Raw genomic sequence first — 57671 nt, 5'->3', positions numbered from 1 at the left:
TGTCGAAACGAGCCAGGTGGTGACCGCGAGGCCCGCCCGCACAGTGGCGGCGGTTGCCTCGATATTTCCGCTCTCGAACACGGTGCGCCAGGGGATGCCCGCGTCCGCGAGCGCGCCCAGCACCACCGGACGGAACGCGCAGCGTTCGTCCACCATCGATAGCGGCAGAGGTCGTTTCCGCCATGCGTCGCTGCCTCGGCCCGCTACCCACACCAGCGACTCAATGCGGATCACTTCGCCTTCGGCTGCGCCGGCGACGTATTCGACCAGTGACACGTCCAGGCGTCCACTGTTCACCGCTTCGCTGAGCTCTGGCGATGCCGCGCACACGAGCGAAATCTCCACATGCGGGTGTGCTTCGGCAAAAGCTTTCATCGCGGGCGCAAGCGGCGTCACCAGATCGTAGGGCACACCGACGCGCAAGCTGCCGTGCAAAGGCTGGCTGGTCACATCGGCCCAGATTTCGTCGTTCAGTCGCAGCAGTTGGCGCGCCTTGACGAGAAACTGCTCGCCTTGGCGAGACAGTTCGAGCTTGCGCGTCTTGCGCACGAACAGTAGACAGTCCAGCACGTCTTCGAGTCGCTTCACCTGCTGGCTGACGGCGCCTTGCGTCATGTGCAGAAGATTGGCGGCAACCGTCATGCTGCCATTGTCGGCAACGGTGACAAAGGTGCGAATCAGGCTGAGGTCGAGGTTTCGGGTCATCGACGCATTATGCCGCGTAATGCATGGCATCAGAATTATTGGCTTCTATGATGCGTCGGCGGTCCATATAGTGGCAGCCTCGACAACACGATGTGCGCCGATGACCTCGATTCTGCCGCTTCTTTTATTCGTCGCCGTCGCGACCGTAACGCCCGGCGGCGCGACCACGCTCGCGACTGCGTCAGGCGCGCGCTTCGGCCTCGTGCGTTCGATTCCGCTGTTGGTGGGGATCGCCTTGGGTCTCGCGCTGCTTGCCGCCGTTGCTGCGCTTGGCCTGGGCAGCCTGCTGCACGCCATGCCGGCATTGCAAACGGTCGTCAAGGCAGCGGGTTCCGCTTATCTATTGTGGCTCGCGTGGCGCATCGCGCGCGGCGGCCCGCCGAACGCCGCTGATGGTCCCGCGCAACCGATCACGCTCGGCCAAGGTTTCTTACTGCTATGGCTCAATCCGAAAAGTTGGGCGATGACAGTCGGCGCAGCAGCTTCTTTTGCGTTGCTGGCGAGCAGCCCGAATCGGCTCGCGTTATTGCTCGGTGCGGTGTTCGGTTCGGCGGCGTGTGTTTCGCTCGTCCTATGGTGCGCGCTGGGCGTGTTACTCGCGCGCCTGCTTCGGACGCCACGGCACTGGCGTATTCTCAATCTTGCGATGTGCGTCTTGCTCGCCGCTTCCATCATTCCGGCCTGGAGATAACAATGCCTGTCCATCCGTTTGCCGACTCGTTCAATCTCGAAGCCGCGTTCGCGGACGTGTCGGACTATTGGTCGCCGAAAGTCGTCGCGCAGGTCAACGATCAATACGTGAAGATTGCGAAAGTACGCGGCCAGCTCGTGTGGCATGATCATGCACACGAGGACGAACTGTTCTATGTCGTGCGCGGGCATCTGAAGATCGAATACGAAGGTGGGCGCGTGGTCGATTTGCCGGCGGGGTCGATGCACGTGGTGCAGAAAGGCACTCTGCATAATCCAGTCGCCGAAGACGAATGCTGGATCGTACTGGTCGAGCCCGTGCAGACGAAACACACAGGCGACGTCGAGTCACCGTTGACGAAAACGATCGACCAGCAGTTGGGTTAAAGGTGAAAGCGTTTGGCGTCGCCGCTATAAGCAATGGTCTTATTGACGCATGCCAATCAACAGGCGACTGAAGGCACTTATCATCGGAGAAGTCGAAAAATAAAGGCTCAGCGAATTACTCTGCACTCGGTAGGAGTTCATAGGCAGCGTTCTCGAACCGGCTGCTTCATGGTTCCCCCATTATTTGCCGAACCCGTTCCAGTATGACCGCCGACTCCACCGGTTTCTCCAGATAGGCAATGGCGCCATTGGCCCGCACAATAGCTTCGTCCTGTGGGTTTGGGTACCCAGTGATGAAGATGGTTGGAGGAGCGTAGCCCTGTGAGACGATGTGCGCGTGCATTTCAATGCCGGACATGCTTGGCATGGTCACGTCCGAGATGAGGAGCCCTGTTCGACTGACCGCACCAGAGGCGAGAAACGCGTGAGCGCTTTCGAAAGACAATATGTTCCATCCCATCGAAAGTATGAGATTTTCGGTTGCGTTGCGAACCTGATCGTCGTCTTCTACGATGGAAACGATAGCGGCAGAAGTCACTGGGTCCCCTGGATGACCACACAGGCGGGCCAGTATCACCCCTGTGAGCGGTTAGACATTCTTTGCAACTAAAATAGTCTTATTAAAGTTCCATGATAACCATACGTTGGTATAGGGTGGTTATTCAATGCTAGTTAGAAACGCGAGGAAGGGCAGTTAGATGTGTTGCATGAGGGGTGGGACAAACAGAGGGGCAGCACCGGAAGAGTGTGCTGTAGGCGTGCTAGTCGAGAATGGGTATCTTCGACGAGAGCTTCACCTCGCGTAGCGCAAGGCTTGACTGTATCGACGCTATGCCAGCCTGTTTGCGCAGGACGCGCTCGATGAACTCGGCGTATGCGTCGATGTCGGTGGTCACTACCTGAAGAATGTAGTCGGCCTGACCCGTGATCTTGTGGCAAGACAATACTTCACTGCGCTGAAGAATGACTGCTTCGAAGTTGTCCGCGGTTTTGTCTGAATGCACGTTGAAAACGATATGCACGAACGCGAGCAGGTTCATCCCAACGGAACGGCGATTGATGATTGCCTGATATCCGGTTATTACACCCACCTCCTCCAGACGTTTCCGCCTTCTCCAGCATGGCGTGACGCTTAGCGAAAGACTTTCGCCCAGCGCAGCGTTCGATGTCGTCGCGTCGGCCTGCAAGAGGCGAAGCATCGAGCGGTCGACCGAATCCATCTCCACGGCTGAACGATTTGTGCTCATCTAAGCATTCCAAAAGATTATTTTCACTATTAGTGTAGCGTTTCGCTTAAGTGAAAGCAAAACTATTGCTCTCGCATGTCCGTAGACTGAATGCTGTTTCGAACAGCCAGTTACCAAGGCGCGGTATTCATCGCATTCAACCTGTGCGTCACAGTTGTCGATGAGAATTCGAGACGATCACTCGGCATTCGAACTACGCGCCACACCAAGATTGTGCACGCTATTGCAATCACCTTTCGGTGAGATTCTTGCTGAGCGCATAGGCAACCCATGCTGGTGAGGCGAACGCCGCCCGCCGTCGCAGTACTTCTGTTCCTATTCAGGACCGGCATAGATTAACAAACCTCCGTCTGTACAGAGACGCTTATTCATCTGTGTTAGCGTTAAAAAATCGTGGTATTCGGAAATTCGTCGGGCCAACAGGCAAAGAACGGTCGAGCTATGGTTAATCGGCTGACTCTATTGCATTGAGGCATCCAGAAAATTTCGACTTCGACAGTAGTCCGCGGGCGATGCATGTACTAGCCATGGATTTTTTGATGCCTGGAATGAGAGGAGAATTGCGATGGAGGAAATCGATTGGTCCCGTGAGCAGGCCTCCGAATTATGTGAAGAAAGCCTGGGCGTCAGCCCGGCGGACGACTGCGTTCAAATCCAGCCGACATATCCCGAGACCGTAACGCGCAGAAGCGACATCGGAACCGCCGCGGCAGGGGAAATCATCCAGTTGTCGCAATTGCTCTCCAGCATCACCGACCCGACGGAACTAGTCGAAGCATTCATGGGCATAGTGCTTGAGCGGGGACGCAGCGACAGAGCAGTTTTGATTGTCGATGGCGGTGGCGGTTTGAGTCTGGCGACGGAGGCAGCTTCTATCGCCAACACGGCTGCAGTCACGGTCAAAAAAATCCATCTCGCCGATTCAGCATTGCCGCTGTCCATTGTCCGCCACGTACAGAAAACTGATCGATACGTCGTTGTGCAGGATTCGGATGTTTGCGTCTTTAGAGGCGATGTGTATCTTCGTCATGCAAAGCGCCGCTCGCTGCTTTGCCTCCCAGTGTTGAAGCAGGGGGAGCGCCTCGGTGTTATGTACCTCGAAAATTCAATGGTATTGAGCGCGTTCGATGAAGCAGTAATCGAATCACTAAAAATTTTAACTGCTCAACTGGGCATTTCGATTGCAAACGCACGTCTATATAGCTCACTGAAGAGTGGACAACTTGAGAGCAGGCGAACGGAAGAACGACTCAAACGCAGCGAAGCTCTTCTAGCCGAAGGGCAGCGGATCGGCAACACCGGTACATGGATGTGGGACCCGAAGTCGGGCGAAATGCTTTGGACAGAGCAACTCTACAAAATTTTGGGGATTGCAACTACGAAAGGCCCTCCCTCGATCGAGGAGTTGATGCGACGAGTTGTGCCCGACGACCGGGAGCGACTGCGCGATGCGGCCACTGCCACCTTGGTGGGCGACGACGTCCACGAGATCGAATTTTCGATCGTCGAGATCGAGGGCGATCTGCGAAGATTGCTGTTGACTTGCCGTCCTTGGGTAGGCCATGGCGAGCGCCGGGGTTGGTACATCGGGACAATCTCTGACATTACAGATCGCCGCGCCGCAAAGGACACTGTCCGTCGCAGTGAAGTGTCACTTTCGGAGGCGCAACGTCTGGGCAACATTGGCAGCATCGGGTGGAAGGTGGGATCCGAGGTTATTGACTGTTCCGCGCTGACTCTTCGAATCCTGGGTATGTCATTTCCAGTTGTTATCTCGCACTTGTTGAAAATCGTCCATCCTGACGACGTCGAACAGTTGAAGTACATGCTCAACGACGCAAGCAACGACGTGAGCGATTTTAAGACCGAGTTCCGAGTGTTCGAGAGAGGCGGATCAACGAAGTACCTAAAAATGGCTGCACGCCGGATCGAATCTGTCGAGGGTGTCGAGTACGTTGGGGCACTAGTCGATGTGACCGACATGCGCGTGGCTCAGAGCGCGCTCATGAAAGCGCAGGCAGAACTGACCCATGTCACCCGCGTGTCTACCTTGGGCGAACTAACGTCGACCATTGCACACGACCTGAAACAACCTTTAATGGCGATTCAGATGAGCGGTGGAGCGGGACTCGCATGGCTCGATCGCCCAGAGCCGAGGCTCGATCAGGTACGCGCCAGCTTTCTTGCCGTGGTGAAATCCGCGGGCGTAGCGAACAACGTAATCGATCGTCTTAGGGCGCTCGTACGGAAGGAGCCCTCGCGCCGTGTACCTATCGACATGGCCCACACCGTTGCCGAGCTAACGTTACTGGTTGGACGCGAACTCGATCGGAATTCGATTCGACTCAATGTCAGTGCGGAAGAAGGACTGCCAAGAGTGACCGCGGATAAGGTTCAAATTCAACAGGTCGTGATGAATCTCATCGTCAACGCGATGCATGCGATTACGCGTTCGAAGAACAGCAAGAAAGAAATTACTATAGTCACGAAGTTGGTGGCTGATCGCTGTGTCAGGGTGTCAGTAATCGATTCAGGAACGGGGATTCCAGACGATGTCGCCGATCGCCTTTTTGAGCCGTTCTTTACGACCAGGTCAGAGGGGATAGGCCTTGGTCTTTCCATTAGTCGTTCGATCATCGACCAACACTTTGGCGTGATTCGCGCCGGGAACAATGATACCCAAGGCGCCACGGTTTATTTCGAGTTGAATTCAGCCGCGTAGGCTGCGGCGGCTTTGTCACTTCATCCTCAACGACCAGGCGATGTTTCGCGCGAGCGGCGGTTGATCGTTGGAGTTTGCCACGCCTGACCCTCTCCCGCTTGTAGCGACAGTTAGCGCGTTGGAATCTGTTATCGACAGCCGTTCAACCGGTCGCCTCCCGATCCGTGCGTACCACGCATCAGCATGACGCATGCGGACTATCCTCTCGCACGGAAAGACGGTTCTTACATCGAAACTCGCTGGACCGATCCGGTCTGTGGTTTCAATCTCGCCGAGATATGCTTTCGTTTTGCATTCAGCGCGTGCCCAGGCCGCGAAATCATCATGCAGAGACGTGCATAAAACAGTACCTTGCATAAAATAGTAGCTGCTGCTACATTGTGGTCATGCCCAAGCCGGGCGGAGGTATCCGCCAACAGTGCATAGCACGATACCGTGCTATGCACACCATGAACATGGCAATTGATGAAAACGCAGTTAAAGAAAGGAACGCTCGACATGTGCGTGCTGGCGGTCCTGGCGCGTGGGGATAGCTACGCATACGAGCTTGTGTCGACGCTGTCAGAAACGATGGAAATTAGCGAAGGCACAATTTACCCGCTGATGCGCCGCTTGCAGGCCGAAGCGTGGGTGTCGACGTACTTGGTCGAATCGAGTTCAGGGCCACCCCGTAAGTACTATTCGCTGACGGGCGCGGGGCGCCGCAGCCTGCTTGAGATGGAAGACGAGTGGCGCAGTTTTGTGGACGAGGTCAACTGCGTGCTGGGACAACAGGGCAATCAGAACTCAGGGGACAACCCATGAAGCAGGACGAATTCATCGAGGTGCTGCGCCGGGAACTGAGCAGCCTGCCCAGGCACGCGGTCGATGAAATGGTGGCGGATTATCGGGAGTACATCGGCGACGCGCTTGCCGCCGGACGTCGCGAAGAGGATGTGATCGCCGCGCTGGGCGACCCGGTCAAGCTGGCCCGCGAACTCAAGGCGCAGGCGAACTACCGCCAGTGGCAAGATCGCCGTTCGGTTGGCAATCTACTGCGCGTGATGGTGTCGATTGCGGGGCTGGGGTTGCTGAACGTGCTGCTGCTGGTGCCTTTCATGTTGTACCTCGTGATATTGACGGTGGGCTACGTCGCCTTCACAGGGCTGACCATTGCCGGAATTGTCGGCGTGGTCGCATTGAGTGGACATCACCTGTTCAGTACGTCATCGCACGGTATTCCGTCGATCCACCTCGGCAGCGGGGACCACGACAAAGCCAGCGCCACCACGGTCAACAGCGCCAGGGACGATGGGGCATCGCCGGGCAACCTGAAAGACCTGAGGATCGCCGGTGACCGGTTCGTCTTCGATCTACAGGACGGCAGCAGGGTGTCGATGGTGACGCACGCCGGTCCGATCAAGATGCGTAAGGACGACGACGAACTGAAGATCGAAACCCCGAGCGATGGCGCGCGACAACTTCTGACCAGAGAGAAGGACGGCACCGTGAGTATCCGCCGTGATGAGGTGGCGACTCTCGACTTGAGGAATGAAGACGATGACCGCGTGTCGTTTGTCGGCGCGGGGCAGGATGGCAAGTCGGCTGTGTGGAAGATGTCCGGCGGCGACGGTGACCACGTTCAGATCGAGCAGGATGCGCATGGCAATACAAGCAGTCTGAGCGCGAACAGCGGTCCGGACTCTGTGCAGATTCGCGACGGAATCGTCGACATCGACGATGGTCATGACCGGATTCGCGTTCACACATCGGGCAATAAATACAACTATCTGGTCGCGATGCTTCCGGTCGGCGTGTTGGGTCTGCTGTTCTGGGTGTGGCTGACACGTATAAGCTGGCGCGCCGTGACGCGCTACGTGAAGCGGCAAATCGACGTGGTCTCGGCAAGTCTCGATCGCGACCACCAGACGTCCTGACATAAAGTTGAGAACGACGACTAACCGGATCAAAAAATCGTTAAAATTTTGGATAACTTACTACTGGATCAACACTACTAATTTCGCTTGATCAGAGGAAATCGTCATGAACATCGATTACCCGAGCACAGTTTCAACGCAGACCCGCATCCATGGCGTACCGGCATTGCGGTTCCCATCTGGCGACAAAGTAAATCCGTTGCGTTTTTTCTCGTGGGTCACGGCGGGCTGGCGTGCCGCCAGCTTGCAGCCGGTGGTATGGCTCAGCATCGTGTTTCTCTGCGCCGACATGACGACGCTGCTCGGCCTCCTGCCTTTGCTGCGGCCGCTCGCGATGCTTCTGGCGCCGCTCGTGGTCGGCGCGCTGATGGTCGTGCAGGAAGGGGCAAGCCGGAACGAGCCCGCGTCGCTTCGCGACGTCTGCACGGCAATCGGCCGCCGCAGCAACGCCCTTTGCGTGATCGGACTCTACGCTGCGGCGATCGTCGCAATCGGCTACGTGATGATGCTCGCGACGTTCAATGTCTCGCTGACGGCGTCGACTATGGCCAACGGCGTCCATAACCTGTCGATCAGCTACGGTGGCGCCCCGGGCCTGCGCGGCACGCTCGAAGCCTTGTCAGGCGCATCGATCTATGCTGTCGCCATCGCCGCCGCGTGCTTTGCCCCTGCGCTCGTGATATTGCACGACATGGCGCCGCTCGATGCAATGATCGCCAGTCTCAGCGGGACACTGCGCAACTGGCCGCTCACGCTGGGCTGTTTCTTCGTGATGACCGTTGCCACATTGTTCATGCCGATGGTGCACTTCACAGTACGGGCTCTCGTCCTGACACCGTTGTTGACTGCGCTGCCGCTATTGGCAATCCACGGTGCGTATCGTGATGTGTTTGTGGGTAAATAACACAAGGTGAAGTGGAGTTGCAATTCTGCTTGAGCAGGACCGCTGCGTTCAAGCAGCGGTACCCCGCGTACGCCGGCAGCCATTTATGCCTGGCGTTCGTTGCGGTCATGGGTTCACTTCTCCTTGGGTCAGTGATGCCATGATGAAACCTGGCCGCGATCGATACGCCCGATTCTTGCTATCTGGATGCACGGTTTCCCGAGTTGGCCTTCGGTGTTCTATGACGGTGTCGATGCAAACTGCGGGAGATTCGGGCGCTCGTAGTTCGTATCATCGACAGCGCATCGCGCGGGCTTCGAGAGCCTTTAGCCCATCCCCAGCAAATATTCACGATCGGCTTCCGACATCGTCTGAAGCCAGTTTTCCTCCTCGCCGGGCTCGGGTAAGACTTGCCCGTATTCGACCATCTGCGATGGAGGCAACTCTGAAATGTAGGCCCAGATGTATCTACGTTCCAACTCTGTAGCGTCGGCGATCACCTGGACAATCGAGTTGAGAAGTCGTCCTTTTTGCTCGAGTGTACGACCGGCGCGAATCTGACCATTCACGAAAACCTGCTCAGCCTTCAGCGGATTGCCTCCTATGAAATGGTTGCCTGTAGGGATTTCGTAAAAGATGACCTGCGCAAAAAATCCGTGCGCACCTGTTGCTTGACTATGCGCCCGCGTGATGCCACCGGCAATCCTGTGCTTAAGCTCGTCGGTGAATCGTCCCATGGCGGCAGATACGGTGTAGGTCGGCATTAATATCTCCAGTCGGTATGGTCGTACAAAAGTGCGCCTTCAACGCATCCAGGACCTGGCTTAATAGCCTGCGCCTGATTGTATGCTGGCAACAATGTATTCCTCTGCACGTACCAATATCGAGCAATCGCCGATCTATACTGGATTCATCTGATCCGCAAGCTGGTCCATGCGGACCGTCCCCTAAAGGAACCGTGATGAAACTCGTTCAGATCATCGTCGCTGCGTCGTTGTTAGTACCCGCTGTGTCTTCGTTCGCCCAATCGACACCGCCGGCCCTGAATGGAGATGTGAGGACGCAACTGGTTCAGGAAAAAACGACGTATCAGTCTTTTGATTCCAACGAACAAAAACAGGCATCCGTGAATACTGTCAGACGAAATGGCGGGCAGTCTCGTCAGATCGCTGGAGTGAACATGGGGCGTTATTCGATGTCGGTAGTTGGCCCCGCGTTCTAATGCTGTCGAGGATCTTCGCACCTCGTTCGGAAGGAGCGGGGCGCTCGCGGATCACAGGCGGTTGGTTCGCGGTTGCAGCACGCCAACATAGCTCACCTGACTGCGCACAACCTGACGCCGCCGGGATCGAGACTAGAGGTATTCAACATTGCCGTCGACGCTGATAGCTTGGCCGGTGATGTTCTGGCCCGCTGGTGAGCAAAGGAAGAGCGCCATCGCGGCGATATCGTCGACGGTTACCATGCGCCGCAGCGAAATTTTCCTCAGATATTCTTCTTTCATCGCTTCGAAAGTGACCCCGGTCGATTGGGCGCGCGCTGCGATTACCCGATCCATACGCTCCCCCTCAACCACGCCAGGCAAGATTGCATTGACACGGATATTGCTCGGACCAAGCTCGATGGCTAGCGACTTCATCATCCCGACAATCGCCCATTTTGTCGACGCGTAGGGCGTGCGAAACGCGTAGCCAAGACGACCCGCGACCGACGACATCGCGATAATGCAGGGGCTGTCAGAGCTTTTTTTCAACAGCGGCACCGCCTTCCGAAGAAAGTAATACTGGCTGTTGAGATTTGTCGAAACGGTGCGATCCCAATCGTCTGGTTCAATTTGCTCGACTTCGCCGGTCGGTCCGGCAATGCCGGCGTTGTTGATGAGAACGTCGAGACCGCCTAATTTCGCTTCGGCGTCGTCGATGACTCTATCGACCGCGGTCCGATTGCCGACATCCGCCATACCTACATGGAGTCGTGGGCTTCGTTCCTTTGCTTTATCGAGGGCGGACTGGTCTACGTCGCATATATAGACGCTTGCGCCCACCTCGAGGAACGCATCGGCAATGGCTGCGCCAATGCCTGCAGCAGCGCCGGAGATGAAAACGCGCAGACCCGTACGAGGTTTCAGAAGTTCGAAAGTATTCATGATCGCATCGATAGTGTTGGGCCAGGGAAGAGTAGCGATTATCAGTAAATCATCGGTAGTGCACTTCGGGGCGTTGCAGGTTCTGTGCAATGCTACTGGATCGTCGACACGTCGACGCTGAAGGGCGTTATAGCGTCATGCCGCCCGAGACTTCGATCACGGCGCCGTTGATGTAGCTTGCCTCATCGCTGGCGAGGAACGCGTAGAGGTTGGCGACTTCCTCTGGCTTACCGAGCCGGCGCAGTGGGACCTGATCGCGCATTTTCTCAAGCACTTCATCAGGCACCGTCGAAAGGATCGGGGTATCGATAAAGCCTGGCGCAACCGCATTGACGCGAATTCCTTTGGGCCCCAGTTCCCGACTCCATGTTTTTGTGAATCCAATCACGCCGAATTTTGCGGCCGCATAGTTCGTCTGCCCGTAGTTTCCGTAGATTCCCACGACCGAACTCGCGTTGAGAATCACGCCGGACCCCTGTTCGACCATAGAATCCACCACGGCCTGTGCTACGTGAAAGACGCCTCGCAAATTGACGTCGATAACGTCATCGAACTGGGTGAGCGTCATCTTCTGCAAACGTGCATCGCGCGTGATGCCTGCGTTGTTCACAAGAACGTCGACGCGCTGAAATTGGCCGAGGACTTTGCGAACCATTTCCACGACGGACTCGCGATCGATCACGTTTGCGATAAAGCCAACGCTAATCGCCCCGGCTTTGCGGCACGCTTCAACTACGGATGAAACTGCTTCGGCGTTCAGGTCGCACACGGCGACGACAGCGCCTTCCCTGGCGAACTTCAATGCGGTCGCTGCGCCGATGCCTTGACCGGCGCCCGTGATGATGGCAACTTTGCCGCTTAATCTCATTGTTGAATCCTGATAGACAAATGAATCTGGGCTGAACCCCGACCTTGCGATTCTGCGCGCTCACGCTTTTTGAGCGGCGGCACTACTGGATGCGTTGGGACGCGCTTCGGCGCTGATGGCTCTTGCAAGAAGCGGCACCAGAATCAGCCCGATTACGGACGCCGCAACAATAATATTGAAACCCGCATCGCTTCGTCCCGTCGCCGTCTCGGCCAGGCCAAAGAGATAGGGGCCGACGAATCCACCCAGAAGCCCGACGGTGTTGATGAACGCGAGACCGGCAGCAGCCTGAATGCCTTGCAACCGTTTCATCGCGACGGCCCAGTAAGAGGGCAGCACGCCGCCAGCGAAGAAGCCGGTAATTCCCAGCAGGACGATTTGCGCCGTCTGGTCTTTGGTCGAGATAAATGCGCAGGCGCTTGCAACGACGCCGGCGGTCAAGACTCCGAGGAAGGTGCAATCATTGCTCATGCGACGATGAATGCGTGGCAGCGAAAGTACGCCAATCAGAAAGCCAATCCCCACGCTACTGGATAGAAGTCCGACCATAAACGGCGACTTAACATGCATCTGCGCGACGATCGAAGGCGTGAAGAAGTAGAGGCCGACAAACGCAACCTGATTCATGAAGTAGATGAGAGCGATGAGGACTGTGGTCGGACGCCTGATTGCCGCCATCCAGTTCGACGAAAAGAGTTCGACCTGCCCGTGCACGTCTATCACAGCATTGTCTTCGAGCGCCTGCGCTTCTTCCGCTGACAACCAGTGGACGTCGGATGGCCGGTCCGGAAGTTTGAAGTAAAGAACTGCGCCGACGAGAATCGTAGGCAGCCCTTCAATCAGAAACATCCATTGCCAGCCGTGCAGACCTGCCGTTCCGCCGAGTTGCATCAGTGCCGCACCCATCGGACTTCCGATAATCAACGCAACTGACGGAGCCGTATAAATCCAGCCGACCGCGACCGCCCGGTCCTTGGGTGCGAACCAGAGGGTCACCATATACATCAGGGCCGGAAAGAGTCCTGCCTCGGCGATGCCCAGAAGCACCCGGAGGATGTAGAAGGACCATTCGCCGCGCACGAACATCATCGCCGTAGAGAGAATGCCCCACGTTACCGCAATGCGCGCAATCCAGCGACGCGGTCCGACCCGGTGTGCCGCCAGATTGCTGGGCACTTCCAGAAGCGCGTATCCGATGAAGAAAATGCCGGCGCCAAGACCATAGGCCGCCGCACTGATACCCAGGTCCGTCGCAAGAGCGGTCTTTGCCAGTGCAACGTTCGTCCGGTCGATGAAGGACATGAAGTAGATCAGGCACATCAAGGGAAGAAGCCTCACCATCGCTTTGCGGGTCGCAATGCGATGAGTGTCCTCCAGGCCATGTCCAGCAGTTGCGTCAGTCATGATGTCTCCAGAAGTAACCCTGCGTGTTGTTCTTGTGACGTGCGTCGTACGTGGTGTCGCGGCACGGTTGCAGGGCGGGGGCAGATGGGCGGGCGTCCGCGTTGTGCGGCGTCGTCGCCCTATAGCGAAACGTTGTCCCGGCCTTTGAGACCGAGAGCCTTGCGAGCGTCCGCCGGCGTGGCAATCTCGAAGGAGAGTTCTTCGAGGATCCGGCGAATCTTTCGGACCTGTTCGGCGTTCGATCTGGCCTTCACGCCCTTCGACAGATAGACACTGTCTTCCAGCCCGACCCGAACATTGCCGCCCATAATCGCACCCATCGTCACAAGCGACATTTGATGGCGGCCTGCTCCAAGAACGGAGAACTGGTAGTTGTCGCGGCCAAAGAGTCGGTCTGCCGTCGAGCGCATGATCGAAAGGTTTTCCGGATCGGGACCGATCCCGCCAAGAATCCCCAGCACGGACTGGATGAAGAACGGTGGTTTGACAAGGCCGATGTCGACGAAATAGGCAAGGTTGTAAAGATGGCCAACGTCGTAGCACTCGAATTCAAATCGCGTACCGTAATCGCGGAACTCGGTCAGGATGTTCTTGATGTCGCGGAAAGTGTTGCGGAAAATCATGTCTTCCATGTCTTCGATATATTCCTTCTCCCAGTCGAACCTCCAGGAGTTCATCCGCGCAGCGACGGGATGCAGGGAAAAGTTCATCGAGCCGAGGTTGAGCGAACACATCTCGGGCCGGGCGACGCGGGCGTAGGCCAGACGTTCGTCCAGCGTCATGCGCGTGCTGCCACCCGTCGAGATGTTGATTACGGCGTCGGTCTCGGCTGCAATCGCGGGCACGAATTTCCGGAAAACATCGGGCGACGGCGTAGGCCGTCCATCCTCCGGGTTGCGCGCATGCAGATGCAGGATCGCTGCGCCGGCCTCGGCGGCTTCGAGCGCTTGCGACTTGATATCGTCGGGTGTCAGGGGCAGGTATTCCGACATCGAGGGAACGTGCGCCGATCCTGTCACGGCGCAAGTGATGATGACTTTATGGTTGCGATTGTCCATTGATAAGCTCTCTGTCGGAGTGCGCACACGGCTCATGGCGCGATTGCAGGTATGTGGATTCGGTTAGGTGATGGGGCGTGCAAGGAGCTCGCAACGGTTCGGCATTCGAAGTCCGTGACCGGGTCACTCGCAGGCGCGAAGAGTCGAGTGAGCGTGCCGACACAATCTCCGCGGGGAAAACTGAGCGAACGCCAACTGATCGTGAAGAGGGTAGTGATGCTGTGTCTCCGTCATCTTGACGAGTTGCCTGACCGCTGCGCCCTCGACTCTTGTTGCACCCATATTAATAAGATACGATGGGTTTGGTAAGGTCTTTGCCGGACAGTTGAGTGTCCGCGCAGGACATCCTTCGGAGACACGATGGCCGCGAAATTTCCATTGCTTAACGAGCGCATACACGCGCCATACAAAATTGCCGCACTGGTTGAAGTGCTCGCCGAGCAGGGGATTGCGCCACAAGATAGTTTGAAGGGGAGCGGAGTAGCTCCCGATCAGATTTACGACGCGTCAGTGCTCACGTCGGTCCGTCAGTACGCCGCAGTCTGCAGAAATGCCGTGAAATTGTCGGCTGATCCCAGGACGCCATTCAAAACGGGCTCGCGTCTTCATCTGGCGGCCTACGGCATGTATGGCTATGCGCTGATGTCCTGTCTTTCATTGCGTGACTATTTCCGACTCGGTGTCAAATATCATGGCCTTGCAACACCCACTCTGACGATTGAGTGGACGGAGTATCCGGATACGGCAGTATGGACTTTCCCGGACGCCTTCGATTCGAGTCTGGAGCATGACGTGCAGCAGTTTTTGCTCGAGCAGCAATACACGCAGCACGTCACCCATTTGCAGGACGTCGCTGGGAGGAGTTGCCCACCGGTTCGAGCTCGCTTTTCTTATCCGGCACCGGACTACGCAGACATCTACCCGGAATATCTCGGCTGCCCGTGCGATTTCGGCGCTGAACAGTGCGAGCTCATCTATGACAGCGCAATTCTTGAAATGCAGCCGCATCTGGCGCACAGACATTCGGCCGCGCTTTTACAGGAGACGTGCGACCGTCTGATTGGGCAAGCCAAGACATCGTTCGGCGCATCGGGAGAGGTGTATCAGGCGCTGATGCGAAAGCCGGGCGATTTTCCGGATATGGAAAGCGTCGCCGCGACGTTGAAGATGACAAGCAGAACACTGCGGCGTCGACTGGAAACCGAGGGGACTTCGTTTGTCGCCATCGTCGACGATGTGCGTTGCTCTCTGGCGACCGAGTACTTGAGGACGACGAAGATGAGTACGGAAGATGTAGCGATGCTAGTCGGATTCAGCGATATGGCCAACTTTCGCCGAGCCCTTAAGCGATGGACCGGAAAAGGGCCGGGCGAGATTCGCGAGCAGTAGGAACGACGGTTTCCTGACCTGCAGGCGATACGGGTCAACCGGGCGCGATCTCTTTGTGAGCCTCGTCAACGAACGCAAAGGCTGCCTTCTGGCCAACTCGGCACTCGAGGTCGCGCCTCACGACACCGAATTCCAGCAAACGATTGCCGACATGCTCGCAAGGGTCGAGGCCTTCCTCCGTCATTGCATGACAGCCGGTCAGATGGCAGCGGAGATTTCAGAAACCGAAATTCACCCTTGCGTACAAAGCGCTTAATTATCTGCGACCGTTTTCCTAAACTTGCTGGGCGGCAATCTTTCGTTTGCTCGACGTGTGCCATTGTGAGTGGCCGCGCGAGTTTGATCGCCACGAGACAAGCGCATAACGACCTCCACGCAGAAATACGAATGGAGCGTTTATGCGGCAATTTCAGTCCAATCAAGGAGGAGCGGGTCATGATCAAGGCAACCAGCACATTAATCGCGGCCGTCGCCGCAATCACGCTGTCGGCTGGCGCTTATGCACAGAGCAATAACACGCTGGCGACCCCGAGCACCGTGTCGCCGGCCGCTGTGACGAGCGGCTACGGCACACCTGGCGCCACCAGTTCGGAGAGCGGTATAAGCGCGGGAGCGCAGAACGCGGGTCTGCCGAATAGCACGAGCAACAGCGCGACGCCACTCACCAATATTCCCGGCAGTCACAACACGCTGGCAACCCCGAGTGTAATGTCGCCTGTCGGCCAATAACCGTTTCAGGATGACAGGCGGGCGCATTTGAGCGCTTAGTGTGTGTCGTAGCGAGTAAGCTTCACGAGGTCCAGGGATCTGGACTTCGAATCCCGCATTGACTTCTGTCGCAAGTTAAGACCGCTGCCCTCACGGACAGCGGTCTTTTATTTAGTTTCGCCTCAGCTCTGTTCAATGCCCATCACGTTGCGAATTAGCTCGATCCCGTATCGAGCGCCAATTTCAAGGGCGGTGTCGTTGAAGTCGTAATGCGGGTTGTGCAGTGCTGAATGAGGTGCAAGCAGAAAGGCTAGTGGTTGAGAAGCTGAGCAACGGCTGTTGCACCGAGAAATGTTCCGGCATTCGCGGCAAATGAGACAACGACGATTCTCCATCCAAGGCGGCGAAAGGCGGGGATATCCTTGGCGATAGAGAGGCCCGAGAATGTCAGCATGGGAGTGAGAAACGCGAGGAAATTGACCTTTCCAGTCAGTAGCGCGATTTGCTGCGCGAAAGGGCATAGTGGAGACGTCAATGCCATGGCGATCAGCGACACCAGGCAGACTGCAGGGATTTTCCTCCCCGTGACCTGATTCAACAGCACACCGACCACGACGGCGACCAGCATGATCGCGAGCCCAGGGATCGAGTCGAGCGGATTACTGCCGCGAGCGACCCAATCGGCGATTAGCGCCAGACCGCCGGACAATACCCATGCGCAGACGATTTCGCTCGTGCCTAACTCAGCGTGCTGCTCGGCGACACGCTCCACTTTCCTTTCTTCGCGCGGCACCGACGTGCCGGCTTTTCTCCCGAGGATCGGTTCGAGCACGCGATAGCCCCACACCGCCATCGGCAGCGAAATGAATAGCGTGAAGTAAGTGCCGATCGTGGTCGTAATGAGATTGCTGGCGGCGGCAAATGTCATCACCTGCTTCGCGATGGCGGGCGTCTGTTGCGCCGCGACTGCGCCGGCGGCGGCAGCCATCATGCTGCCTGAACCGACACCCGATCCCATCGCCAGCGCGAGCGGGTTGAAGATGTGCAGGCTGGCCACGAAGCCCGCGAGAATCGCGATGAATACAGCGCCGAACACCGTGCCGGTCAGGTACTCCGCCAGCACGCCGCGTCCTTCGGGGGAATCCATGCCATACCGTTCGCCGATGATGGCGAGGCTCGGTTCACGGCCGACAGAAAACGTTGCGCCGATAGCCTCGCGTTTGATGCCCAACAGCAACGCCAGAGGCAAGCCGATCAGGATCGTGCCGACAAAATGGCCAAACTCCTGGAATGCCAGCGCCCAGCCTGCCGCAGCGAGCGCGGGCAGCGACGAGCCGACCATCAGACCGAGTTTGGCTATGAACAAAAGCAGCGCGGGCTGAAGGATTCTTGCTGCGTCGAATTGCATGCCGGTGTCGACGCTCAGGAAGCCGGGCACGCGGTTCTGTGCGAGGCCCAGCGCGGCGCCGACCAGCAGTGCCCAGATCATCGGCAGCAATACGACTTTGCCTGGGCCGACGTTGAAGGCAAACGAACCGATCAACTCGGCAATGACGACGATCATGGCCGCCAGCAAATATAGCCTTGCAAAGTGTCTTCCGTCGCTGCGGCTCACCGTTTGATAGCTGTCCATCGAGTCTCCTGTTTTTGCGCACAAGGATCACATCAGTAAAAAGTGCGGTCGATAGTGCGGGCTCAAAAATGGACAATCAATATCATCGATTCAGCGAATCTGTTCTAATAGTTAGAACACGGAGAGTCAAGCCATGCACGACAAGTTCAACGAAGGACGCATTCCCTACCTGTTCGAGTGCGTTCGTCATGGCACGATGCGAGCCGCAGCCGACGCGCTGAATCTCGCCCCCTCAGCGATCAGCCGGCAAGTTGCATTGCTGGAAGAAGAGGTTGGACTTCCGTTGATCGAGCGTCATACCCGAGGCGTAAAACCGACCGAGGCAGGAACGCTCATGCTCGAATACTTTCGCGAGCAGCGCTCTCATCGGGACGACCTGCTGTCGCTGCTGGAGGAACTCCGCGGACTGCGCAGGGGAACCGTTCGCGTGGCATTGGGCGAGGGATTCGTGTCCGACCTGATGGCAGGACCGCTAACGCAGTTTGGCTCCGACTACCGCGATATTTCAGTCATTCTCGATGTAGGCGGCACCAACGAGGTCATGCGCAGGGTGATTGAAGACGAGGCGGAAATCGGTCTGATTCTGAATCCGCCGCCCGATGCCAAGATCGTTTCGCGCACGGTCAGCAAGCAGGCGATCCATGCAATCGTGGGACCGGATTTTCCTTTGCTTGGAAAAAAAGGCCCATTCAGGTTTGCCGACTTTCTGCCTTATCCGCTGGCGCTCAATCATCCGACGTTCGGTCTGCGGCAGATACTTCAGCTTGTCGAGCAAACCGAGAAAGTCAAACTCGATCCGATTCTGACCACGAATTCTTTCTACATACTGAGGCAGTTCGTGAGGCTCCAATTGGGCGTAACGTTTTTGCCGACTTTTGTTGTCAGCAGCGAGCTGGAAGAAGGCGAACTGTTTGCCATCCCAATAGCGCATCCGATTCTGGAAAATGCGGAAGCGCACCTGATTACCCGCACGGGCCGCAAACTGTCCATTGGTGCCAACAAGATGTTGCAATACATGTCTTCGCAAATGTTGTCGCTTCGCTAGAGCCACGCTGAAACGAAACGTGGTCGACATATGACGCGGCTGACTCACTTGCGCATCGAGGCTCTGCGTCGTCGTGACGGGCGGCCCAGTGAGGACGAGGCACCACGTTTCTCACGCAGATTCCTTGACGCTATCAAACACCAGGCGAGCCGCTGTGACCGAAGCGTGATTCTCGTCGGCCCATTGAATCAAGACGTTCAGCGCCTTGAACATCGAACGACCTAGCTCGGTCAAGCTGTATTCAACGCCAGGTGGCTTCGTCGGAAAGACCTCGCGATGCACGTAGCCGTCGCGCTGCAGCTCATGAAGTGTCTGCGTGAGCATTCGCTGCGAAATGTCGGGCACCAACCGGCGAAGTTCGCCGAATCGATAGGGTTGCTCATCCAGCGCCATCATCAGCAAGGAACTCTATCGCCCGCTGATGACATCGATGACATCGCGCACCCGGAAGAGGCCACGGCCAGCAATGCAATTTGAGCGTATTGCTGCGCTATGTCGGGCTGTGCCTGGTCGCCGTCATGCCAGCCGCAGACATCTTTAACTACTCTAGTTCGCGCGGCCCGCTTACGACGGAAACGTGTCACCGAACATAGCGAGACCGCTAGCTGACTGCGCGGCAGTCGCTTCGTCCTGGAGCACATCCCAGTGCTCCGCGAGCTTGCCGTTTTCGAAGCGCACGATGTCGGCGGCAATCCATGCGGCGGGACGTCCGTTGCCGGAGAATCGTCCATGTGCGATGACGAAATCGCCTTCCGCCACGACAAGCTGGTTCTCATATCGCAAGGTATCGGGAAGCGTGCGGATCAGATCGAAGAGGCCGTCCCGTCCAGGTGCGATGTGGGCACTGTGCTGAATGTAAGTCTCGGACCAGTATCGGGATGCTGCGGCATAGTCCCGCTGGTTGAAAAGAGTGTCGAAGGCTTCCAGAAGAAGCGTTTTATTTTCTGCGGCCGTTGTTTTCACATTGATCTCCAGAGGGTGGATCAGGTCATTCTTTGCAGGCGGCTGAGAAGGACATCACAGCTCGCCGGTGACGAACTGGGCCCGTCCCAGCCCAAAGCTCCAGTCCGCGTCACCGTTCAGGGAAAAGGACACCATGACGTCGCTCGCCTTGACTCCGCAGGTGTTCTCCAGCGGACACCCGGCAGAACCGTAACCTGCCAGAGATGCGGTCAGATCACTCTAGCCGAGCGGGGCTGCAACATCTTGCCCGCAAACTGAGATCGTCTGCGCGGTTCTGTTACTGCCGCGAGAAGATGCGCTTCCCGCGGCTCAACCACGCGAACGGCCTGGCCGCGCGCGTCAACTATCAGGGTGAGACGCGCTGGCCTGGCCTGAATGCATGAGCGCACGACATCCAGGCAATGCCAAGAGCCGGAAGTAGCAAGGCGAGAAGCGTCCATGCCATTGCACCTACACCTGTAGTTTCAAGCATGATCCCGCCGATCAACCCTCCACCGGCGATCGCTCCGTTCCAGACCGTTACGATCATCGATTGAGCGGTGTCGGCGGCGCTTTCTCCTGCCGCATCCGCTGAGGCAGTCTGCAGAAGTGTGGCCGCTCCTCCAAACGTCAGTCCCCATACGCCCACGGCGATGTACAGCACGGTCGGCGATTGGCCATCCAGCCCCATCGCCGCGGAGGCCAGCGCGAACGCCGCGAGGCTCGCCAGCACCAGAGTCCTGAGACGACGGTCGATGAACGCGCCGGTAATCCAGATGCCGGCAATCGCGAAGCCGCCGAACACGAGAAGGACCGCATCCACGCGGGTTGTCAGATGTGCGGGTGCGAGGAAAGGGGCGATGTACGTATAAAGAATGTTGTGCGCAAGCATCCACGCGAGAATCACCGAGAGGACTGGACGCACTCCGGGAAGCATGAAGACGTCGAGCAACCTGGGTTGCGCTCCGACTGTTTGCCCAGGTAATCTGGGCGCTGTTCTGAGAACCCAAACGATTAACACGGCCGTGAACGCGGACATCACTCCAAACGCGATGCGCCAGCCCACCAGATCTCCGAGCCACGTACCGGCCGGCACGCCAATGGCGAGAGCGATCGGCGTGCCGACCAGGGCGAGGGCCATTGCGCGGCCCTGCAGATGCGGCGCCACCATTCGGCGCGCGTAGCCAGGCACGGTTCCCCAGGTTACGCCGGCGGCGACCCCGGCCATGAAGCGTGCGAATAGTGTCAGCCAGTAAATCGAAGAGACCGCAGTCATCGTGTTGAACACGAGAAAACCCGAGATCGCGAGAAGCAGGACGGTGCGACGCGGCCAGGTTCTCGTGGCAACCGTCATCGGTATGGCTGCCGCGACCGAACCCAGCGCGTAAAGGGTAACGAGCTGACCGGCCCACGATTCGGACACGGACAGACCGTGACTGATCCCGGGCAGTAGTCCGGCAGGCAGGGTCTCGGTGAGGATGGCAACGAACCCCGTCATTGCGAGGGCCAACAGGCCGGCGACGGGTAAGGAATCGGCTGGAACGTACGCTGTGGCGTCGTGATGCCTGTCGATGACGTCAGGAGATGACATAAGAAGCTCCGCAGTTGGAAAAGGCGAGCGCTTAAGGTGACCACTGCGCCGCGATGGAGACGAATCTACGCGGCGGGTGTCGACGAACATAGGCAGGAAAGAGAATGAGCGCCATTCGAAGTCGGCATAAATCGACTTCACGTCATCTCGCCTGCCGCCGCGAGGAAACACGGCTGCTCGGTGCACCTTCCGGCAAGATCGTTTGTCCTGACGGCGCGAAGCCTGTTGGGCTGGAGGAGAACCCCGCAAGGCACTTCGAGTGAAATTCCCGTTTGCCATCGACGATAGCGATTGTTCCCGCGGTCCCGTCTTGATTCTTTCCGTTCTGGAATAAGCCACATGCCTTTTCGACTCTATCGGGCGAGCCATGCCCCCGCTACATTTCGACTCAACGCAATGCGTCAGTCCGGAGTTCCCGGCGTCTATTCCAACTTGAAGGATCAATCATGGCCAAGCTCTTCAACACTGTAAAAGTCGGCGCTTTTTCCTTGAAGCACCGCGTTGTACTTTCACCGATGACACGCCTTCGCACGATTCAACCCGGCGATATTCCCAGCCCGATGATGGCGGACTTCTATGGACAGCGAGCCTCTGAAGGCGGACTGGAGATCATCGAGGCGGCGAGCATTTCGGAACATGCTCGCTCCTATCTGGGCGCGGCAAGCATTTTTCACGACGGTCAACATGAAGGTTGGAAAGCCATTGCAGACGCCATCCATGCGAAGGGTGGCATAGCGTTCCTGCAACTCATCCATGGCGGGCGCCAGAGTCACGTCGATGTAACGGGTGGCCGTTTGCCGGTGGCTCCCTCCGAGGTACCCTTCGACGGCGTCGCACTCACGAAGGACGGTTTTGTTCCGGTGTCACCGCACCGTGCGCTCGGACGCGACGAAATCAAGGGCATCGTGGAAGACTTCCGCGTCGCGGCCGAGCGCGCGAAAAAGGCGGGCTTCGACGGAGTCGAGCTGCACGCAGCCAACGGCTACCTGGTCGACCAGTTCATTCAGGACGGCACCAACCAGCGCACGGATGAATATGGCGGCCCCGTCGACAACCGCGTGCGGTTTATGCGGGAATCGCTCGAAGCGTTGATCTCTGTCTATGGGGCGGACCGGGTCGGCGTGCGCATCTCTCCCTCGGGCGAGTGGGGTGGCATCTCCGACAGCAATCCGGAAGCGACTTTCAGTCATGTCGCGCGGGTGCTGGACTCCTATGAGATCGCGTATCTGCATGTGATCGAACCGCGTATCAAAGGCGACGACACTTTGCACCACGGACATCCGACCGTTGCCGCTAACTATCTGCGGCCGCATTTCTCTGGCCCGATCATCGCGGCGGGAGGCTTTGAGCGTGATAGCGCACTGGAAGTGGTGGAGTCCGGTGTTGCCGATCTGGTTGCGTTTGGTCGGCACTTTTCCTCCAATCCGGATTTGCCTGTTCGCCTGAAAGACAACCTGCCGTTGACTCCGTACGTGCGCGCAGCCTTCTGGGGTGGCGATGAGAAAAATTACTCCGATTTCCCGGCCTACGAGCGCCCCGTCGCAGAAGACGAAAGCAACGTGGCTGTCGACGTCGAAGCGGTCTGAAACAGATAAGCAGACGCGTGGCGCGGTGCTGCGGGTCTGCTGAACGGGAGGTGGCAGCCATGGAACAGTTTGATAACAGCGCAGGCGATTCGATTGCCGCCAGGACTGTAGCGGCGGCGTTTGCAGCGTCGGGTAACGCGTTGCGTGCGGGCGATCATGTGCCGGCCTTCTCCCTGCCGGACACGGACGGCGGGCTTGTGCCGGTTGACCGTCTGCTGCATCGCGGGCCGCTCGTCCTGTGGTTTACGCGTGGGCTATGGTGCAGCTATACAAACGATTCGCTACGCGACATCTCGGATGCATTCGCCCGCTTGATAACGGATGGTGCATTAGGGGCGGTCGTCCTGCCGCTGTCCGAGAGCGGCATGTCGGCAGATATCTTCTCGGTGCCGCGGTTGATGGATCCGGAGTTGAAGCTCATGCGCGATTTTGGCCTGACCTTCGAACTGCCCCCTGAACTCCAGGCGACATACCTGCGACTCGGCTACACGCCTCCCATGCCAAAGGGGCGCGCGACAGGCACGTTTCCGGTTCCAATTCCTGCGACATATCTCATTGATCAGAGCGGTACGGTTGTCTTCACGCAGAGCGACGTGGACTATCGGAATGGCATGAATAGCGGCTCATTGCTGACAGCGTTGCACGGGCTTCAGGTTCAGCGCCAGGGCAGGGCCGATGATCGATCGATACGTAGATCGACCGGTCGTGTCGGAGGGCCGCCTCGGCGCGGATGAGATCGGTGCATTATCCACCGGTTCCGGTGTACGTCACGCACTTGTCGGGATCATGGACTTGAGCGTCATCCGGAAGCGCGTGCTGCGAGAAGTATTCGTCGATCGACGCTTCCAGAAACATGGCCCCCGCGTTCAGCGCGTTACGGGATGTCGGCTTGAAGATCGGCATCCCTTGCGCGATGTATTTCCCAGTAAGAGCACAGGTCCCACGTATTCGCGCCAAACGTCGCGTCCATCTCTGATCCGAACAATGCCCTGCGGTTGCATCGTGCCAACTCACGAGCAAAGCACCGTTGCCTTGGCGTTCGATACAGGAAAACACGACGCTCGGACGCAAAAGGCACCAGAAACCTTGTGACGATGATCGGGATGGGAGCGCGAGGTTTCGGTGAGGCTCGCCAGGTGTGGCCGCCTGCTGCCCGGTTAAATCCGCGAGTATGGTCTGCCATGCGGTCGAAATCTTTCTTTGCTTTCGGCTGGACTGTACAGACAGTGGGTTGCGCTGGCCGGCCTCGTCGACTATCACGGTGTCAGGGCCGCGCCGCAGGTGCGAAGTGCCAACCTGGATGGCCGGAAGATCGGAATCGGGATCGAGAAGATCTTCGGTGAATTCAGCAGTATCGGGTTTCATGGCGAAGGGCTGCGACGTGGGTGGATGCTGGATGCGTGACCGCGCTCAAGTGCAGAGTAGTCAATCCAGGATTCACTTCACCTTTGGGATGCTGCTCTTTGCTGCGAAAAGCTGAAGCGCTGAGACATACCAGCCTGCAATCCGCTTGGGGCATACCGCAAAGGCATGACGCAATGCTTCGAAGGTCTTTGCATTGGACTCAGCCAGTCCCTACTGTTGATGACCCGGCATATCCCAGGCAGTCAGATGCTCGCCGATGGCTCTCGACCAGGTTCTGAAACACATCATGATCAAACGACTTTTGGTTTGCCTAATGAGATTTCTCCGCGCGGCCACGCAGCCGCCGACTGCTTGCCCTCACGCAGCAGTCTCGTTTCGCTGTCCCCCACCAGGCTGCATGTGAATTAGGTTCCGCTCTATCGGAATCTTCAATTCATCCTGTACGCCAAGCTCCGAAGGCGTGAGACGTGCAAATCAGCAGATTTCAGTTTTCGTCAGGTTTGCCGCATGACAGCGGCCGGCATCGTTCTGGAAGATGGTCGAGATGCATTGGAGCTGAGAGCTCTGCATTGCGGACCTGGAAAACCACGGACATACATTCGGAAAAAGTTTATGAGCTACCTAGAGCATTCAGCGACATTCGCCGTTACCCGAACCCAGGATAGTCCCGGTGCAGTAAGAGAAGGCGCGTCTGAGGATCTGGCCGCCGCGTTCCGCCGAGTTCGCCTGGCTACCGATGCACTGGTCGCCGCGCTCTCCCCGGAGGATCGCGCAGTCCAGTCTATGCCCGACGCCAGTCCCGTCAACTGGCATTTGGCGCATACGTCCTGGTTCTTCGAGACGTTCCTGCTGATGCCGTATTTTCGCGGCTACCAGGTGTTCGACGAAGGGTACGCATTTCTCTTCAACTCCTACTATGACGCCATCGGCAAACGGCAACCTCGTCATCGGAGAGGCTTATTGACTCGACCGTCAACCGGCGCCATCTCGGCCTATCGTTCGCATGTCGACAGGCACATGGAATGGCTCCTTGCGGACGCTGACCGGCCAGACGTCGAAGCGCTTGTACGGCTCGGCCTGGCTCACGAGGAACAGCATCAGGAGCTTCTCCAGATGGATCTGCTGCATCTCTTTGCGCAATCGCCCTTAAAGCCAGTCTTCGACGCCGACTGGCCGGCTCGGCCCGGCAGCATCGAGGGCGTGTTCCGTCGGCACAGCGGCGGCCTGCGGGAGATTGGCGCACACGGCGAGGGTTTCGCGTTTGATAACGAGAAACCGCGCCACAAGGTCTGGATCGAGCCGTTCGAGATCTGCGACACCCTGGTCAGCAACGGCCAATGGATCGACTTCATGAACGATGGCGGGTATTCCAGGCCGGAACTGTGGCTTTCCGAAGGTTGGGCGGTCGTGCAGGCGGAGTCGTGGCAGGCGCCTGCGTACTGGGAGATGGCGGAGGGCGCAAGCGGATGGCGTTCCATGACGCCTGGCGGGATGAGGGCTGTGCATCGCGATGAGCCCGTGCGCCACATAAGCTACTACGAGGCCGCCGCGTTTGCGACGTGGGCAGGAGCGCGACTCCCGAGCGAAGCAGAATGGGAAGTCGCGTGTCTTGCAGGCATTCTTTCTCTTGCTGATGCTGCTGTCTGGCAATGGACGCAGTCAGCGTATTCCGCGTATCCTGGCTTCAGGGTTTCGGCCGGAGCCATTGGCGAATACAACGGCAAATTCATGGTAGGACAGATGGTTCTACGAGGTGGGGCGCAAATTTCAGCGCCAGGCCACGCCCGGCCGACTTATCGGAACTTCTACTACCCGTCGCAGCGGTGGATGTTCGCCGGCCTCAGGCTTGCCCGGGACGCCAGGCCGGTCGTCAAAGACGATCGCGGAAACGGAGAATTTGCACACGCGATTACGTCGGGCTTGTCAGCCACGCAGAAGACCACGCCGCCGATGTACTTCTATGACGAAATGGGATCGGAGTTATTCGAGGCAATCTGTCAGACCCCCGAATATTACGTGACACGGGTGGAGAAAAAGCTTCTCGAGAGAATCGCGCCTGACATAGCAGCCTTAATCAAGCCGAGTTCGATTCTTGTCGAGTTTGGCAGCGGCGCCAGTGAGAAAACAAAATTTCTTCTCGATGCGGCGACGCGCATACGGACCTACGTTCCAATCGATATCAGCAGCGCGGCGCTCGCTGCGGCAGCAGCACGAATCGCGAACGATTATCCATCGCTACGGGTGATGCCGGTCGAGGGAGACTTCGTCACGATGGTAGAGACACCTTTTGATTTCCCGAAGGGCCCGCGGGTCGGCTTTTTTCCGGGATCGACGATCGGCAATTTCAGCCGGGATGATGCGATCCGCCTCATGTCGTCCGCGAAGGCAATGCTCGGACGAGGTTCGCGCTTCATCATCGGTGTAGACATGGTCAAGCCGCTAGACACGCTACTGGCTGCCTATGATGATTCGACAGGCGTCACGGCCAGCTTTAATAAAAACCTGCTGACGCGGATCAATCGCGAACTGGACGGAAACTTCGATCTCGACTCGTTCGAACACACCTCAGTCTGGAATAGCGAACTCAGTCGCATAGAGATGCATCTTGTCAGCACAAAAAGTCAAACGGTTGACGTGGCTGATCGCAGCTATATTTTTCAGGTCGGAGAGAGCATCCACACGGAAAGTTCTCACAAATATACCGTCGACTCGTTTTCGGCATTGGCGATGCTGTCAGGCTGGGCTGTGGAGAAACGTTGGCTGAGTGAAGGTGAAGAATTCGCGATCTTCTGCCTGAATGCCGATGACGCGTGAAGGTCTTTCGATGCGGAGAGATTTGCCTCGATGTCATATCACCGTCGACGGTGACATTTCGACCATGGACGAAGCGACCGGTTGGATAAATATTCACGCCGTTTCGCAAAAGGTGCAAAATCGGACAACACCTATTCCATCGGAGAATTGTTATGGACCGTTTGGCGGCGATGGAGATTTTCATCCGCGTAGTTGACACTGGATCGTTCTCTGCCGCAGCACGACATCTGGATATCGGTCAGCCGGCAGTTTCAAAATCGGTAGCGCAGCTTGAGGAGTGGTTGGGTGTGCGGCTCCTGCTTCGCTCCACTCGCGCGCTTACGCCTACGGAAGCCGGATCGAGCTTTTATCAACGGGCCCGCCGCGCGATTGAAGAGGCGGACGAAGCGGTTGTTGCCGCCAGAGGGACTTTGTCCGCGCTTTCGGGAAAGCTACGCGTTTCAGCGGCGGTATGTTTCGCACGATTGCATATCGTCCCCCGGCTGTCGGAATTTCTCGAACAGCACCCGAATCTCAATGTCGAGATGGTGCTCGACGATAGAAACATCGATCTGGTCGACGAGGGTGTCGATCTGGCCTTGCGAATGGGCGTACTCGCCGATTCGAACATGACCGCACGCAGGATCGGGGAAGCACGCCGTCGTGTCATTGGCACGCGCGAATACTTTGAACGTCACGGATATCCCGAGGCGCCAGCCGATCTGCTGGCACATCATGCGGTGATTTACACGAGGGATGGTGGAGGTGAGGACTGGACGTTCAGGAAGTCCACGGCCGAACTCTCGGTCAAGCTGCAGGGCAGGGTGAAGATCACTGCGACCGAGGGGGTACGCGCGGCGGTACTTTCAAATCTGGGGCTAGCGGTAGCTTCGGAATGGGCCTTCACGCCTGAACTGAAGTCGGGCGAGGTGATTTCGGTAATGGACGATTGGCTCTTGCCAACCATCATGCTGTCAGCGGTCTACCCGACGGGACGGCTTGCCAGCAGCAAGGCGCGTCAATTCGCTGCGTTCGCGGAAGCCTGCATTTCCGGGTCGCAGATGCCAGGCGCCGCATCAAACGGTCTCTGACTTCATGCAGGGCGAGGGTGAGCTTTCACTATCCATCCTTCCGCTGAGCGTGGTGAGCAGCAAAGCGACAATCGTGAAAAGTCCGGCGATCCATGGCGTGTTCATCAGCCCGATGTGCGTGACGATCAGGCCACCAACCGACGCGCCGCCGGCGACGCCAAGATTGAACGCGGCGATATTCATCCCGGACGCGACGTTCACGGAATGCGGAGCGAAGCGCTCCGCCTGTTTGACGACATACACCTGGAGCGCGGGCACGTTTCCAAACGCGACGCTACCCCATACGAGGACGGTCAGAAGAACGGGCAGTTTGTGCGCGGCAGTGAAGTCCAGCAGAAAGAGAACGATCGCGAGGACACCAAAAATCGCTTTTAAAGCCACGATCGAACCACGGTTATCAGCCAGCCGTCCGCCGAAGAAATTGCCGACGGCAACAGACACGCCGTAAATCAGAAGAACGGCGCCCACCACCGGTGGAGAGAAACCGGACACCTGTTCGAGGATTGGTGCCAGGTAGGTGAAAGCGATTAGCGAGCCGCCGTATCCAATGGCCGTGATGGCGAACACGAGGAGTAGTCGCGGTTCGCTAAAGAGCTGTGCCTGGCGGCGCAATGAAGACGGTGGCGCATGGGCGATATCGCGGGACACGAACACCAGCGCGCCCACCATGGCGATCAGCCCGAAGAGCGCCACGACCAGAAATGTCGCTCGCCAACCAAAATGCTGACCAACCAGCGTGCCGAGTGGGACGCCCGTTACAAAGGCAACGGTTAGTCCGCTGAACATCGTCGCAATCGCACCGGCCGCCTTATCTTTTGGAACAAGGCTCGCGGCGATCACCGATCCAACGGAGAAGAAGACTCCATGCGCGAAACCGCTCAGGATGCGCGCGACTACCAGCGTTTCATAGTTAGGCGCTTGCCAGGCCATCAGATTGGCGAGGGTGAAGAGTCCCATCAACGAGACTAATAGCGCCTTGCGCGGTACCCGTCCCGTCAATGCCGTCAGCACGGGCGCACCGATGGCCACGCCCAGTGCGTAGAAACTCACGAGCAGACCGGAGGATGCGAGTGTCACGGAAAGATCGTTAGCGATGGTCGGAATAAGGCCAACGACCACAAATTCGGTGGTGCCAATTGCAAACGCCCCGATCGTGAGGGCAAGAAGGGATAAAGGCATGATGGGTTCCGAGTACCGACGATTAGTCCCAGCCGGATAGGGAGAATAGCCAGTCGCGGCTACCTGTAAAGTCAGGTCGCCAGCCACGACGACCCTGCAAGACAATCAATGATCTCTATTGGAAAGAGAGAGCCTTAACAACAGCGAATATCAGCAACCATCGATCAGACCTTCACCACGATCTTGCCGAACTGGCCGTTGTTTTCCAGGTAACGGTGAACGTCGATCATTTGGGAAAACTCGAAGGTCTTGTCGATCACAGGCCGCAGATGTCCGCTGGCGATTCCCTTGCTGACATACTCGACCGCTGCTTTGCGACGAGTCTCGTCGCCGGTGGTTAGCCAGATATTGTGCCCTTTGATGGTCGGCATCTTCGCGATCATCGTGAGCACGGGAATGACGGTATCCTCTTCGGCAAGCGCTCCGTAGATGTATGCAATACCCTGGAAGGCCAGAGTCGAAATGAGCTTGGCGAAATCCGGGCCGCCGACCGGGTCGAATACGACGTTGGCGCCTTTGTTATCCGTGATTCGCATCACTTCGGCAACGAAATCAACTTCCTGAGTCGCGATCACATGCGTCGCGCCGGCTTCGAGAAGCTGCGCCCGTTTCGACGACGTTCTCGTCAGTGCGATCGTCGTTGCGCCAGCGTAATTGGCGATCTGGATGGCTGCGAGGCCAACGCTGCTGGACGCGGCGGGGATGACGACAAAGTCGCCCTTGCCGACTTTTGCATCTTCGATCAAAGCGCCGTAGGCGGTAATGAACATCATCCATATCGACGATGCTTCTTCGAACGTCAACGATGCGGGATGTTTCACCACGGCGTATGCCGGCATGACGATTTCTTCGCCATAGGTGTGATACTGGTTTTGGGAGAACGACGGAATCACACTGACGGCATCGCCCACCGCGATATCCGACACTTCCGCACCGATTGCCTCAACGATTCCCGCGGCTTCGTAACCGAGGCCGGCGGGGAAGGTCACGGGCTCGATATAAATATCGGTTCGCCACATGGATTCTGCACGGTTAATCCCGATCGCTTTGACCCTGATGGTGACTTCGTTGGCTGCGGGAGGCCGCAAGGCGGTGTCCACGAACTCGAGGACGTCGGGGCTGCCGGCTTTGGAAAAGAAAATACTGCGTGTCATGATCAATGTCTCCGAAGAGGGAATTAAACAGAGGGCGCCCATTCAGGCCGCGCTGACTCCGTCGTAGGTGGGAAAATCGCTGTAATGCTTTTCAGTGCCGCCCCAAAATGCCGCTCTGACATACGGTGTCAGGGGGAGCCTGTGCTTCAGGCGATATGGCAAATCCGGATTGGAGGTGAAGTGCCTGCCGAACGCAACGAGGTCGGCGTCTCCTGAGGCCACCAGGGCTTCCGCACTGGTACCGTCGAACCCGCCCGCAGCGATGATGGGATGTTTGAAAAACGAGCGCAGCGACTTCGCCGCGACCGGAGCATGTCCTTCATGAAGCGTTTCGTCGCCTTTGATCCGGGGGTCGATGACGTGCATGTATGCAATGCCGTAATCGTTAAGAACCTTTGCAACATGGCTAAAAGTAGCTTCGGGATCACTATCCGAAATGCCGCCCCATTCGCCAGAGGGCGAGATACGTACGCCTACTCGATCCGGGCCCCACACGGAAATGAGTGCTTCAACGCATTCGCGTAGAAAGCGCACACGGTTTTCTACCGGGCCACCATAAGCATCGGTACGCTTGTTCGTTCCGTCCTGGATGAATTGATCGACGAGGTAGCCGTTTGCCCCATGCAGTTCTACGCCGTCGAAACCTGCGTCCAGCGCGCGCTGTGCGGCGACGCGGAACTCTTCCACGATCGCAGGGATCTCGGTTATGTCCAGTGCTCGATGGGGCGACACGGGAACGAAGCCGTCCTTCGTCAATGCGACGCCTTCGAAAGGCACCAGCGACGGAGCAACCGGGGGGACGCCGCCGGTCATTTCGACATGGCTTTGCCGTCCACCGTGGATCAACTGCATGAAGACCCGGCCACCTTTTGCATGAACGGCCCGGGCGATCGCTTCCCAACCGGCGTTCTGGCTGTCGTCGAACCAGCTCGCGGCGCCCAGGTACGACCTGGCAACGATGGAAGTACTAACGCCCTCGATGAGTACGAGACCGTCTTTCGACGCTCGCTGGCCATAGAAATCAGCCATCATCGGGCTGGGAATGTCGCCGGGCTGGATGGTCCGCAGGCGAGTCATCGGTGCGAGGACGACCCGGTGAGACAGGGTGTAGGCGCCAAGCTTGATCGGGGTGAACAGATGATCCATGATGTTCCTCTACAGGCAGTTGAAGGGTTGCCAGTCGTCTTTCGCCGTCGGATATACATTAGCTATTCCCAGACGGTCGAAATAGACCTGAATCGGGATAGGGCTCATTCCAGATCGGGATGAACGCAGACACTGCGGTCACTGAAGAAGCAAACGAAGCTTCGACGGCTGGCGGTGGCCGTTGCCACAGTGAGTGGCTGCAACCAATCTAAACCGCCGTGCGCGAGCAGTTCTGTACGAAAGCTGAAGAGTGCTGATCCGGGCTGCGACCTGTGCCATGGCGGCGCTGGAGCGCCTTACAAAGTGAAATATAAAAATATCCGGACAGGGTTTGCGCTGTTTTGAGGGCTCGCAGGACCGATAGGTCAGGTGAAATCCAGGGAGACGGCGAATCTCTTTTGCTATCAGCAAGCGTCACCACGTCGTAACGCGCATCACATAATTCAAACTACTTCTGTTTTTTGCGAGGAGCCTGTAATGGACGCGTCTGCTTTCCCTCACGATGACTTCGCCTTCGGTACCACGATTGTCGTACCGCGCAGGAGAGAGCTCCTGCACAAAGGCGTCAAGATCGAGGTGGGTGACCGGGCGTTCGATCTCCTCCTGTTCCTCGTGCAGTCCAGGGGATCGGTGTTAAGCAAGGACAACATCATTGCGAGCGTCTGGAACAATCGCGTCGTAGAGGACAACACGGTAGAAGGCCAGATTTCCGCTCTCAGGCGTGCTCTCGGAGAAGACCGTTCCGCGATCCGGACCGTGACCGGTCGGGGATATCAATTCACGGGGGAACTGGCTGGAAAAGGAGCGAAGCTGGACGGCCTGGCAAGCGCGCAAACCGAGGCGCCGGCCTTTCCTGGCGTCACGATTCCCGCTGACATATGCCCGCTTATCGGTCGTGAAGTTGCCGTCGAAGAGGTGCGCGGACTGTTGACCCGCCACCGCTTGATCACGCTCGTCGGATCGGGCGGCGTCGGTAAAACCCGGCTCGCGCTGGAGGCGGCGCGTCAATCGATATCGAGTTTCGACGACGGCGTCTACATAGCCGAACTCGCGGCAACGACCTCGCCCGACTATCTGCCGACCACCATTGCCGTTGCGCTGGGTTATCCCCCGGGCGACGGCACACCGAGTCTCGATCGACTGGCGCCGACGCTGCTATCGAGACGACTGCTACTGGTGCTCGACAACTGCGAGCATCTGATTGATGCAAGCGCGAGAATGGCTGAAAGACTCCTGCGCGTCGCGCCGCGCGCTATTGTTCTGGCCACGAGCCGTGAGCCCTTGCGTGTACCGGGAGAGGTGGTCTACCGTGTGCCTTCCCTTGAGGTGCCGCCCGAGGAGGACCGCGGCGATGCACGGGAATTCGGTGCTGTGCGGTTGTTCGAGGAGCGTGCCGGTACCGATGCTCGCCTGAGTTGGGATCCGGTCGCTGCATTGCGTTTGGAATCTCGCATATGCCGGCACCTGGATGGCATCCCTTTGGCGCTTGAACTCGCGGCGGCGTGTGTGCCCGTGTTCGGTCTGCAGGGTGTCGCGGACCGTCTGGAAAATCGCTTCCAGATACTCACGCACGGTGCGAGGACCGCGCTACCCAGACAACAGACCTTGCGCGCTACGCTCGACTGGAGTTACGGCCTTTTATCCGGCCTTCAGCAGACTGTTTTGAACCGTCTGGGCATGTTCGCCGGAACGTTCACCATGGAGTCCGCTCTAGGCATGGTCACCTGTTCGGATATCCCGCCAGACTCAGTCATTGCTGCGATCATCGAGCTCGTCGATAAATCGCTTCTGTCGGTCACTTCGAGCGCAGGGAACGTACGATACCGTCTTCTGGAGTCGACGCGCGCCTACGCGAAGGAAAAACTCCAGGAAGGCGGCACGCTACGCGAGTGGTCGGGTCGTCACGCACGCTACTGTCTCGAGCTATTCGAGCCGGCCGAGCAGCGCGCGTCTTCCCGCGAAGACGTCGATTGGAGGAATGTATACGTCCAGCACCTGGATGACCTTCGCGCGGCCATGATGTGGTCCTTTGGCTCCGATGGGGATAGGCCGCTAGCGGTGCGGCTAACGGTTTCGAGCATTCCGTTTCTTATGCATCTCGCGCTGCTCAAGGAGTGTCAGGCTCGGGTGGACGAGTCACTGGATTGGTTGTCAACTCAGGATTCCAGGGTCGACGAGCGGCATATGAAGCTCTACGCCGCTCGAGGAATGAGTTTGCTATGTCATACGGTTGGCACTGAGACTGGCGATGCCTTTCAGTCGACCGTCAACATAGCCGGCGATATCGGGAATCTGGACTTCGAACTCCTGGGCATGTGGGGACGTTGGATGTGCCACTACCTGAATGGAGAATTCGAGCAGGCGATTGCATTGTCGGGGAGATTTCATCGGGTCGCTTCGTTATCCGTGTGGCCCTGCGATCAACTTGCAGCGCACCGTCTGACGGGAATGTCGCTGTTATTTGCGGGTGATATCGATCACGCGATAGACGAGTTAAGCATAGCGGCTATCGATCAAACGTCGCTGACGCGCTCTCATCGAATGCGCTTCCTTTATGACGAAAAGATGCTGTCGTACGCGTCTCTTGCTCTTGCGCTCTGGCTGGGGGGCAACCCCGACGAGGCGCGGGCCATGGCCCATCAATCACTCGTCTCGGCACGCGAACTCGATCATCCGGTCTCCATCTGTTACGCGTTGAGCGAAGCGGTTTGCACATTGGCACTCGTTTGCGGGGACGATAGTTCGCTCGAAGACGCAGTCGCCGCGCTCGTTGTCGAAACCCGGCGCCACAGCATCTCCACTTGGCATGCACGTGCGCAGATGTGGCAAGGTCTTCTGGACATGCGTGCCGGAAACACCTCTGCGTTTGCCCAGATGATCTATCCGGCGATGGAAAACATTGGCTCAAAACGCTTTTATCTATCGCTCACTCCATTCGTCACGGCCACCGTCGACGCGTTGACGAAGCACGGAAAAATCGAGCAGGCCACTGATGTGATCGAGGAAGCGGTAGGCCGTGCGCTTCGCACGGGCGACAAATCCTCGCTACCCGAGCTTTTAAGGGCAAAGGCGGAGGTGCTGATGGCTGACCGCAGGAGACCGAGGTTAATCGAGGCTGAGCAGGTGCTGGTTCAGGCGATGGAGAGTGCCGGGCAATATGGCTTTCTTTCGTTGAAACTGCGTTGCGCGATGAGCCTCGCCAATCTGGAGCATGTGAAAGGAATCAGAAGTCAGTGCTTGACAGCATTTTGATTGCTCTGGTTGGCAGGCGCCCGATCGAGCATTGCCGGCCACCAGAAAGCGCCGACCGATACAGCGGAGAGCAACGCAATGAGCGTACACACCTGCTGAAGAGCATGGTAAATGCCAAAGCGGGTGATAGCGAGTCCCAGAGCCAATGCAGTGAGCGCCTGGATCAGATAGCAGCAGAAGTACAGGGACGAAAGCGCGAGGCCGCGGCTGGTGTCCGGCGTACCTGAGTTGAGATTTCCGAGTCCGCCGAGGAAGAGCAGACCATAGCTCGCCCCGCCAATGACGGTTGAGAGCAGAAACAGCGAAAGTGAATGGTCCATTCCGGCGCGAACGAGAAGTATCGTCGACACGACAGCGCAGATGCCGCCAACCAGCACCGTGTGCCGGAACGGCATGCGCCGAAGTGCGATGCTTGCCAGGCCCCATACCGCAGCAAAGAGCGAGATCATCGAGCCGTTCACGAGCGCATTGCTCGAGCGAACAAGATCATGGGCGATCTGCGCACCCGCCGACAGAAACACCGAACCCAACATGAAGGCCGACACGCAAGCTAACGCGGACGACCAGAAAACACGTCGGCTCGGTTTCGGCACCCCGACGACACGAATTCGCCATCCAGACGGCTTCGTTGCAGGCACATCCGACGGCAACCACAACGTATAGCCGAAGAGAAGAATCAGGAAGCCTAGCAACGTGACGTAATTCATACGTAGCGGCAGGGGAGCATATTGAATCAACGCGCCGCCAATCAATGTGGCGAGCGCGAGCCCAACTGCTTGCGCGGCGGTATTGGCAGCGCTGGCAATATGGCGACGGGAGACGGGGGAATACTCCACGAGCGCAGCCGATGCCGGTCCGGCTGACAGGCCGACCCCCGCGCCCATGAAAATACGTCCCGCAAAAAGCTGCATGGGGCCGTCGGCCACCGCGAACAGCGCGACCCCGATGATCGAGCATGCGAGTCCGATCAACATCGTACGTTTTCTGCCGACCCACTCGGGAAGGTCTGCCAGAAGCAACAACGCGACGACCACCACAACAGGGTAGACGGCAAATATGCCGGCCACCGTCGAGGCGCTCAGGTCAAACTGCCTTGCGTATATCGGGTAGAACATCGCCGGCGCAGCGCTGGTCCACAAGGTATGCACGCTTACTGCTGCCGCAATCCAGAAGTAAGCTGGCTTTCGCTGCGGGACGGCTGCCGGCGTGGTCGTCAAGCGGATCATGAGGATCAGGCGGCGCTGGAAAGGTCGATCGAGTCGACCCGATCCGGATAGAACGCGAGATACCCTTCGATCTGCTGCACAGCCGGGAACGGCGATTCATACGTCCAGACTGCATTGACCGAACGTTCACCGCCAGGGATGATCGAGAAGTACGAGCAGTCGCCCTTGTATGGGCAATAGGTCGAATGGTCCGTCGACGCCAGCATCGTCATGTCCACGTCGCTACGGGGAATGTAGTAGACGGGGCTGTACTTCGCTTCATGCAACGTAAGCGCATGGCGCGAGTCGGCGATCGTCTTTCCGGCCACGGTCACTCTCACGCGTGCGGCGGTTGCTTCGATAGTGATGGGATGATCTGGACTGGGAATCTTGATCGAGCGGCCATTAGCGGTTTGCGGTGACGACATTTGCTTGCTCCGATTGCTGAGACGAAGTGACAGAGGAAAACCTCCGAAGTCGCTCTGTGTGTAAGCTCCTCAAGCGAGAATCTAGCCGCTGGCGTACGCGATTGAAATGACTTTTTAGGCCTGCCGGCATGCCTGCGAGGCATGGGGATGGAGTGCGGCAGTCGCAGCGGCCTGAAGCAGCAACAAGGCGTAGCGACATCCCCCGGGTGGTATGTCACATCTTCCCTTTCCACGGCGTCAATGCACGCTCGATCTGACGCATCATCAGGTCAAAGCAGTACGCAAGCACGCCGATCACGAGAATCCCCATGATCACGACATCCGTGCGTAGAAAGTTCGACGCGCTCAGCACCATCTGACCGAGGCCGGCGGTTGCCGCGACCATTTCTGCGGCAACCAGCGTGGTCCAACCGAAGCCGATCGCGATGCGCATGCCGGTCAGAATCTCGGGCATGGCGGCAGGCAGAACGACAAGCCGGATCACTTGCCAGCGCGTCGCGCCGAGCGAACGCGCGGCATTGATCTGTTCGATCGCGACGGAGCGTACCCCTGCTTTGGACGCCATCGCGAGCGGCGCAAAGCAGGCCAGATAAATCAACGTGATCTTTGCGCTTTCGTCGATGCCGAGCCAGATCACGATCAGCGGCAGATAGGCGAGCGGCGGCAGCGGACGATAGAACTCGATGATCGGATCAAAGATGCCGCGCGCAATGCGTGACGTCCCCATGGCAATGCCGACCGGTACCGCCGTGACGACAGCCAGCGCGAACGCGGCCAGAACGCGAATCATGCTGATCGTGATGTGCTGCACGAGGAGCGTACCGCCCTGCGTGTCGCCTTTGATTGCGCCGATCAAGGCCTCGAAGGTCGCGGCCGGCGAGGGCAGGAACAGCGGTTTGATCCAGCCAAAGCGTGTGCTGATCCACCATAACGCGAGCAGCGCCGCAGTGGTCGCGAGACTGATTGCAAACGTGCTGCCCTGGCCCAATGCGCCATACGAAGTCGCCCGCTTGCGCGACATGCGCCGGGTCGGCGCGACCGCCGTGGCATCCTGGCTGAGCGCCGGGTCGATCAGCACGTCGGTATTTGAGTTCGACATCAGTGTGTGCCTCCCGACGAGGTTTCGTGAACTAGCGACAGCACACGCTCGCGCATCGCGATGAAGTCTGCGCTGGCTTTGGTCGCCCGCGCATCGCGTGTTTGCAGAAACGTTCTGGCAAACGGCAATTCGATTTCGTGCACGATCCGTCCCGGATGCGGCGCCATGATGACGAGACGTGTTGCGAGAAACAGTGCTTCCTCGACATCGTGCGTGATGAAAAAGAACACGCCCTTCGAGTCGTTCCACAGGTCGAGCAGCAGCGTCTGGATCGACTCGCGGGTGAAAGCATCGAGCGCGCCGAGCGGCTCGTCGAGCAGCATCACGTGTGGCGATGACGCAATCGCACGCGCCACGCCTACACGTTGCTGCATGCCGCCCGACAACTCGTACACGGGCCGTTGCGCAACCGCGGACAGACCGACGCGCCGCAGACATTCCATGCCGATACGGCGTCGTTCGTTGAGCGGCACATGACGCAACCGCAATCCGAATTCGACGTTCTCGATCACGTTCATCCAGGGCATCAACGCGTGCTTCTGAAACACCACACCACGCTCGAAACCGGGACCATTGACAGGTTTCCCGTCGAGTACGATCTCGCCGCGTGTGGGCGGGATGAAACCTGCAATCGTGTTGAGCAAGGTAGTCTTGCCGCAACCCGACGCGCCCAGCGCCACGACGAATTCGCCCGCCTCGATATTCAGCGATATGTTGTCGAGCGCGAGTGCCGGTGGTCCCTTGCGGGCGGCATATTCAATCGAGAGATCCTTGATTTCGAGCATGATCGTTTCCGTGGATAAATGAGCGCAAGCGCCGCTTCTGCTTACTTCGCGGCCGCTGCAGCCTTGATGTACTGATCCGTGACGCCTACCGAGTAGTCGGGCAACGTGCTTTGCAGCGTCTTCTGCTCCTTCAGGAATTGCGCTGTCGCCAGAAGCGATTTCGCAGCACCCGAATTCTTGCCCCCGCCCAGCCACTTATCGGACATCTGCTCCTGCGGCGTCGGGAACTGGTAGAGCGCGAGTGAATCCTTCACTTCATCCGGTGCGCCACCGCTCACTTCGGCGATAGCCTTGCCTTGCGGCGTGGTGCCGACCCATTGATCCGGATGCGCCCGGTAGTCGGCGTCGCCCTTCGCCAGAATCTTCACGAAGCTCGTCATGAATTGCGGATTGGCTTTTGCCCAGTCGCTATTGACGACGAAACCGTCGAAGGTTGCGAGACCCGTTTGCGACGCGATCTTGCCGGAGGTGGTAACGACCTTGCCGTTCGCTTCGATCTTCGTGAGGACCGGATTCCATACGTAGGCCGCGTCGATATCGCCACGCGCCCACGCAGCGGCGATTTCCGCGGGGCGCATGTTCAGCACCTTGACATCGCCGTCGGCGAGACCGGCCTTCTTGATCGCAAGCAGCGCGTGAAAGTGACTCGTGGACACGAACGGCACGCCGAGGCGCTTGCCCTTCAACCCCGCGACCGACGTTACGCCGGAGCCGTCGCGCACGACGAGCGCCTCGGCGTCGTTGATGTTGTCGAGAATCCAGAAGAGCTGGATCGGCAAGCCCTGGCTCAGACCGGCTGCGACCGGGCTCGACCCGGCTTCGCCGAGTTGCACGTTGCCCGAGGCCATCGCGCGAATCACATCGCCGCCGCCGCCGAACTTCCGGTAGCTCACCTTGTAGCCCGTTTCCTTGCCGGCCTCATCGAGTTGCTGCGCGTAACGCCAGGGCACCATCATGTCCTGATAGGCAATCGTGACTTCCTTGTCGGCAGCAAACGCGCTCGTCACCAGAGATGCTGCGCAGATCGCGGCAATCGCACGAAGCAGACGGGGAAGGGAAACGCGCTTCGCATCGGGGAACGGGGCAAATGCTTTCATGCGGTGATCCTCTTGGTCTTGAATGGTTTGAACGATGACAGCGGCGCAACGTAACTGCCGTGTCTGGATCCTTTTGTTGCACGTTCCTGACCAGCGGATGGAGCCAGCGGGGGTTTTCGATTGGGCCAGCACTCGGAACGTCGACACCTGGGGGCAGAAGCAGGCTGTGAATGAACATCCCTACTTCGACACGACGATGGCCCCTATCGGCGTGGCCCCGTTGCAGTGCGATCCGGTGCAACTTGTTGTGCATGCCTGCACAATGCTGGGTCGTCGATCATGTGTCGTCGCGACGCCTGGCATCGTCATGTCGCAGAGGGCTCAAGACGCCACGACCGCTCGACGCGATGGATGCCGCCGCGTATAAATATCCACCAGACGGGCGAGTTCGCGAACGCCGGGTTCGATCCGCTCGACCCCAATCGATGAGAAGCCCAGTCGTATATAAGGTTCGCGCATCGCTTCGTAAAAGAACGGTTCGCCCGGATCGAATAGCAGCCCTTGCGCGATACACGCGGCACGCAGTGCCGTCAGGTCGGGGTTGCCCGGCAGCTTCACCCACGCCGACGAGCCACCGTGCGGGACATTGAAAAGCGCATCAGGCAGATAGCGTCGCAGCGCGTCGATGAGCGCGGCTGCGCGTGCACTCAAGGTCTGGCGTGTCTGATTTAGCAGGCGGTCGTAATGGCCCTGTTCGATGAACAGAGCGGCGGCCACCTGGTTGTTGCCGGGCGCCTGACGGATCATCAGACGCCGCATCACGCGCAGTTTTTCGATCACCGATGCGGGGCCGACAACGTAGCCGATCCGCAAACCCGGCGACAACAATTTGGACAGGCTGCTGAGATAAATCACGCGATCGCACTTGTCGATTGCCTTCAGCGCGGGCAGCGGTTGACCGACGTATTGCGTCTCAGGGTCGTAATCGTCCTCGAAGATCACCTGATCGTAGCGTGCCGCATGGTCCAGCAAGTCGAGACGGCGGTCGGTGCTCATTGTTACGCCAGTTGGACATTGATGGCTTGGCGTGCAGTAGACGTAATCGCAGGCAGCCAATTCCGGCGAACGTTCGACACCGAACGGGTCCACCGGCAACGGTGCGACGCGCGCACCGTTGCGCGCAAAGATATTGCGCGCATCCATATAGCCGGGGTTTTCGACGCCGAATACCGTGCCCGGCTTGGCAAACAGCCCCGCCAGCAGGTACAGGCCGTGTTGTGTGCCCATCGTCAGGAGGATCTGATCGGGCGTGGCGGCAATCCCCCGGCGCGGCAGTACGCGCCGGATCAACTGGTCGATCAGGCGCGATGAATCGCCGTGTGCGCCGTCCTGAGCCCAACTTTCGACGGACGGCACATCGAGTGCCTGGCGGCTGCACTCACGCCAGTCGGACAATGGAAAAAGCTTTGGATCGAACTGGCCGAACACGAACGGGTAGCGGAATTTCTGCCAGCCGGCGGGCCGGTCGAGCCAACGGAACGAGTCGCCGGAATGCGACGTGCGCGCGTGCCAGTCTGGCCGATGCAGCATCGCCGCGCCGTCGACCTGGGCCGGTTCCGCGTGACGGATCGCATCGCATACATAGAAGCCGTCGCGCGGCCGAGCTTCCAGATAGCCGTCCGCTACCAGCCTTTCGTAAACCAGCACGGCCGTGTTGCGCGACACACTGGCGAGCGTCGCGAGTTCGCGACCGGACGGCAAACGCAATCCGGCCGGCAGGCGGCCATCCAGAATCGCGTTGACCAAAGCGGTGCGCAACTGCACTTGAAGCGGCGTACCGCCGCGCGCAGGCGTGGGCAATAACTGCTGCCACATCAGATCGTGTTCGCTGCGATGCATGGAATTCCTCGCTGGCACCATGGATTGATTCTGCTGGCATTATGCTGGCGCCAAAAAAGTTGCAATCATGGTGACACTCTCCGAGGAACTGCCACTATGAGCACTACGCTAAACGCTTCGCCTGCCTTGCCGTCGATGCAGCATCAATGGCTGCCCTTTACGCCGAATCGCGAATTCAAAGCGGATCCGAAGCTGTTCGCGCGTGCGAAAGACCAATACTTCTACGATCCCGAAGGCCGTGCGATTCTCGATGCCGGGTCGGGTCTGTTCACGACGCCCGCTGGCCACTGCCGCACCGAGATCGCCGACGCCGTCCATGCGCAACTGCTCGAACTCGATTTCACGCCGAGCTTTTTGCGGGCTCATCCCAAGTCGTTCGAACTGTCCAACCGCCTGGCCGGACTGCTGCCTGGCGGCGTCGACAAGCTTTTCTTCGTCAGTTCGGGGTCGGAAGCGGTCGATACCGCGATGAAAATCTGCCTCGCGTATCAACGTGCCAAAGGCGCGTCGGGGCGCACGATGTTCGTGTCGCGTGAACGGGCTTATCACGGCGTCAATTTCGGCGGTATCGCGTTGTCGGGGATGGTCAACAACCGGCGCGCCTATAGCAATCTGGTGCACGGCGTCGTGCACATGCGCGATACGTGGCTCGAAGAAAACCGCTTCCAGATGGGGCAGCCGCAACATGGCCGTGAACGTGCGGACGATCTGCTGCGCCTGATCAATCTGCACGGCGCGGAAAATATCGCTGCGTGTTTCGTCGAACCGATTGCCGGATCGACCGGCGTTCTGGTGCCACCTGTCGGCTATCTGGAGCGGCTGCGCGAGATCTGTACGGCGCACGGCATCCTGCTCGTGTTCGATGAGGTGATTTGCGGTTTTGGGCGCACCGGCCAGGCATTCGCGGCACAAAGTTTCGGCGTGACCCCGGACCTGATCACGATGGCCAAGGCCTTGACCAACGGTTCGGTGCCGATGGCGGCCGTCGCGGTGGCGACGCACGTTCACGACGCAATCGTCGACACGGCGCCGGACGGTGCCATTGAGTTTTTCCATGGCTACACCTGGTCGGCGCATCCGGTTGCATGCGCCGCCGCACTCGCGGCGTTGGACATCTACCGCGACGAAAAGCTGTTCGAGCGTGCACAGGATCTGTCCGGCTATTTCCTCGAACAGGTCGCGAGTCTGCGCGACATTTCAATCGTCACGGACATTCGCGGTTACGGCATGATTGCCGGTGTCGATATGAAGTCCGATGGCAAGCCGGGACATCGTGGCCATGTGCTGCAAAAAATGCTGTACGACGCCGGACTACATCTGAAAACTACGGGTGATTGCGCAATCGTCTCGCCGCAATTCGTGTTCGACCGCGAACACATCGATCGTACGGTCGCCGTGCTGCGCGACACGCTGACCGCAATGGAAGCATGATCCTCGTCGCGCCGCTCGCTACGGTTGCGTGGCTCGCGGCAATCGGTTTCGCGGCGGGCGCGGCGAAAGGTCTGACGGGTTTCGGTGGGGCACTCGTCATGGCGCCGTTGTTCGGTTTGCTGATCGACGCGCCCGATGCCGCGTCGCTAATCGTGATGGTGCATTGCGCGACGTCCTTGCAGGGAATGCGTAGCTGGGGCGGCGCCGTTCGCTGGCGCGCGGTGGTGCCGCTCGCGGCGGTCGCACTAATCTGCGCGGCACTGACTTCGCATTGGGTCGCGCATGGCAACGCGTTCGCGTTGCGGCATCTGATTGCATGTGCCGTATTGCTGGCGACCGCGTTGCACATGCTCGGCTGGCGCTGGCGCCATGATGGTTCGTGGCGGCCGACGCTAGCTGCGGGCCTCGTCAGTGGCGCATTGACGGCGCTCGCGGGCCTGGGCGGGCCACCCGCAGTTTTCTATTTCTCGGCACTGACGCAAGGCACAGTGTTGCGTTCAAACCTGCTTGGCTATTTTGCGGTGCTGTTCGGCGGCGCGACGCTACTACTGATCTTCAATCTCCAGATCCGTTTGCCACAGCTTTACACGGCCGCTCTCCTAGTACCGGTATTTGCAATGGGTGTGCGACTCGGCGAGCGCGCTTGCGGGTTACTCGCGCCTGCATGGTTCGACCGGGTCGTGTGCGGCCTACTGCTTTCGTCGGGCATGGTGGCCTTACTGACCTGAGGTGCCTGTCAATCTCGCTTTAAACAATACATTGGGGCGGCACGGATGAATATTCTGGTAACGGGCGCGAGCGCCGGTTTTGGCGAAGCAGTCAGCACACGCCTGTGCAATGAAGGACATCGGGTGTTTGCGACGGCTCGACGTGTCGATCGCCTGAACGCATTGGCGGAGCAATGCGGTGCGCAACTGGTGCCCAAAGCGCTCGATGTTCGCGACAGCGCGCGTGTTACAAGCTTGCTCATGGAAATCGAGCAGGAGTATGGGCCAGTCGACGTGCTGGTCAACAATGCCGGCATCGCGCTGAACGCGGAACCCGCGTGCGACGTCCCGCTCGCCGATTGGGAAGCGATGGTCGACACCAACATCAAAGGCTTGATGTATTGCACGCATGCCGTATTGCCGGGCATGGTCGCTCGCAATCGCGGCTGGATTTTCAACCTTGGTTCGATTGCGGGTACGTATCCCTATCCAGGCAGCAACGTCTATGGCGCGACGAAGGCCTTCGTTCATCAGTTCAGCCTGAATCTACGTGCCGATCTGGTGGGCAAACAGGTGCGCGTGACGTCGATTGAACCAGGCTTGTGCGGCGGCACGGAGTTCTCGGTGACACGCTTTCATGGCGATGCAGCGCGTGCGGCCCGAGTGTACGAGGATGCGACGCCGCTCACCGCCAGCGACATCGCTCATATCGTTTCGTGGCTGCTCGCGCTGCCGGCGCACGTCAATGTCAATGCGATCGAAATTATGCCGACGAGCCAGGCGTCGGGCAATTTCGCCATCGTCCGAGGGGAGGGCTGAGGCGGCAGTGATGCCTTGGCGCTCCGGTGACTTTCCTTCCACCGGGTCGCGGCATCCTCGCCCGTATTGGTCCTTTGCGCGTTAGACTTCGACCTGATTGCTGTGCATGAACCACAACCAGTTGAAGGAGCAAGGCTCGCATGGACCGGATGGCCGCGATGGAAACTTACGTCAGCGTCGTCGAGGCAGGCTCGTTCTCAGCGGCTGCAAAGCGACTCAAGCTAGGTCAGCCCGCCGTCTCGAAGTCGATCGCGCAGCTCGAAGAGCGTCTTGGCGTGCGACTATTGCTGCGTTCGACACGCGGACTGACCCCGACCGAAGCGGGCCAGCGCTTTTACGAACATGCACTGCGCGCGATCGAGGAAACCGATCGTGCCGAGCAGGTCGTGCGCGATTCGTCCACGGGATTGTCCGGCGTCCTGCGGGTCAGCGCTGCGGTGACCTTCGCGCGCCTGCATATCCTGCCAGTGCTCAAGTCCTTTATGGACCGGCACCCCAATCTACAACTCGATATCATCCTCGACGATCGCACCATCGACCTGCTCGAAAAAGGCGTAGATGTGTCATTACGGATGGGTTCGCTCGATGATTCCTCGATGACCGCACGTCGCATAGCGCGAGGCCGGCGGGTGGTTGTCGGTACACCCGCCTATTTCGCCGAACATGGCATCCCGCACTTGCCAGCCGACCTCAGCCAGCACCAGGCGGTGGTCTATACGCTGCGTGGAGGCGGTGAATCGTGGGCGTTCAGCCAGAAGGGCAATGCCGTGGCCGTGGTGGTCTCGGGCCGCGTAAGCGTGAGTGCGGCTGAAGGCATGCGGGCGGCTGTCCTTGCGGATATGGGTCTCGCCATCGCGTCAGAGTGGATGTTCTCGTCCGAACTGGCCAATGGCACGGTTCAGTCGGTGCTCACCGACTGGGCGCTACCGGCTATTGACCTTTGGGCTGTGTTTCCAGCCGGCCGGCTGGTGAGCGCGAAGGCACGTGCCTTCGTCGAGTTTGTCGAGGAAGCATTGGGTAAGCCAACCGGCGGCGCGAGTAGCGCCCCGGAAGCCGAGCTTGCCGATTGACGCACCACGGTGAACGCGAAGCGTCTGGCCCGTCACGAAAGGCGTCCTTGATAGTCCTTCCATGAAGCACAAAGTCACCTAGCCGCGCCAAAGAAATCCGGCGCGGCAAGAGGAGGGCGTTCAGGCCTGGGCTGTGGCTTTCTTCAGCACCGGGAACATATCCGACGGGTCAGGCCGACGCGTGTAGTCCGGGTTGACTTCGGAATACAGCACGATGCCGTCCTGGCCGACGACGTAACGCGCGGGCATTGGCAACGTCCAGCTGGGGTCGTTGTTGAAACCCGGCAAATCGTTCTTTAGATTCTTGTACAACTCGACGAGATAGTCGGGCAACGCGAAGCGCAAACCGAAGGCCGCACCCGTTTGACCATCGACGTCGCTCAGCACGGGGAAGCCCAGTTCGTTGTCGCGAACAGACTTCCGGCTATTGACCTGCGTCTGCGGCGAGATGGCGACCACATTTGCGCCGTAACGCTGGATCTCGGGCAATGCCTCGTTAATCGCCTGCAGTTCGATATTGCAGTATGGGCACCATACGCCGCGATAAAACGTAATCACGAGCGGGCCTTGTTTCAGCAACGTTTCCGAAGAGACTTCGTTGCCATCCTGATCCTTCAGGTTGAAGTGCGGCGCGCGGTCGCCGGCCTGGATGGCGCGGCTCGCCTGACCACTCGCGATCAGCTCCGCTGTAGCGCGTTCCATGACCGGATGAATTTCAGGCGGTGCTTTATAGGGCGGTTTGCCGGCCTTGAAATCTGCCCGAAATGCGTCGAGTTTGTCTTGCAGTGACATGAGTGTTCTCCCTGGAGAAATGGACCGTCATCAAGATGAAAGAGATGTTTACGCCGTCACTGCAGCAGGCTTCGTCCACTCGTTGCCATGCATGAAGCTATCGAGTTCGGTGTGGACGATGTGGTTGGTGTAGTTGCTCATCACCTTGGTCGCCACGCCCAGGATGACTTCGAGTACGTTCTGACGGGTATAACCGGCGGCGAGGAAGGCGTTCACTTCGGCTTCGGAAACAAAGCCGCGTTCACGTACCACGAGCGTAGTGAACCGGTGCAGCGCCTCGAGCTTTGCGTCGGGTAGCGTCGTGCCGGCACGTAGCGCGGCGATTACACCGGCGTCCATCTTGATCATCTTTGCGAGTGTGGTATGACCGGCCATGCAATAGTGGCAGTCGTTCTCGAAGTTGGAGGTCAGGAATACGACCTGTTGCTCGTGCGGCGTCAACGTGCTCTTCGAGAACAGGTCCCACAGCGTCGAATAGCCAGCCAGCAGCGCCGGGGACTCAGCCATGTGCGCCTGGAGGTTCGGCACAAAGCCGAAAGCGCGTTTGGTGTCTTCGAGGCTGGCCTTCGATGCGGCCGGCGCGTTGTCGATCGTGTAGGTCTGGAAAGCGCTCATCGTGTGTGCTCCTGTTGGTTGACGATGAGCGAATGATGAAGCGCAGGGGCCTTGCGAAGAAGGCTGGCGCCGTCGATAACAGTCATTCCTGAAGGGCATAAACCGCGGGAGGCGGGGCAGACAGGAATGAGTTGGGTCCCAATGGATGAGGCGCGGCGGATAACAGAGGGGAGTCGCGCGGGCCCATGTCTCTGTGCGCGACGACTGGCTCGAACCTATCCGTGGCTGTCGATCCATGCACGCGCCCATTCGAGCCCGGCATGCTGCGCCTCTTCGTCTCGATCGAACAAGCCGAGCACACCGGAGGCTTCGATCACTCTGTTGTTTTGAGTGATCGTCCCGCTGGCTGCGTATCGCTCAGGCTGAAGTAGTTCTTCCTGCTGGCGGATCGCATGGCCCCAAATGTTGTAGCCGCGGTAAATCTCCGATTCCATTAACGCGCGACTCCAACGGAAGTGTGGCGCGAATCAACGCGCAGGATGTTGCCCTCAGGCGTGATCTGCCTCGGAATATCGGTCACATCGGGCTCAGTCGTGCGCAACTCATCTGGAGTTTTACCTTGCTTTGCCATTACCTTCGGCACCGAGGCCGGACTCGGTCGTCCGCGGAACTTCACTGCGCGCGGAACCGCATGGTGATGTATGGACTGCTTGCGCGCCGGCTTCATGTGGGAAACGCCACCACGTGCTTCGGGCGGATTCCACACCTCGACATAGCGTTCACCCGCCGTTGCGGCGGAAGCAACTACCAGCAGAATCACACCTGAACTCAGGAAGCGAAACATATCCTCTCCATATCTTGCGACTTTACGCGTTGCACGACTTTGCAAAGCCCAAGCATCAGGCGTTGCAGCCGACGCAACCGTACCAGGCGCCAGATCGTTTTCACAACGCTAGAACGTCGGCTCGCTACCTTTCCGCTGCGGACGGCTTCGTGAATGTCTCGCCCGAAAAAGTGACTGTTACTGCTGCAGAAAGCCATGCATGGCACTGTACATTCATACAGTTATTTTCTCAAGCATGCGCTCGCTTCGAAGTCGGGTAATTTCGATTCCGCTGCCTTTTTCGATCAAGGCGGTCAGGTGCTCTGACGCGGTAAGCGCCCTTGCATCCGCGGCCGGAAGTGAATCGCAACCACCAGCAAAAGAGCGACTTCGGCTCGCGCCGATTGCGCTAGTAGATTCATTGCTGGAGGGGTTTGCGATCATGCGGGAGTGTCCGGCCGCGCGAAGACTTTCGCCCGACTTCTAACGCAACTCCGAGGAACGCCATTGCCTGCGACGCGTCCTCCGAATCGCCGTCGAGCTCCAAGGCAACCGATTCCATTCTATGCAAGAATCCGGGCGGCGCGCAGGCCTGAACGGTCCGGGACGAATCGGTCTGCCAGCTTTATCAATAGGAAACTGGAGCAGACAATTGATTCAACGTATCTCAGGATTCTTCACGCAAGTGGTGCACCGGTTTTTGCCCGACCCACTTATTTTCGCAATTTTCCTGACCATCGCGACGTTTGCTCTTGCGTTTGGTCTTACGCCCAAGCCGCCCGCTGAACTGATCACGTTGTGGGGCGCCGGATTTTGGAATCTGCTCGCATTCTCGATGCAGATGGCCATCATTCTGGTCACGGGGCATGCATTGGCCAGTTCGGGGCCGGTGAAGCGGCTGCTCGTGGCATTAGCCAGTTCAGCCAGAACGCCTGGCCAGGCTGTGATGTTGGTCGCGTTTGTCGGCGCCGTTGCCTGCGCGATCAACTGGGGTTTCGGGCTGGTCCTCGGCGCGATGCTCTCACGCGAGGTGGCGCGGCGAGTGAAGGGGACCGACTACCGTCTTCTCGTCGCGTGCGCCTACATGGGATTCTTGACCTGGCATGGCGGATTGTCTGGCTCTGTCCCGCTGGTTGCTGCCACGAAGGGTAATCCGATGGAGAAGACCATCGGACTCATTCCTGTATCTCACACCATCTTCACCGGCTACAACGCGTTTATTACTTTCGGCTTGATTATTCTCCTGCCAATTCTCGCGCGGTTAATGATGCCCAAGCCTGAAGACGTGGTGACCGTCGACCCGGCGCTCCTCGAGGAACCGCCTTCGGTGGAACGCAAGCTTCCGGCAAATGCCACACTTGCAGAACGGCTGGAAGAGAGTCGCGTGCTTGCGATGCTGGTTGCGCTGACCTGCGCGACGTTCCTGGTCGTGCGCACGGTCCAGAAGGGTTTCATCCTCGACATCGACACGGTCAATCTCGTGTTCCTGGCCGCCGGCATGGTCCTTCACAAGACTCCGATGGCCTACGCCAGAGCGGTGGGCGTTGCTGCCAAGGGCGCGTCGGGCATCATGATCCAGTTCCCGTTCTATGCGGGTATCCAGGCGTTGATGGACCATTCAGGCCTGGCCGGTGTCATTACCAAATGGTTCGTCGATATCGCGAACGTCCACACTTTTCCCTTATTGGCGTTTCTCAGCTCTGCCGTTATTAACTTCGCTGTGCCGAGCGGCGGTGGTCATTGGGTAGTGCAAGGCCCGTTCGTTATGCCGGCAGCAAAGGCGCTAGGAGCTGACCTCGGAAAGGCCGCCATGGCGATTGCCTATGGTGAGGCGTGGACGAATATGGCGCAGCCGTTCTGGGCGCTACCAGCGCTGGCTATTGCGGGGCTCGGCGTGCGCGACATCATGGGATATTGCGTGACGGCGCTTCTTTTTTCCGGCGCGGTGTTTGTTGCCGGTTTGTATCTGTTTTGATTTGAATAAGGTCGATCCGCCGCTGCCTGCCTTCGAAAGGTAAGCAACGGCGGTCAGCCCCACAGCGGCTCCTCTGGTGCATAGCCAGACGATGTCCACTATTACTGTGTCCCACCTTGGCGACGATCTTCTCTGCGGAAGAAACTGGCCGCCGATCGTTGACACATGACAGCTACTACAACAACAGCACAGCCCTCTCATTCTTTACTGGCGATCAGGAAATCTTGTCGTTCTATTCGATAGGACGTTTCGCGCCCCCCGGCGCGACACACGATAAAGCCTGATGCCCCCGTCCTACACTTGTCTGATTGGTCTTCTCGGCGGTACCGCAATTCACGTCTACAGTTAAGCAAAACCTATGCCATTCAGTTCAAACAGATGGGCGGGGACTGCTGCGACATTCCAGGGGCGATGACGGTCATTCCCGTCCACTAATTTGTGGCGGATTGGACGATTTCGACCAATCCGGCGCTTGGGCTTGGGCAATGCTCCATTTCCGTCCATTCTGGTGACGAGCAGGAGCAAGAACGTGGCCATCGACGCGAGTAGCGTTATCAGAATGACCCAATGCGGATTTTTGACGTCGATGTGTGGCCGAACGGGACCGGTTCGGCCACGAGCGGAAACACGGGAAGAGACAACGAACAGGACAGAGCGGAGACATCCGGCGCAACGCACCGGATGGGAGCGGTGAGACAGCCGTGCTACGACTGGAGACTGACCTTGCTATAGGTCAGCCGGCTGGGGCGGACCTGCATACGCACGAGCGAAACGAGGAAGCTGAACCCAGCCTGATTCGGATCGATCACCGGCACATACGCGCCGAGTGCTTCGCCGAGCAGCGTCGAGACGCGCTTCGCGACGTCCACGAACCCTGTGCAGCCAAGCAGGATGGCCTGCGCGCCGTCGTCCTTGATTGCCTTGAGCGCCGCCTCGAAGGTGCGAACAACCACCACGTCGATATTCTCGAGTTGCGCCACCGGGCAATCGATCGCGCGGATCGATGCGAACGTGTCCTGAATGCCGTACGTTTGCGGATGACCACGCTGCATCGCGAGCGTGCTTTGCAGGATCGTGATGATCGAGAAGCGCTGACTGAGCATCAGCGCGGCAAAAGCCGAAGCCGGAAAACCGCCGATGATCGGAATATCGATCACTTCGCGCGCGGCTTCGACGCCGCACATGTCGAAGTCGGTCAGCCAGATGCCGTCGAAGCCGTCGTTGGCGATTGCCTGCGCGAGTTCGACCACGGGCATGCCGTTCTGCAGCCAGTTCGTGCGGTTCTCGATATCGGGATGCCCCTGCGTGATGTTGCGGATTTCGACCAGCACGTCCTGCGGCACGACCGGCGCGATTGCCTTCATGATGCGGTCGTTGTATTGCGACGTAGCCACCGGCACGAGCACACAGATGCGAATCGGCGAGTTCAAGATGCGTCTCCCTGACCCGTCGATTCGAGCGGTACGTACGGCCCGAGATAGTTGAGCGAGTTCAGCAACTGCAGGAAGCTGTCGAGATTGAGCCCGGGCTTGCGCAGTTCCTTTTCGGCACGCCAGGCGATCAGCGTCACCGGACGCTTGCCGATCACCGGATTCAACGAGCCGTCGTCGTTCACGAGGTCACCGTTACTGAAGATAGACTGGCCTTCGCCGCCGACAAAATACGCGACGCTATCGGGCGCCAGCACGATCGGTTGCGCACGTTGGCTATCCCACGCGAGCAGCGACTCGTTCTGGTACATCACCGTGTACGTACGCGGACCTGCCTGAATGTGAACCTTGCCAAGATCGAAACCGCCGGCCGTATCGACTTCAGCCGAAACCAGCTCGCCGGGTTCCGAGATCGCCCGTGCGGCAAGCCCGCAATGGTCGGCGAGATAGCGGAGCATCTCCTGGACGCTGCCGAGTTTGCCGGCCTGTACCGCGCGTCCGAGTTCCAGCGCGCGTGTGAGCGTGCCGCGAATCGGTGTCGCGCGGCCTATATCGGCGGGCGTCATGACCCACATCGCAAGGCCGCCGAACTGACCGAATTCCGGATCGGCGACGACCGGACGCATCATCTGCTCGACGATTGCCGACACGTCGCGCTGATGGGTCGGGTCGCCATTCTCGCCACTGCGCGGCGTCACGTCGAGTTCGACACACAGTCCACCCTGGCTGACCAGGAACGCCGGGCGCGGATCGATTTCCGCAGCCGCGAAAGTCAGCATGGGCAGCGAAGGCACGGCACGGCCGGCGCCGTCGGCGTCGATGACTGCGAGGCCGAGCTTCGCCGCGACGAGCGCCGCCACCGTGAAGCCCAGCGCACCGCTTTCCGGCGGCATCACGTAGGCAAGCTTTTGCGATTGCGATGCAAGCCGGCTCTGGACGTTTTGTGCGGCTGTCACCGGCCCCAGCGGGTAGATGGCCAAATTAATCGCTTCAGGCGCGCCGAGATAGGCGACCATGACGGCCGCGCCTTCGGTCGCTTCCTCGACCGACACGACCTTGACCGTGTCGGTCGAGTAGTACTCGCCGACAACAAAATGCTCCGCGAGATGCCGCGCGGATTCGATCGTGCCGCCACCGCCGCTGCCGAAGAACGCTGCTCCCAATAGCAGCGGTTCCAGATCTTCACGGCGTAATTCATAAGCCATTTGCGATTCCTTTACTTTGGGTGTCGAGAGAAATGTCGTGCCGGAGTTCGGCGAGTAACGCTACTGCGCTGGTCATGCGCGGCGTCCGATCCGTCGTCAGACCGCGCAAGCCACGTTCGATGGTATCGATCGCTTCAGCGCGGCGGCCCATGGAGCGGAGCAGGTCGGCCAGATAGCGCGCTGCGTCTACGCGCGCGGGCACCGAGCCGAACGCCAGTGCCGTGGACATGGCCGTGCGCAGTCCCTGTTCCGCGGCGTTCAGATCGCCGAGTGCCCACTGCGCGCGCGCCCGGGTGACCAACAGCTCCCCCAGGTACACTCGCTCCTGACGGGCAAGCGTTTCATCGATCGCGGTGGCGAGGATGGCCTCGCAGGTCTCTGGGCGTCCTGCGCGCAGCAGTAGTTCGCCGTGATGCCACGTCTTGAAGGAATAGAACAGCGCGCCGCCATTGCAGACGACGTGGTTGTCGAAGCCGTCGATCATGACGGTCTCCGCTTCGTCCGATTGGCCGAGCGCGCTGAGGTGGCACGCGCGCAGGACCTGGCCGACGCCGCGATAAAACGCGAAGCCGTTCGCGATCGATACCGATTCGAGTTCGCTCGCCAGATCTCCGAGCCGGTCGACGTCGTCGAACAGGCAGGCGAGCCAGGCGGCGCCCTGCAGGTTGACCGCATGGGCAAACGCGTGCGCGCCCGGCTCGGACGACCGGAGGATCAGCATATCCATCGCCCGCCGCGCCTGATCGAACGCGCCGATCTGGTAGGCGGCGAGTCCTTCGAACGTCAACGCGAGACTGGCCAGGTCGATGCCTTGTGAGCCGGTGCGGGTATCGTTGCGCCCCACGTCGAGCAGGTTGCCGCGCGCGAGGCAGGCCAGCGCTTCCTCGCTGTCGCCGAGCCAGAAGAGCGTATTGGTCATCGCGACGTGGGCTTCGTCGAGCGACACCCGGTCACCGCTGTTCTGAGCACGCTGCACCATGTCCTGGGCGGTCGCGCGCGCCTGCTTGAGTTGGAGTGTGGTCAATTGCGTGGTCCACACGCCGAACTGGATCGCGGCGATTTCGGCTGGTTGACAGACATTTTCGCCGATGGCCAAGGCGGCCGCGTAGCAGGCGGTGGCTTCCGCGTACAGCCAGCCGTGCACACTGCGTAAGCTCATGCCGAGCAGACGGTAGGCGTCGAACTGAAGACGCCGCACGCCTTCCTGTTCCTGGCCCGTTTGCAGCACTTCCAGGCAGCGGCGCAGCGCCGGAATGGCCTCCGCGAAGCGCGACTCCTCGATCAGCGCGGTGGCATGCTCCAGACACTTGTGCGCTTCGCGATGATGTTCCTCGCGTGACTTCAGGCGCCGCTCGATGGTCTTGCGCCCGACGCCCAGCAAGGTCGCGGCCGCGCTCTTGTTGCGCCCGCTCCGTTCGAGCGCGCGGTCGATCAGCAGATCTTCGGCGGCGGCGAGCTTGTCGCGCCCATCCAGTTGCAACAGCATGTCCGCGAGGCTCGCGCGCGACACCGGGCCAGTGGTTTCGTTGGCAAGAAAAGGTTCGAGCGTGTCGACGTCGATGAGTGTGTTCTCGGCGAGCACGCTCAACTGACTGATCAGGTTGCGCAACTGCCGGATGTGTCCCGGCCACGCATGCTGGCTGAGCCGCCGGACGGCCGCTGGCGAAAACTCCAGCCGGCGCGTGTGCTGTGCCGCGAAGTGGTTGACGAGCGCGGGGATGTCTTCGACGCGCTGCTCGAGACCAGGTACCGCAAGCACGAAGACGGCGAGCCGGTAGAACAGATCCTGCCGGAAGAGTCCGTCGCGAGCGAGTTCACGCAAATCACGATGGGTCGCGGCGACCACGCGGCCCGCGAAATGAAGACTGGTCGACGAACCGATTGGACGGAAGGTTCGTGTTTCGAGCACACGCAACAGTTTCGGTTGGAGCGCGAGCGGCAGTTCGCCGATTTCGTCGAGCAGCAGGGTGCCTTTGCCGACCTGCTGAAAGAGTCCCTGGCGGTTTTCGGCTGCGCCGGTGAACGCGCCTTTCACGTGCCCGAACAATTCGGCTTCGACGAGATTTTCTGGAATGGCGCCGCAGTTGACGTCGACGAACGGCTGGTCCTGGTGCAAGCTGCGCGCGTGCACGCGACGCGCGACCAGTTCCTTGCCCGAACCGGTCGGCCCCAAAATGAGCAGCGGGTGATCCGTCGGTGCGACCCGATCGATCATGCGGACCAGTTGGCGAAATGCTGGCGCGGCGCCGATGAAAGTGCTGCAATCCGCCTTGTTTTGGGCGAACGGAACGACAGTGGAAGAACTCATTACAACGGCGCTCCAGATAAACCGCGTGGCGTGACGCGGAAACTGCCTTCGAAAAACCTCGGCGGACGGCTAGGCGCTAATTTCGCGTCCTCGGACATCCTACGCTTTGGGTGCGCCGGGCCCGTCCATGGAAAAAGCCAAAGTATGACGGCTTATTGCTGACGGAGGTTTTTGGAAATTAACCTTGAATTAGCCCCTGTCGGCGGCTTTCCCGCGAGCGCGTGTACGCGATGCAACGACCGCCGAAACAGGTTGTTGGGATAACGCAGATTGGTTGGTCGTCGTGGCTTGCTACCTGCGCGACCTGATTAGCGCCCGGACAGATGGCTATATTCCAGGAACGTCACCAGAACGTCGATCACTCGCCACGTTTCACAGGGGCGTCTGAAATGGCCGTCGAAACCAGCCAGCTTGAGCGCCTCAATTGGCTCGTCGGGTGCAAAATTACTCATGGCAATCAGTAGCAGATTGGCCGCGGTCGTTCCGGAGCGCAGCGTCCTCGCAAATTCATAGTCGGGCGCCTGGTCCAGTCGTGTGTCCATCAACACTACGGCTGGCATGTGGGTCTCGAGCAGTTGACCAATGCGCTCGCGATCCTGGGCAAACTCGGTTTCCAGTCCTTTCAGGCGAAGTAACATCGAAATCGACTCGCCGACCGCTCTATCCTTGTGTGCGACCAACACGCGCCTGTTCACAGGTTGGCCACGACAACGATTTATCGTCCATAGAGCAAACTGAGTCTCTTCCTCGCTCGGCAGTCGGCGGGCCATTTGAGCTTCCTGAATACAGGCGTGCGTTTGTTGTAATGTGGCGGCAAGAGAAAGCCGCGTCTGATATGAGCACTTCAATGTACTCTGGCAGCGGGCGTAAGCGCATCGTCCGCTTCTTCGGCAATCGACTCACTTGACGAAGCTGTTATCGGTCGGGTATTTCAAAGGTGGCATGCGACTGCCCGGTTCACGTGGTAACGGCACGCGGTGCAGAAACTTGAGACTATTTTGCGGGGTCGAGGAAGCTGCAGAGGTCTACTTCCCGGAGGAGATGTATGTTGCAGAAGTCTGCGCTGCAAAGCGGCTGGAAGGCTGCCAACGTTGAATATCGCTTTGGGGGCGCTTTGCAGAGCGCGGCTTTGACTTGCCTGGCTTGACCGTGACCGACCCGGCTACTATCTACGTCAGCGTTGCATCGAGATCTTCACGCGTGAACTCACGCTGCTGCTTCGTGCTGAGTTTGCGCTGGTCGCGGTCGCGCAGCAGCCTCCGGTGCGAGCGCGCCGGCGATCCTGCGGAGCGCAAATTATTACGGTGAGGCTCCAGTGCTTTCATTTCGTTCAGACGTCCTGTACGTACCTTACCGGTGACCGACTTTATTGTTGCCTTTGCTTTCGCCGAAGCAGTCTGCGACGGTGCAAGCGGAGCAGTTTTTGCCGTTGCAGGCTTTGCTACTTCGATCAGCGCTGAACGTCACCGCTGCGTGCGAGCATTATCGCGTCGAGGAATGACGAAGCAAGAACCGGAGTGTTTCGGACGCGGGCAGCTCGCATCATGCAAGCATCCACTCAGGGAGCACGGAACTCATGAATAAACCTCACGTTGTCGCCGAACCTCACATCCTGTATCTCGGAACGCCCGTTGTTCTGATCAGCACCGTCAACGAAGACGGGACGCACAATCTCGCACCCATGTCGTCGGCCTTCTGGCTGGGTTGGCGAGGCGTGCTTGGCATCGCGTCCGCATCGCAAACCACACGCAATCTGCTTCGCACTGGCGAATGTGTGCTCAATCTTCCGTCAGTCAATGAGGTAGGCGCTGTCGACCGGATCGCACGAACCACAGGCACCTATCCGGTCTCCGAATTTAAGCAGGCGTTAGGCTACGCCTATGAACCCGACAAATTCGGCCGCGCAGGGATGACAAGAGAGGCATCGGACACCGTCAGGGCTTCGCGCGCGCTCGAATGTCCGATTCAACTCGAGGCTGTCGTCGCGGCAACTCACGGCATCGGCGAAGACAGTGACGAACTGCGCGGCTTCCTTAGTTTGATCGAAGTGCGGATCCAGCGCGTTCACGTCCATCCCGATCTGCTGATGGAGGGTCACGTCAATCGGATCGATCCGGACAAGTGGTCGCCTTTGATCATGAATTTCCAGAAGTTCTATGGACTCAGCGGACAAGTTCACGCGTCCAGACTCGCCGAAATACCTGAAAGGGCGTACGAGCCGCTATCGAAGGTTTGATGCAGACGTCCAACGCTCCTCTGCGGAGGAGCCGATCTGTTCTACCTACTTCAGCAGGTAGAACAAGGTTTTGCAGGCTTCAGTCATCGCGCCGAATCGTCAGTCGCCACGAGAACAGAACCGCTTGCCGTGACACTAGATTTAAGCACGCGTCGCCTCGAAGTAGCTGAAGGCCGATTCGGTCGCCGTGAAGTGAAGCATCATCAGCCGGCTCGTTGCATCGTCAGCGTACACCAGCAGCGTGCACTGCAGCGCCCGCGCCTCGAACCACCGGTGATCACTGCCGTCGATCTGGATCAGCTCGCCCAGACACGCGCGGCGATTCCTTGGCTGGTGGATCATGGGCGGCCGTTGTTGACGAGGCGTCCATAAGCCTGCATCGATCATCAGATGCCGAACCGTCTCCTTGGCCAGCTTCAGTTCGTGACACTCGCGCAGCTTCTCGCAGGCCAGCGTCGGCCCGAAATCGGCGTAGCGCTCCCTGATGATGGCGACAGCCCGCACCGCGATCCCGGCATCGATCCGGTGATGCCCTGGCTGCCTGCAGCGGCGCGAGACCAGCCCGGGCGGTCCTTGCTCGCGCAGCCGGGCCACCAGTCGTCGAACCTGACGCGTCGTCAACGACAGCCGCTCGGCGGCCCGCCAAGGCTTGAGCAACCCGTCGACCACCGACTGGATGACCTTGAACCGGTCCAGCTCGCGCATCGTCATGGTGATCGTGTCCGTTGCAGCCATCGCAGCCTCCGGCACCGGAAGATCGGCGCCGGTCAAGCTTATGCCGCCGGAAAGCGGACATCTGGATATGGCTAGAAGCGGACATTACAACTTAGCCTCTACATGTTATGTCGAGGCCATTCTTAAATGTCGCAGCGGCAGCAAAGTAGAAGTGTCGCTGTCAGAGAATGAATTATCCTTTCGGTGCGGGTTTGAACACTGGGTCCTGGGGGCGGGGCGTTGTTCTGCCAAT

53 protein-coding genes and 2 pseudogenes (1 of these 55 running past the window's edge) are annotated in these 57671 nt (G+C 58.9%); 24 read left to right on the top strand and 31 right to left on the bottom strand.

The window, feature by feature from the left end; translation table 11 throughout:
• Positions 1-705, bottom strand: the 5' portion of a protein-coding gene (locus FQ705_RS04850) for a LysR substrate-binding domain-containing protein (RefSeq protein WP_144138282.1). It extends 186 nt beyond the left edge of the window; the window shows 705 of its 891 coding nt (coding positions 1-705); the start codon lies at positions 703-705; the stop codon falls past the left edge of the window.
• A 100-nt stretch (positions 706-805) separates the two neighbouring features.
• Here FQ705_RS04850 and FQ705_RS04845 point away from each other — a divergent pair, with 100 nt between their 5' ends.
• A complete protein-coding gene (locus tag FQ705_RS04845; RefSeq protein ID WP_144138281.1) occupies positions 806-1396 on the top strand; it encodes a LysE family translocator in 591 nt (196 codons plus the stop codon).
• 2 nt (positions 1397-1398) lie between these two features.
• Entirely contained in the window at positions 1399-1782 is a 384-nt protein-coding gene (locus FQ705_RS04840) for a cupin domain-containing protein (protein WP_144138280.1), read from the top strand.
• A gap of 166 nt (positions 1783-1948) precedes the next feature.
• On the opposite strand, the gene FQ705_RS04835 is transcribed toward FQ705_RS04840, so the two are convergent.
• Both FQ705_RS04835 and FQ705_RS04830 read right to left on the bottom strand, forming a co-directional pair.
• Positions 1949-2320, bottom strand: coding sequence for a response regulator transcription factor (locus tag FQ705_RS04835; protein WP_144138279.1), 372 nt, complete (start codon positions 2318-2320; stop codon positions 1949-1951).
• Positions 2321-2543: 223 nt separating this feature from the next.
• Positions 2544-3029: an Lrp/AsnC family transcriptional regulator gene (locus FQ705_RS04830; protein WP_144138278.1), complete on the bottom strand. Its 486-nt coding sequence runs from the start codon at positions 3027-3029 to the stop codon at positions 2544-2546.
• A 565-nt stretch (positions 3030-3594) separates the two neighbouring features.
• Between FQ705_RS04830 and FQ705_RS04825 the strand changes: the two genes are divergently transcribed.
• The 4 genes from FQ705_RS04825 to FQ705_RS04810 all read left to right on the top strand — a co-directional run bounded on the left by FQ705_RS04825 (position 3595) and on the right by FQ705_RS04810 (position 8571).
• Entirely contained in the window at positions 3595-5751 is a 2157-nt protein-coding gene (locus tag FQ705_RS04825) for a sensor histidine kinase (protein WP_144138277.1), read from the top strand.
• 465 nt (positions 5752-6216) lie between these two features.
• Entirely contained in the window at positions 6217-6555 is a 339-nt protein-coding gene (locus FQ705_RS04820; protein ID WP_144138276.1) for a PadR family transcriptional regulator, read from the top strand.
• On the top strand, positions 6552-7667 hold the full coding sequence (locus tag FQ705_RS04815) for a DUF1700 domain-containing protein (protein WP_144138275.1): 1116 nt from the start codon (positions 6552-6554) through the stop codon (positions 7665-7667). The genes FQ705_RS04820 and FQ705_RS04815 overlap by 4 nt, the downstream gene beginning before the upstream one ends.
• 106 nt (positions 7668-7773) lie before the next feature.
• Positions 7774-8571 carry a BPSS1780 family membrane protein gene (locus FQ705_RS04810; protein WP_144138274.1) on the top strand — a complete coding sequence of 266 codons (798 nt, stop codon included), beginning with the start codon at positions 7774-7776 and terminating at the stop codon, positions 8569-8571.
• A gap of 305 nt (positions 8572-8876) precedes the next feature.
• On the opposite strand, the gene FQ705_RS04805 is transcribed toward FQ705_RS04810, so the two are convergent.
• Positions 8877-9314, bottom strand: coding sequence for a tautomerase family protein (locus tag FQ705_RS04805; protein ID WP_144138273.1), 438 nt, complete (start codon positions 9312-9314; stop codon positions 8877-8879).
• Positions 9315-9511: 197 nt separating this feature from the next.
• On the opposite strand from FQ705_RS04805, the gene FQ705_RS04800 reads away from it, so the two are divergent.
• Entirely contained in the window at positions 9512-9772 is a 261-nt protein-coding gene (locus tag FQ705_RS04800) for a hypothetical protein (protein WP_144138272.1), read from the top strand.
• A gap of 132 nt (positions 9773-9904) precedes the next feature.
• On the opposite strand, the gene FQ705_RS04795 is transcribed toward FQ705_RS04800, so the two are convergent.
• The 4 genes from FQ705_RS04795 to FQ705_RS04780 form a co-directional block, all read right to left on the bottom strand.
• Complete coding sequence (locus FQ705_RS04795; protein WP_144138271.1) at positions 9905-10696, bottom strand: SDR family oxidoreductase; 792 nt, start codon at positions 10694-10696, stop codon at positions 9905-9907.
• A 127-nt stretch (positions 10697-10823) separates the two neighbouring features.
• The gene (locus FQ705_RS04790; RefSeq protein ID WP_144138270.1) at positions 10824-11564 is read right to left on the bottom strand and encodes a beta-ketoacyl-ACP reductase; all 741 of its coding nucleotides are present in this window, start codon (positions 11562-11564) and stop codon (positions 10824-10826) included.
• A 60-nt stretch (positions 11565-11624) separates the two neighbouring features.
• Positions 11625-12968 (bottom strand): MFS transporter, encoded by a 1344-nt coding sequence (locus FQ705_RS04785; protein WP_144138269.1) that lies wholly within the window; start codon positions 12966-12968, stop codon positions 11625-11627.
• Between the two features lie 119 nt (positions 12969-13087).
• Complete coding sequence (locus FQ705_RS04780; protein WP_144138268.1) at positions 13088-14026, bottom strand: 3-keto-5-aminohexanoate cleavage protein; 939 nt, start codon at positions 14024-14026, stop codon at positions 13088-13090.
• Positions 14027-14386: 360 nt separating this feature from the next.
• Here FQ705_RS04780 and FQ705_RS04775 point away from each other — a divergent pair, with 360 nt between their 5' ends.
• The 3 genes from FQ705_RS04775 (at position 14387) to FQ705_RS04770 (ending at position 16144) form a co-directional block, all read left to right on the top strand.
• On the top strand, positions 14387-15415 hold the full coding sequence (locus tag FQ705_RS04775; RefSeq protein WP_144138267.1) for an AraC family transcriptional regulator: 1029 nt from the start codon (positions 14387-14389) through the stop codon (positions 15413-15415).
• Positions 15416-15470: 55 nt separating this feature from the next.
• On the top strand, positions 15471-15671 hold the full coding sequence (locus FQ705_RS33970; RefSeq protein WP_186307791.1) for a TetR family transcriptional regulator C-terminal domain-containing protein: 201 nt from the start codon (positions 15471-15473) through the stop codon (positions 15669-15671).
• 179 nt (positions 15672-15850) lie between these two features.
• The gene (locus FQ705_RS04770) at positions 15851-16144 is read left to right on the top strand and encodes a hypothetical protein (RefSeq protein ID WP_144138266.1); all 294 of its coding nucleotides are present in this window, start codon (positions 15851-15853) and stop codon (positions 16142-16144) included.
• A 289-nt stretch (positions 16145-16433) separates the two neighbouring features.
• Here FQ705_RS04770 and FQ705_RS04765 read toward each other — a convergent pair whose 3' ends face one another.
• Positions 16434-17756: a DUF3100 domain-containing protein gene (locus tag FQ705_RS04765; RefSeq protein WP_144138265.1), complete on the bottom strand. Its 1323-nt coding sequence runs from the start codon at positions 17754-17756 to the stop codon at positions 16434-16436.
• Positions 17757-17889: 133 nt separating this feature from the next.
• Between FQ705_RS04765 and FQ705_RS04760 the strand changes: the two genes are divergently transcribed.
• On the top strand, positions 17890-18801 hold the full coding sequence (locus tag FQ705_RS04760; RefSeq protein WP_144138264.1) for a LysR family transcriptional regulator: 912 nt from the start codon (positions 17890-17892) through the stop codon (positions 18799-18801).
• Positions 18802-18912: 111 nt separating this feature from the next.
• Here the strand turns inward: FQ705_RS04760 and FQ705_RS04755 are convergent, their stop codons facing one another.
• The 3 genes from FQ705_RS04755 to FQ705_RS04740 form a co-directional block, all read right to left on the bottom strand.
• The gene (locus tag FQ705_RS04755) at positions 18913-19197 is read right to left on the bottom strand and encodes a winged helix-turn-helix transcriptional regulator (protein ID WP_144138263.1); all 285 of its coding nucleotides are present in this window, start codon (positions 19195-19197) and stop codon (positions 18913-18915) included.
• Between the two features lie 168 nt (positions 19198-19365).
• Positions 19366-19764, bottom strand: a complete 399-nt coding sequence (locus tag FQ705_RS04750) for a nuclear transport factor 2 family protein (protein WP_144138262.1) — start codon at positions 19762-19764, stop codon at positions 19366-19368.
• A gap of 346 nt (positions 19765-20110) precedes the next feature.
• Entirely contained in the window at positions 20111-21334 is a 1224-nt protein-coding gene (locus FQ705_RS04740; RefSeq protein ID WP_144138336.1) for an MFS transporter, read from the bottom strand.
• A gap of 446 nt (positions 21335-21780) precedes the next feature.
• On the opposite strand from FQ705_RS04740, the gene FQ705_RS04735 reads away from it, so the two are divergent.
• Positions 21781-22920: an alkene reductase gene (locus tag FQ705_RS04735; RefSeq protein ID WP_144138261.1), complete on the top strand. Its 1140-nt coding sequence runs from the start codon at positions 21781-21783 to the stop codon at positions 22918-22920.
• A 59-nt stretch (positions 22921-22979) separates the two neighbouring features.
• A complete protein-coding gene (locus FQ705_RS04730; RefSeq protein WP_144138260.1) occupies positions 22980-23654 on the top strand; it encodes a peroxiredoxin-like family protein in 675 nt (224 codons plus the stop codon).
• 10 nt (positions 23655-23664) lie between these two features.
• Here FQ705_RS04730 and FQ705_RS04725 read toward each other — a convergent pair whose 3' ends face one another.
• Positions 23665-24285, bottom strand: coding sequence for a DUF3331 domain-containing protein (locus FQ705_RS04725; protein ID WP_144138259.1), 621 nt, complete (start codon positions 24283-24285; stop codon positions 23665-23667).
• A 612-nt stretch (positions 24286-24897) separates the two neighbouring features.
• On the opposite strand from FQ705_RS04725, the pseudogene egtB reads away from it, so the two are divergent.
• The 3 genes and pseudogenes from egtB to FQ705_RS04715 all read left to right on the top strand — a co-directional run.
• Positions 24898-26142: pseudogene (egtB, locus tag FQ705_RS34900) on the top strand (ergothioneine biosynthesis protein EgtB); the annotation flags it as partial.
• Positions 26143-26193: 51 nt separating this feature from the next.
• Entirely contained in the window at positions 26194-27099 is a 906-nt protein-coding gene (egtD, locus tag FQ705_RS34895) for an L-histidine N(alpha)-methyltransferase (RefSeq protein WP_409934681.1), read from the top strand.
• Between the two features lie 152 nt (positions 27100-27251).
• Positions 27252-28169, top strand: a complete 918-nt coding sequence (locus FQ705_RS04715) for a LysR family transcriptional regulator (RefSeq protein WP_144138257.1) — start codon at positions 27252-27254, stop codon at positions 28167-28169.
• Here the strand turns inward: FQ705_RS04715 and FQ705_RS04710 are convergent.
• The 3 genes from FQ705_RS04710 to FQ705_RS04700 form a co-directional block, all read right to left on the bottom strand.
• Entirely contained in the window at positions 28155-29348 is a 1194-nt protein-coding gene (locus FQ705_RS04710) for an MFS transporter (protein ID WP_144138256.1), read from the bottom strand. The two genes, FQ705_RS04715 and FQ705_RS04710, sit on opposite strands and share 15 nt — an antisense overlap.
• Positions 29349-29512: 164 nt before the next feature.
• Complete coding sequence (locus FQ705_RS04705) at positions 29513-30502, bottom strand: zinc-dependent alcohol dehydrogenase family protein (protein ID WP_144138335.1); 990 nt, start codon at positions 30500-30502, stop codon at positions 29513-29515.
• Positions 30503-30544: 42 nt separating this feature from the next.
• Positions 30545-31648 carry an alkene reductase gene (locus FQ705_RS04700; RefSeq protein WP_144138255.1) on the bottom strand — a complete coding sequence of 368 codons (1104 nt, stop codon included), beginning with the start codon at positions 31646-31648 and terminating at the stop codon, positions 30545-30547.
• 477 nt (positions 31649-32125) lie between these two features.
• Between FQ705_RS04700 and FQ705_RS04695 the strand changes: the two genes are divergently transcribed.
• A complete protein-coding gene (locus FQ705_RS04695; RefSeq protein ID WP_144138254.1) occupies positions 32126-34900 on the top strand; it encodes an ATP-binding protein in 2775 nt (924 codons plus the stop codon).
• Here FQ705_RS04695 and FQ705_RS04690 read toward each other — a convergent pair.
• The 6 genes from FQ705_RS04690 to FQ705_RS04665 form a co-directional block, all read right to left on the bottom strand.
• Positions 34879-36126, bottom strand: a complete 1248-nt coding sequence (locus tag FQ705_RS04690; RefSeq protein ID WP_144138253.1) for an MFS transporter — start codon at positions 36124-36126, stop codon at positions 34879-34881. The two genes, FQ705_RS04695 and FQ705_RS04690, sit on opposite strands and share 22 nt — an antisense overlap.
• Positions 36127-36131: 5 nt before the next feature.
• Positions 36132-36533, bottom strand: coding sequence for a DUF427 domain-containing protein (locus tag FQ705_RS04685; protein ID WP_144138252.1), 402 nt, complete (start codon positions 36531-36533; stop codon positions 36132-36134).
• Positions 36534-36747: 214 nt separating this feature from the next.
• On the bottom strand, positions 36748-37632 hold the full coding sequence (locus FQ705_RS04680; protein ID WP_144138251.1) for an ABC transporter permease subunit: 885 nt from the start codon (positions 37630-37632) through the stop codon (positions 36748-36750).
• Entirely contained in the window at positions 37632-38417 is a 786-nt protein-coding gene (locus tag FQ705_RS04675) for a taurine ABC transporter ATP-binding protein (RefSeq protein ID WP_144138250.1), read from the bottom strand. The genes FQ705_RS04680 and FQ705_RS04675 overlap by 1 nt, the downstream gene beginning before the upstream one ends.
• A gap of 41 nt (positions 38418-38458) precedes the next feature.
• Positions 38459-39514, bottom strand: a complete 1056-nt coding sequence (gene tauA / locus FQ705_RS04670; RefSeq protein WP_144138249.1) for a taurine ABC transporter substrate-binding protein — start codon at positions 39512-39514, stop codon at positions 38459-38461.
• A gap of 321 nt (positions 39515-39835) precedes the next feature.
• Positions 39836-41353 carry a PLP-dependent aminotransferase family protein gene (locus FQ705_RS04665; RefSeq protein ID WP_144138248.1) on the bottom strand — a complete coding sequence of 506 codons (1518 nt, stop codon included), beginning with the start codon at positions 41351-41353 and terminating at the stop codon, positions 39836-39838.
• Positions 41354-41449: 96 nt separating this feature from the next.
• Here FQ705_RS04665 and FQ705_RS04660 point away from each other — a divergent pair, with 96 nt between their 5' ends.
• From FQ705_RS04660 to FQ705_RS04645, 4 genes are all read left to right on the top strand, one after another.
• A complete protein-coding gene (locus FQ705_RS04660) occupies positions 41450-42784 on the top strand; it encodes an aminotransferase class III-fold pyridoxal phosphate-dependent enzyme (protein ID WP_144138247.1) in 1335 nt (444 codons plus the stop codon).
• Entirely contained in the window at positions 42781-43512 is a 732-nt protein-coding gene (locus FQ705_RS04655; RefSeq protein ID WP_144138246.1) for a sulfite exporter TauE/SafE family protein, read from the top strand. The genes FQ705_RS04660 and FQ705_RS04655 overlap by 4 nt, the downstream gene beginning before the upstream one ends.
• 45 nt (positions 43513-43557) lie before the next feature.
• A complete protein-coding gene (locus tag FQ705_RS04650; protein WP_144138245.1) occupies positions 43558-44310 on the top strand; it encodes an SDR family NAD(P)-dependent oxidoreductase in 753 nt (250 codons plus the stop codon).
• Positions 44311-44450: 140 nt separating this feature from the next.
• Positions 44451-45380 (top strand): LysR family transcriptional regulator, encoded by a 930-nt coding sequence (locus tag FQ705_RS04645; RefSeq protein ID WP_144138244.1) that lies wholly within the window; start codon positions 44451-44453, stop codon positions 45378-45380.
• 120 nt (positions 45381-45500) lie between these two features.
• Here FQ705_RS04645 and FQ705_RS04640 read toward each other — a convergent pair whose 3' ends face one another.
• The 4 genes from FQ705_RS04640 to FQ705_RS04625 all read right to left on the bottom strand — a co-directional run bounded on the left by FQ705_RS04640 (position 45501) and on the right by FQ705_RS04625 (position 47571).
• Complete coding sequence (locus tag FQ705_RS04640) at positions 45501-46172, bottom strand: peroxiredoxin-like family protein (RefSeq protein ID WP_144138243.1); 672 nt, start codon at positions 46170-46172, stop codon at positions 45501-45503.
• Positions 46173-46220: 48 nt separating this feature from the next.
• Complete coding sequence (locus FQ705_RS04635) at positions 46221-46787, bottom strand: carboxymuconolactone decarboxylase family protein (RefSeq protein ID WP_144138242.1); 567 nt, start codon at positions 46785-46787, stop codon at positions 46221-46223.
• A 215-nt stretch (positions 46788-47002) separates the two neighbouring features.
• Positions 47003-47221 carry a hypothetical protein gene (locus tag FQ705_RS04630; RefSeq protein ID WP_144138241.1) on the bottom strand — a complete coding sequence of 73 codons (219 nt, stop codon included), beginning with the start codon at positions 47219-47221 and terminating at the stop codon, positions 47003-47005.
• Positions 47221-47571 (bottom strand): hypothetical protein, encoded by a 351-nt coding sequence (locus FQ705_RS04625; protein ID WP_144138240.1) that lies wholly within the window; start codon positions 47569-47571, stop codon positions 47221-47223. Before FQ705_RS04625 ends, FQ705_RS04630 begins: the two co-directional genes overlap by 1 nt.
• A gap of 631 nt (positions 47572-48202) precedes the next feature.
• Between FQ705_RS04625 and FQ705_RS04620 the strand changes: the two genes are divergently transcribed.
• Positions 48203-49525, top strand: a complete 1323-nt coding sequence (locus FQ705_RS04620) for a TIGR00366 family protein (protein ID WP_144138239.1) — start codon at positions 48203-48205, stop codon at positions 49523-49525.
• A gap of 704 nt (positions 49526-50229) precedes the next feature.
• On the opposite strand, the gene FQ705_RS04615 is transcribed toward FQ705_RS04620, so the two are convergent.
• From FQ705_RS04615 to FQ705_RS04600, 4 genes are all read right to left on the bottom strand, one after another.
• The gene (locus FQ705_RS04615) at positions 50230-50955 is read right to left on the bottom strand and encodes an aspartate/glutamate racemase family protein (RefSeq protein WP_144138238.1); all 726 of its coding nucleotides are present in this window, start codon (positions 50953-50955) and stop codon (positions 50230-50232) included.
• Positions 50952-52160, bottom strand: coding sequence for a DUF917 domain-containing protein (locus FQ705_RS04610; protein WP_144138237.1), 1209 nt, complete (start codon positions 52158-52160; stop codon positions 50952-50954). Before FQ705_RS04610 ends, FQ705_RS04615 begins: the two co-directional genes overlap by 4 nt.
• A complete protein-coding gene (locus FQ705_RS04605) occupies positions 52150-54468 on the bottom strand; it encodes a sigma-54-dependent transcriptional regulator (RefSeq protein ID WP_144138236.1) in 2319 nt (772 codons plus the stop codon). Before FQ705_RS04605 ends, FQ705_RS04610 begins: the two co-directional genes overlap by 11 nt.
• A 308-nt stretch (positions 54469-54776) precedes the next feature.
• Positions 54777-55238, bottom strand: a complete 462-nt coding sequence (locus FQ705_RS04600) for a response regulator (RefSeq protein WP_144138235.1) — start codon at positions 55236-55238, stop codon at positions 54777-54779.
• 806 nt (positions 55239-56044) lie between these two features.
• Between FQ705_RS04600 and FQ705_RS04595 the strand changes: the two genes are divergently transcribed.
• Positions 56045-56704 (top strand): flavin reductase family protein, encoded by a 660-nt coding sequence (locus FQ705_RS04595; protein WP_144138234.1) that lies wholly within the window; start codon positions 56045-56047, stop codon positions 56702-56704.
• Between the two features lie 147 nt (positions 56705-56851).
• Here FQ705_RS04595 and FQ705_RS04590 read toward each other — a convergent pair.
• A pseudogene (locus FQ705_RS04590) lies at positions 56852-57439 on the bottom strand (ISNCY family transposase); the annotation flags it as partial.
• Here FQ705_RS04590 and FQ705_RS34325 point away from each other — a divergent pair.
• A partial coding sequence (locus FQ705_RS34325) for a hypothetical protein (protein WP_222105626.1) occupies positions 57414-57671 on the top strand: 258 nt, incomplete at its 3' end. The pseudogene FQ705_RS04590 and the gene FQ705_RS34325 overlap by 26 nt on opposite strands.

It is taken from the genome of Paraburkholderia sp. BCC1884 (assembly GCF_900996225.1).
Lineage (GTDB): Bacteria > Pseudomonadota > Gammaproteobacteria > Burkholderiales > Burkholderiaceae > Paraburkholderia.
The sequence above is the reverse complement of the archived record's forward strand: the minus strand, read 5'-3'. Positions and strand labels throughout refer to the sequence as shown.

Coding starts and splice junctions, on each gene's coding strand:
- FQ705_RS04845 (WP_144138281.1), top strand. CDS start 806: ATGACCTCGATTCTGCCGCTTCTTTTATTCGTCGCCGTCGCGACCGTA.
- FQ705_RS04840 (WP_144138280.1), top strand. CDS start 1,399: ATGCCTGTCCATCCGTTTGCCGACTCGTTCAATCTCGAAGCCGCGTTC.
- FQ705_RS04830 (WP_144138278.1), bottom strand. CDS start 3,029: ATGAGCACAAATCGTTCAGCCGTGGAGATGGATTCGGTCGACCGCTCG.
- FQ705_RS04825 (WP_144138277.1), top strand. CDS start 3,595: ATGGAGGAAATCGATTGGTCCCGTGAGCAGGCCTCCGAATTATGTGAA.
- FQ705_RS04820 (WP_144138276.1), top strand. CDS start 6,217: ATGAAAACGCAGTTAAAGAAAGGAACGCTCGACATGTGCGTGCTGGCG.
- FQ705_RS04815 (WP_144138275.1), top strand. CDS start 6,552: ATGAAGCAGGACGAATTCATCGAGGTGCTGCGCCGGGAACTGAGCAGC.
- FQ705_RS04810 (WP_144138274.1), top strand. CDS start 7,774: ATGAACATCGATTACCCGAGCACAGTTTCAACGCAGACCCGCATCCAT.
- FQ705_RS04805 (WP_144138273.1), bottom strand. CDS start 9,314: ATGCCGACCTACACCGTATCTGCCGCCATGGGACGATTCACCGACGAG.
- FQ705_RS04800 (WP_144138272.1), top strand. CDS start 9,512: ATGAAACTCGTTCAGATCATCGTCGCTGCGTCGTTGTTAGTACCCGCT.
- FQ705_RS04795 (WP_144138271.1), bottom strand. CDS start 10,696: ATGAATACTTTCGAACTTCTGAAACCTCGTACGGGTCTGCGCGTTTTC.
- FQ705_RS04790 (WP_144138270.1), bottom strand. CDS start 11,564: ATGAGATTAAGCGGCAAAGTTGCCATCATCACGGGCGCCGGTCAAGGC.
- FQ705_RS04785 (WP_144138269.1), bottom strand. CDS start 12,968: ATGACTGACGCAACTGCTGGACATGGCCTGGAGGACACTCATCGCATT.
- FQ705_RS04780 (WP_144138268.1), bottom strand. CDS start 14,026: ATGGACAATCGCAACCATAAAGTCATCATCACTTGCGCCGTGACAGGA.
- FQ705_RS04775 (WP_144138267.1), top strand. CDS start 14,387: ATGGCCGCGAAATTTCCATTGCTTAACGAGCGCATACACGCGCCATAC.
- FQ705_RS04770 (WP_144138266.1), top strand. CDS start 15,851: ATGATCAAGGCAACCAGCACATTAATCGCGGCCGTCGCCGCAATCACG.
- FQ705_RS04765 (WP_144138265.1), bottom strand. CDS start 17,756: ATGGACAGCTATCAAACGGTGAGCCGCAGCGACGGAAGACACTTTGCA.
- FQ705_RS04760 (WP_144138264.1), top strand. CDS start 17,890: ATGCACGACAAGTTCAACGAAGGACGCATTCCCTACCTGTTCGAGTGC.
- FQ705_RS04755 (WP_144138263.1), bottom strand. CDS start 19,197: ATGATGGCGCTGGATGAGCAACCCTATCGATTCGGCGAACTTCGCCGG.
- FQ705_RS04740 (WP_144138336.1), bottom strand. CDS start 21,334: ATGTCATCTCCTGACGTCATCGACAGGCATCACGACGCCACAGCGTAC.
- FQ705_RS04735 (WP_144138261.1), top strand. CDS start 21,781: ATGGCCAAGCTCTTCAACACTGTAAAAGTCGGCGCTTTTTCCTTGAAG.
- FQ705_RS04730 (WP_144138260.1), top strand. CDS start 22,980: ATGGAACAGTTTGATAACAGCGCAGGCGATTCGATTGCCGCCAGGACT.
- FQ705_RS04725 (WP_144138259.1), bottom strand. CDS start 24,285: ATGAAACCCGATACTGCTGAATTCACCGAAGATCTTCTCGATCCCGAT.
- FQ705_RS04715 (WP_144138257.1), top strand. CDS start 27,252: ATGGACCGTTTGGCGGCGATGGAGATTTTCATCCGCGTAGTTGACACT.
- FQ705_RS04710 (WP_144138256.1), bottom strand. CDS start 29,348: ATGCCTTTATCCCTTCTTGCCCTCACGATCGGGGCGTTTGCAATTGGC.
- FQ705_RS04705 (WP_144138335.1), bottom strand. CDS start 30,502: ATGACACGCAGTATTTTCTTTTCCAAAGCCGGCAGCCCCGACGTCCTC.
- FQ705_RS04700 (WP_144138255.1), bottom strand. CDS start 31,648: ATGGATCATCTGTTCACCCCGATCAAGCTTGGCGCCTACACCCTGTCT.
- FQ705_RS04695 (WP_144138254.1), top strand. CDS start 32,126: ATGGACGCGTCTGCTTTCCCTCACGATGACTTCGCCTTCGGTACCACG.
- FQ705_RS04690 (WP_144138253.1), bottom strand. CDS start 36,126: ATGATCCGCTTGACGACCACGCCGGCAGCCGTCCCGCAGCGAAAGCCA.
- FQ705_RS04685 (WP_144138252.1), bottom strand. CDS start 36,533: ATGTCGTCACCGCAAACCGCTAATGGCCGCTCGATCAAGATTCCCAGT.
- FQ705_RS04680 (WP_144138251.1), bottom strand. CDS start 37,632: ATGTCGAACTCAAATACCGACGTGCTGATCGACCCGGCGCTCAGCCAG.
- FQ705_RS04675 (WP_144138250.1), bottom strand. CDS start 38,417: ATGCTCGAAATCAAGGATCTCTCGATTGAATATGCCGCCCGCAAGGGA.
- tauA (WP_144138249.1), bottom strand. CDS start 39,514: ATGAAAGCATTTGCCCCGTTCCCCGATGCGAAGCGCGTTTCCCTTCCC.
- FQ705_RS04665 (WP_144138248.1), bottom strand. CDS start 41,353: ATGCATCGCAGCGAACACGATCTGATGTGGCAGCAGTTATTGCCCACG.
- FQ705_RS04660 (WP_144138247.1), top strand. CDS start 41,450: ATGAGCACTACGCTAAACGCTTCGCCTGCCTTGCCGTCGATGCAGCAT.
- FQ705_RS04655 (WP_144138246.1), top strand. CDS start 42,781: ATGATCCTCGTCGCGCCGCTCGCTACGGTTGCGTGGCTCGCGGCAATC.
- FQ705_RS04650 (WP_144138245.1), top strand. CDS start 43,558: ATGAATATTCTGGTAACGGGCGCGAGCGCCGGTTTTGGCGAAGCAGTC.
- FQ705_RS04645 (WP_144138244.1), top strand. CDS start 44,451: ATGGACCGGATGGCCGCGATGGAAACTTACGTCAGCGTCGTCGAGGCA.
- FQ705_RS04640 (WP_144138243.1), bottom strand. CDS start 46,172: ATGTCACTGCAAGACAAACTCGACGCATTTCGGGCAGATTTCAAGGCC.
- FQ705_RS04635 (WP_144138242.1), bottom strand. CDS start 46,787: ATGAGCGCTTTCCAGACCTACACGATCGACAACGCGCCGGCCGCATCG.
- FQ705_RS04630 (WP_144138241.1), bottom strand. CDS start 47,221: ATGGAATCGGAGATTTACCGCGGCTACAACATTTGGGGCCATGCGATC.
- FQ705_RS04625 (WP_144138240.1), bottom strand. CDS start 47,571: ATGTTTCGCTTCCTGAGTTCAGGTGTGATTCTGCTGGTAGTTGCTTCC.
- FQ705_RS04610 (WP_144138237.1), bottom strand. CDS start 52,160: ATGGCTTATGAATTACGCCGTGAAGATCTGGAACCGCTGCTATTGGGA.
- FQ705_RS04605 (WP_144138236.1), bottom strand. CDS start 54,468: ATGAGTTCTTCCACTGTCGTTCCGTTCGCCCAAAACAAGGCGGATTGC.
- FQ705_RS04600 (WP_144138235.1), bottom strand. CDS start 55,238: ATGGCCCGCCGACTGCCGAGCGAGGAAGAGACTCAGTTTGCTCTATGG.
- FQ705_RS04595 (WP_144138234.1), top strand. CDS start 56,045: ATGAATAAACCTCACGTTGTCGCCGAACCTCACATCCTGTATCTCGGA.